The 51,596-nt window shown below is 68.3% G+C and carries 50 protein-coding genes (1 of these 50 running past the window's edge); 26 read left to right on the top strand and 24 right to left on the bottom strand.

The window, feature by feature from the left end; all coding sequences use genetic code 11:
• From ACYVOK_RS18345 to ACYVOK_RS18355, 3 genes are all read left to right on the top strand, one after another.
• Positions 1-585: the end of a golvesin C-terminal-like domain-containing protein gene (locus ACYVOK_RS18345; RefSeq protein WP_460663659.1), read on the top strand. Its footprint begins 1,461 nt before the window's first position; 585 of the gene's 2,046 nt are visible here — the last part of the coding sequence; the start codon falls outside the window, past its left edge; the stop codon is at positions 583-585.
• Positions 586-613: 28 nt separating this feature from the next.
• Positions 614-2,788: a DUF6351 family protein gene (locus tag ACYVOK_RS18350; protein ID WP_460663660.1), complete on the top strand. Its 2,175-nt coding sequence runs from the start codon at positions 614-616 to the stop codon at positions 2,786-2,788.
• A 143-nt stretch (positions 2,789-2,931) separates the two neighbouring features.
• A complete protein-coding gene (locus ACYVOK_RS18355) occupies positions 2,932-3,618 on the top strand; it encodes a Type 1 glutamine amidotransferase-like domain-containing protein (RefSeq protein WP_460663661.1) in 687 nt (228 codons plus the stop codon).
• Here the strand turns inward: ACYVOK_RS18355 and ACYVOK_RS18360 are convergent.
• The gene (locus ACYVOK_RS18360) at positions 3,608-5,080 is read right to left on the bottom strand and encodes an MFS transporter (RefSeq protein WP_460663662.1); all 1,473 of its coding nucleotides are present in this window, start codon (positions 5,078-5,080) and stop codon (positions 3,608-3,610) included. The genes ACYVOK_RS18355 and ACYVOK_RS18360 overlap by 11 nt on opposite strands.
• Before the next feature lie 83 nt (positions 5,081-5,163).
• Complete coding sequence (locus ACYVOK_RS18365) at positions 5,164-5,646, bottom strand: MarR family winged helix-turn-helix transcriptional regulator (protein WP_460663663.1); 483 nt, start codon at positions 5,644-5,646, stop codon at positions 5,164-5,166.
• Between the two features lie 277 nt (positions 5,647-5,923).
• Here ACYVOK_RS18365 and ACYVOK_RS18370 point away from each other — a divergent pair, with 277 nt between their 5' ends.
• The 3 genes from ACYVOK_RS18370 (at position 5,924) to ACYVOK_RS18380 (ending at position 8,509) form a co-directional block, all read left to right on the top strand.
• Positions 5,924-6,835 (top strand): NADP-dependent oxidoreductase, encoded by a 912-nt coding sequence (locus ACYVOK_RS18370; RefSeq protein WP_460663664.1) that lies wholly within the window; start codon positions 5,924-5,926, stop codon positions 6,833-6,835.
• 43 nt (positions 6,836-6,878) lie between these two features.
• A complete protein-coding gene (locus ACYVOK_RS18375; RefSeq protein WP_460663665.1) occupies positions 6,879-7,733 on the top strand; it encodes an alpha/beta fold hydrolase in 855 nt (284 codons plus the stop codon).
• Positions 7,734-7,906: 173 nt separating this feature from the next.
• On the top strand, positions 7,907-8,509 hold the full coding sequence (locus ACYVOK_RS18380) for a TetR/AcrR family transcriptional regulator (RefSeq protein WP_460663666.1): 603 nt from the start codon (positions 7,907-7,909) through the stop codon (positions 8,507-8,509).
• A gap of 38 nt (positions 8,510-8,547) precedes the next feature.
• Here ACYVOK_RS18380 and ACYVOK_RS18385 read toward each other — a convergent pair whose 3' ends face one another.
• Positions 8,548-10,386 (bottom strand): FAD-dependent oxidoreductase, encoded by a 1,839-nt coding sequence (locus ACYVOK_RS18385; RefSeq protein WP_460663667.1) that lies wholly within the window; start codon positions 10,384-10,386, stop codon positions 8,548-8,550.
• 146 nt (positions 10,387-10,532) lie between these two features.
• Here ACYVOK_RS18385 and ACYVOK_RS18390 point away from each other — a divergent pair, with 146 nt between their 5' ends.
• From ACYVOK_RS18390 to ACYVOK_RS18410, 5 genes are all read left to right on the top strand, one after another.
• On the top strand, positions 10,533-11,120 hold the full coding sequence (locus ACYVOK_RS18390; protein WP_460663668.1) for a TetR/AcrR family transcriptional regulator: 588 nt from the start codon (positions 10,533-10,535) through the stop codon (positions 11,118-11,120).
• 96 nt (positions 11,121-11,216) lie between these two features.
• On the top strand, positions 11,217-11,384 hold the full coding sequence (locus tag ACYVOK_RS18395; RefSeq protein WP_460663669.1) for a hypothetical protein: 168 nt from the start codon (positions 11,217-11,219) through the stop codon (positions 11,382-11,384).
• Positions 11,384-12,619 (top strand): TerC family protein, encoded by a 1,236-nt coding sequence (locus tag ACYVOK_RS18400; protein WP_460663670.1) that lies wholly within the window; start codon positions 11,384-11,386, stop codon positions 12,617-12,619. Before ACYVOK_RS18395 ends, ACYVOK_RS18400 begins: the two co-directional genes overlap by 1 nt.
• A gap of 125 nt (positions 12,620-12,744) precedes the next feature.
• Positions 12,745-13,212 (top strand): universal stress protein, encoded by a 468-nt coding sequence (locus ACYVOK_RS18405; protein WP_460663671.1) that lies wholly within the window; start codon positions 12,745-12,747, stop codon positions 13,210-13,212.
• A 225-nt stretch (positions 13,213-13,437) separates the two neighbouring features.
• The gene (locus ACYVOK_RS18410; protein ID WP_460663715.1) at positions 13,438-13,563 is read left to right on the top strand and encodes a TraR/DksA family transcriptional regulator; all 126 of its coding nucleotides are present in this window, start codon (positions 13,438-13,440) and stop codon (positions 13,561-13,563) included.
• Positions 13,564-13,627: 64 nt separating this feature from the next.
• On the opposite strand, the gene ACYVOK_RS18415 is transcribed toward ACYVOK_RS18410, so the two are convergent.
• Positions 13,628-14,125, bottom strand: coding sequence for a MarR family winged helix-turn-helix transcriptional regulator (locus tag ACYVOK_RS18415; protein WP_460663672.1), 498 nt, complete (start codon positions 14,123-14,125; stop codon positions 13,628-13,630).
• Between the two features lie 97 nt (positions 14,126-14,222).
• On the opposite strand from ACYVOK_RS18415, the gene ACYVOK_RS18420 reads away from it, so the two are divergent.
• Together ACYVOK_RS18420 and ACYVOK_RS18425 are read left to right on the top strand one after the other, a co-directional pair.
• Complete coding sequence (locus tag ACYVOK_RS18420) at positions 14,223-14,795, top strand: NADPH-dependent F420 reductase (RefSeq protein WP_460663673.1); 573 nt, start codon at positions 14,223-14,225, stop codon at positions 14,793-14,795.
• Positions 14,796-14,884: 89 nt separating this feature from the next.
• Positions 14,885-15,853 (top strand): L-threonylcarbamoyladenylate synthase, encoded by a 969-nt coding sequence (locus tag ACYVOK_RS18425; RefSeq protein WP_460663674.1) that lies wholly within the window; start codon positions 14,885-14,887, stop codon positions 15,851-15,853.
• On the opposite strand, the gene ACYVOK_RS18430 is transcribed toward ACYVOK_RS18425, so the two are convergent.
• The 5 genes from ACYVOK_RS18430 to ACYVOK_RS18450 form a co-directional block, all read right to left on the bottom strand.
• The gene (locus ACYVOK_RS18430; protein WP_460663675.1) at positions 15,771-16,472 is read right to left on the bottom strand and encodes a carbonic anhydrase; all 702 of its coding nucleotides are present in this window, start codon (positions 16,470-16,472) and stop codon (positions 15,771-15,773) included. The genes ACYVOK_RS18425 and ACYVOK_RS18430 overlap by 83 nt on opposite strands.
• A 36-nt stretch (positions 16,473-16,508) precedes the next feature.
• A complete protein-coding gene (locus ACYVOK_RS18435; protein ID WP_460663676.1) occupies positions 16,509-17,267 on the bottom strand; it encodes an anti-sigma factor in 759 nt (252 codons plus the stop codon).
• 10 nt (positions 17,268-17,277) lie between these two features.
• Positions 17,278-17,874 (bottom strand): ECF RNA polymerase sigma factor SigK, encoded by a 597-nt coding sequence (gene sigK / locus ACYVOK_RS18440; protein ID WP_460663677.1) that lies wholly within the window; start codon positions 17,872-17,874, stop codon positions 17,278-17,280.
• Positions 17,875-17,986: 112 nt separating this feature from the next.
• Positions 17,987-18,649, bottom strand: a complete 663-nt coding sequence (locus tag ACYVOK_RS18445) for a fasciclin domain-containing protein (RefSeq protein ID WP_460663678.1) — start codon at positions 18,647-18,649, stop codon at positions 17,987-17,989.
• Positions 18,650-18,714: 65 nt separating this feature from the next.
• Positions 18,715-20,271, bottom strand: a complete 1,557-nt coding sequence (locus tag ACYVOK_RS18450; RefSeq protein ID WP_460663679.1) for a molybdopterin-dependent oxidoreductase — start codon at positions 20,269-20,271, stop codon at positions 18,715-18,717.
• Between the two features lie 157 nt (positions 20,272-20,428).
• On the opposite strand from ACYVOK_RS18450, the gene ACYVOK_RS18455 reads away from it, so the two are divergent.
• Positions 20,429-20,770: a VOC family protein gene (locus ACYVOK_RS18455; protein ID WP_460663680.1), complete on the top strand. Its 342-nt coding sequence runs from the start codon at positions 20,429-20,431 to the stop codon at positions 20,768-20,770.
• A gap of 380 nt (positions 20,771-21,150) precedes the next feature.
• Here the strand turns inward: ACYVOK_RS18455 and ACYVOK_RS18460 are convergent, their stop codons facing one another.
• On the bottom strand, positions 21,151-21,732 hold the full coding sequence (locus ACYVOK_RS18460; RefSeq protein WP_460663681.1) for a TetR/AcrR family transcriptional regulator: 582 nt from the start codon (positions 21,730-21,732) through the stop codon (positions 21,151-21,153).
• A 188-nt stretch (positions 21,733-21,920) separates the two neighbouring features.
• On the opposite strand from ACYVOK_RS18460, the gene ACYVOK_RS18465 reads away from it, so the two are divergent.
• The 3 genes from ACYVOK_RS18465 (at position 21,921) to ACYVOK_RS18475 (ending at position 24,652) form a co-directional block, all read left to right on the top strand.
• Positions 21,921-22,688: a GAF and ANTAR domain-containing protein gene (locus tag ACYVOK_RS18465; RefSeq protein WP_460663682.1), complete on the top strand. Its 768-nt coding sequence runs from the start codon at positions 21,921-21,923 to the stop codon at positions 22,686-22,688.
• Positions 22,689-22,976: 288 nt separating this feature from the next.
• A complete protein-coding gene (locus tag ACYVOK_RS18470; RefSeq protein WP_460663683.1) occupies positions 22,977-24,002 on the top strand; it encodes a carboxylate-amine ligase in 1,026 nt (341 codons plus the stop codon).
• Positions 23,999-24,652, top strand: a complete 654-nt coding sequence (locus ACYVOK_RS18475; RefSeq protein ID WP_460663684.1) for a HemK2/MTQ2 family protein methyltransferase — start codon at positions 23,999-24,001, stop codon at positions 24,650-24,652. The genes ACYVOK_RS18470 and ACYVOK_RS18475 overlap by 4 nt, the downstream gene beginning before the upstream one ends.
• Positions 24,653-24,662: 10 nt before the next feature.
• On the opposite strand, the gene ACYVOK_RS18480 is transcribed toward ACYVOK_RS18475, so the two are convergent.
• Complete coding sequence (locus ACYVOK_RS18480; protein WP_460663685.1) at positions 24,663-24,872, bottom strand: CDGSH iron-sulfur domain-containing protein; 210 nt, start codon at positions 24,870-24,872, stop codon at positions 24,663-24,665.
• A gap of 85 nt (positions 24,873-24,957) precedes the next feature.
• On the opposite strand from ACYVOK_RS18480, the gene ACYVOK_RS18485 reads away from it, so the two are divergent.
• Positions 24,958-25,947, top strand: coding sequence for an iron-containing redox enzyme family protein (locus tag ACYVOK_RS18485; protein ID WP_460663686.1), 990 nt, complete (start codon positions 24,958-24,960; stop codon positions 25,945-25,947).
• A gap of 36 nt (positions 25,948-25,983) precedes the next feature.
• Here the strand turns inward: ACYVOK_RS18485 and ACYVOK_RS18490 are convergent, their stop codons facing one another.
• Positions 25,984-26,595 (bottom strand): DedA family protein, encoded by a 612-nt coding sequence (locus tag ACYVOK_RS18490; protein WP_460663687.1) that lies wholly within the window; start codon positions 26,593-26,595, stop codon positions 25,984-25,986.
• Positions 26,596-26,871: 276 nt separating this feature from the next.
• Here ACYVOK_RS18490 and ACYVOK_RS18495 point away from each other — a divergent pair, with 276 nt between their 5' ends.
• Positions 26,872-27,165, top strand: a complete 294-nt coding sequence (locus ACYVOK_RS18495) for a WhiB family transcriptional regulator (protein WP_460663716.1) — start codon at positions 26,872-26,874, stop codon at positions 27,163-27,165.
• Positions 27,166-27,405: 240 nt separating this feature from the next.
• Positions 27,406-27,564, top strand: coding sequence for a hypothetical protein (locus tag ACYVOK_RS18500; protein ID WP_460663688.1), 159 nt, complete (start codon positions 27,406-27,408; stop codon positions 27,562-27,564).
• 28 nt (positions 27,565-27,592) lie between these two features.
• On the opposite strand, the gene ACYVOK_RS18505 is transcribed toward ACYVOK_RS18500, so the two are convergent.
• Positions 27,593-28,651 (bottom strand): SGNH/GDSL hydrolase family protein, encoded by a 1,059-nt coding sequence (locus ACYVOK_RS18505; RefSeq protein WP_460663689.1) that lies wholly within the window; start codon positions 28,649-28,651, stop codon positions 27,593-27,595.
• Positions 28,652-29,137: 486 nt separating this feature from the next.
• Here ACYVOK_RS18505 and ACYVOK_RS18510 point away from each other — a divergent pair, with 486 nt between their 5' ends.
• Genes ACYVOK_RS18510 through ACYVOK_RS18525 form a run of 4 tightly spaced genes read left to right on the top strand, consistent with a single transcriptional unit; the run spans position 29,138 to position 35,202 of the window.
• Positions 29,138-31,306 (top strand): hypothetical protein, encoded by a 2,169-nt coding sequence (locus ACYVOK_RS18510; protein WP_460663690.1) that lies wholly within the window; start codon positions 29,138-29,140, stop codon positions 31,304-31,306.
• Positions 31,303-31,806, top strand: coding sequence for a hypothetical protein (locus tag ACYVOK_RS18515; RefSeq protein WP_460663691.1), 504 nt, complete (start codon positions 31,303-31,305; stop codon positions 31,804-31,806). The genes ACYVOK_RS18510 and ACYVOK_RS18515 overlap by 4 nt, the downstream gene beginning before the upstream one ends.
• Positions 31,799-34,282, top strand: a complete 2,484-nt coding sequence (locus ACYVOK_RS18520; protein ID WP_460663692.1) for an Hsp70 family protein — start codon at positions 31,799-31,801, stop codon at positions 34,280-34,282. Before ACYVOK_RS18515 ends, ACYVOK_RS18520 begins: the two co-directional genes overlap by 8 nt.
• Positions 34,279-35,202, top strand: a complete 924-nt coding sequence (locus ACYVOK_RS18525; RefSeq protein WP_460663693.1) for a hypothetical protein — start codon at positions 34,279-34,281, stop codon at positions 35,200-35,202. The genes ACYVOK_RS18520 and ACYVOK_RS18525 overlap by 4 nt, the downstream gene beginning before the upstream one ends.
• 1 nt (position 35,203) lies before the next feature.
• Here ACYVOK_RS18525 and ACYVOK_RS18530 read toward each other — a convergent pair whose 3' ends face one another.
• The 4 genes from ACYVOK_RS18530 to ACYVOK_RS18545 all read right to left on the bottom strand — a co-directional run bounded on the left by ACYVOK_RS18530 (position 35,204) and on the right by ACYVOK_RS18545 (position 42,508).
• Positions 35,204-35,836 carry a VOC family protein gene (locus ACYVOK_RS18530; protein WP_460663694.1) on the bottom strand — a complete coding sequence of 211 codons (633 nt, stop codon included), beginning with the start codon at positions 35,834-35,836 and terminating at the stop codon, positions 35,204-35,206.
• Between the two features lie 77 nt (positions 35,837-35,913).
• Positions 35,914-38,787 carry a glycosyltransferase gene (locus tag ACYVOK_RS18535; protein WP_460663695.1) on the bottom strand — a complete coding sequence of 958 codons (2,874 nt, stop codon included), beginning with the start codon at positions 38,785-38,787 and terminating at the stop codon, positions 35,914-35,916.
• A gap of 446 nt (positions 38,788-39,233) precedes the next feature.
• A complete protein-coding gene (locus tag ACYVOK_RS18540; protein ID WP_460663696.1) occupies positions 39,234-40,187 on the bottom strand; it encodes a hypothetical protein in 954 nt (317 codons plus the stop codon).
• A gap of 683 nt (positions 40,188-40,870) precedes the next feature.
• Positions 40,871-42,508 (bottom strand): MFS transporter, encoded by a 1,638-nt coding sequence (locus tag ACYVOK_RS18545; RefSeq protein ID WP_460663697.1) that lies wholly within the window; start codon positions 42,506-42,508, stop codon positions 40,871-40,873.
• Between the two features lie 103 nt (positions 42,509-42,611).
• On the opposite strand from ACYVOK_RS18545, the gene ACYVOK_RS18550 reads away from it, so the two are divergent.
• Entirely contained in the window at positions 42,612-43,151 is a 540-nt protein-coding gene (locus ACYVOK_RS18550; RefSeq protein WP_460663698.1) for a CGNR zinc finger domain-containing protein, read from the top strand.
• A 69-nt stretch (positions 43,152-43,220) separates the two neighbouring features.
• On the opposite strand, the gene ACYVOK_RS18555 is transcribed toward ACYVOK_RS18550, so the two are convergent.
• From ACYVOK_RS18555 to ACYVOK_RS18575, 5 genes are all read right to left on the bottom strand, one after another.
• Positions 43,221-44,060, bottom strand: a complete 840-nt coding sequence (locus ACYVOK_RS18555; protein WP_460663699.1) for an alpha/beta fold hydrolase — start codon at positions 44,058-44,060, stop codon at positions 43,221-43,223.
• Positions 44,061-44,195: 135 nt separating this feature from the next.
• Positions 44,196-45,806: a LuxR C-terminal-related transcriptional regulator gene (locus ACYVOK_RS18560; protein WP_460663700.1), complete on the bottom strand. Its 1,611-nt coding sequence runs from the start codon at positions 45,804-45,806 to the stop codon at positions 44,196-44,198.
• A gap of 76 nt (positions 45,807-45,882) precedes the next feature.
• Entirely contained in the window at positions 45,883-46,716 is an 834-nt protein-coding gene (locus ACYVOK_RS18565) for an ABC transporter permease (RefSeq protein WP_460663701.1), read from the bottom strand.
• Positions 46,709-47,524 carry an ABC transporter permease gene (locus tag ACYVOK_RS18570; protein WP_460663702.1) on the bottom strand — a complete coding sequence of 272 codons (816 nt, stop codon included), beginning with the start codon at positions 47,522-47,524 and terminating at the stop codon, positions 46,709-46,711. Before ACYVOK_RS18570 ends, ACYVOK_RS18565 begins: the two co-directional genes overlap by 8 nt.
• Positions 47,524-48,417 carry an ABC transporter ATP-binding protein gene (locus ACYVOK_RS18575; protein ID WP_460663703.1) on the bottom strand — a complete coding sequence of 298 codons (894 nt, stop codon included), beginning with the start codon at positions 48,415-48,417 and terminating at the stop codon, positions 47,524-47,526. Before ACYVOK_RS18575 ends, ACYVOK_RS18570 begins: the two co-directional genes overlap by 1 nt.
• A 485-nt stretch (positions 48,418-48,902) precedes the next feature.
• Between ACYVOK_RS18575 and ACYVOK_RS18580 the strand changes: the two genes are divergently transcribed.
• Positions 48,903-49,928 carry a M14 family zinc carboxypeptidase gene (locus tag ACYVOK_RS18580; RefSeq protein ID WP_460663704.1) on the top strand — a complete coding sequence of 342 codons (1,026 nt, stop codon included), beginning with the start codon at positions 48,903-48,905 and terminating at the stop codon, positions 49,926-49,928.
• 74 nt (positions 49,929-50,002) lie between these two features.
• Here the strand turns inward: ACYVOK_RS18580 and ACYVOK_RS18585 are convergent, their stop codons facing one another.
• Both ACYVOK_RS18585 and ACYVOK_RS18590 read right to left on the bottom strand, forming a co-directional pair.
• Complete coding sequence (locus ACYVOK_RS18585; RefSeq protein ID WP_460663705.1) at positions 50,003-50,920, bottom strand: aminoglycoside phosphotransferase family protein; 918 nt, start codon at positions 50,918-50,920, stop codon at positions 50,003-50,005.
• Positions 50,921-51,009: 89 nt separating this feature from the next.
• Positions 51,010-51,324, bottom strand: coding sequence for a hypothetical protein (locus ACYVOK_RS18590; protein ID WP_460663706.1), 315 nt, complete (start codon positions 51,322-51,324; stop codon positions 51,010-51,012).
• Positions 51,325-51,596 lie beyond the last annotated feature (272 nt).

The following is a 51,596-nucleotide window of genomic DNA, read 5'->3' on the forward strand; positions in this document are numbered from 1 at the left end:
GCGGACCGGGCGGACGGCTACGACGTCGCACACCTCGGAGCGGTGGAACTCGAGCCAGGGGAATGCAAGATCAGGTTCGCCGCTTCCGGCCCGGGGCGAGGCGGCGGCTCGCTGGTCTCGCTCGACTCGCTGAGCCTTGTCAACGCGCCGTGGCCCGCCGATGTCCGTGACGAGGTGGTCGTGGACAACGACGAGCTCGGCTACGGAACGATCCGAGGCGCCGCCTGGTCGGCAGGGACCGGCGTCCCCGGGTACCGAGGCGGCAACTACCGCTCGGCGCCGGCCGGTGCCGGCGAGCGGGCCGTCCAGTGGCGCCTGGTGGTGCCCCGCGACGGCGAGTACGAAGTACAGGTTTCTCATACCGCGCACGAGAACCGGGCGAGCAATGCGCCGTACACGATCACGCACACCGGCGGAACGAGTGTGGTGCGCGTCGACCAGCGAGTCGCCGGAGTACCGGAGCCACGCGGCGGCTCCTGGGTATCGCTCGGCAGATACCGTCTCGCGGAAGGGCTGACCACCATCGAGCTGAGCAACGACGCAGACGGAGTGGTCGTCGCCGACGCCGTCCGGCTGCTGCGTTGACCGCCGTCAGTTGAGAGTGAGGACCGCAATGCGCCCTGTCCTGACGCACAGCCCACCACGATCGATCCTCGCCCCGGCCTTGACCGTGCTGGCCGTCACCGCGTCGGCCCTCGTCGTACCCCAGGCCACACCGGCGTCGGCGGCCGGCGACGACGGCCTGCGACTGGCGGCGGTGTCGGCCCGGCCGGAATTCGTCACGGCGGACGACGTGCTCGTCACCGCGTCGTTGCCGCGCGACCAGCCGTTGGATGACCTGCGGCTCACGCTCAACGGCGCGGATGTCACCAGCTCCTTCCGGCCCGACCCGAAGGCGCACGCCCTCACCGGCCTGGTCGACCGGCTCCGCCCCGGACACAACCAACTCGTCGCGACCGCCGGCACACTGCGCGACCAACTGGTCCTGACGAACCATCCGGCCACCGGGCCGGTGATCAGTGGCCCCCACGAGACGCCGTACGTCTGCACCACCCGGCGGTTCCGCCTGGTCGGCGGCGGCACGCTCGGCGCTCCGCTCGACGCCGACTGCTCGGCGGCCACCCGCGTCGAGTACGCGTACCGATCGACCGCCGGCACGACGAAGCCACTGCCGGATCCGGCGGTCAGACCCGACGATCTCGCCCGGACGACGACCATCACCGGTGAGACCGTACCGTTCCTGATCCGGATCGAGACCGGCACGCTCAACCGGGCGATCTACCAGATCTCCATGCTGCACGACCCGGCGACGGACGAACCCACGTTCCACCGGCACGGCCCCGGCTGGAACGAACGGCTCGTCTACACCTTCGGCGGCGGCTGCCGGCGCGGCTGGTACACCCAGGGCGCGAACACCGGCGGCGTCCTCGACCCCGAGCTGCTCGGTCGCGGCTACGCGGTCGCGTCGGCGTCGCTGAACGTCTTCGGCAACAACTGCAACGACCTGCTCGCGGCCGAGACGATGATGATGGTCAAGGAGCACTTCGTCGAGCGGTACGGCGTTCCGTTGTTCACGATCGGCTGGGGATCTTCGGGAGGTTCGTACCAGGGTCACCAGATCGCGGACAACTACCCGGGGTTGCTCGACGGCATCGTGGTCGGCCAGAGCTTCCCGGACGTCACCTCCGCGACGAACTTCACGCTGTTCGACAGCCGGCTGCTCGAGCACTACTTCACCGAGGTCGCGCCGGGGACGTTCAGCCAGGAGCAGCAGCGCCAGGTCGCCGGCTTCCTGCGATGGGAGAGCATCCCCAATCTCAGCGAGGGAGCGAAACGGCTGGACCCCATCGCCGAGTTTCCCACCGACCTGCCCGCGGAACTGCGCTATCACCCGCAGACCAACCCCGGTGGAGCGCGCGCGGACGTCTACGACCACACGGCCAACGTTTACGGACGTGATCCGGTCACGGGGTTCGCCCGGCGTCCGCTGGACAACACCGGCGTGCAGTACGGGTTGTCCGCACTGAACTCGGGTGCCATCACCCCAGAGCAGTTCCTCGATCTCAACGAGGGCATCGGAGGCCTCGACCTTGACGCCAAGCCGGTACCGCGGCGTACCGCAGCGGACCCGATCGCGCGGAACGCCGCCTACCGCACCGGCCGGATCCTCTTCGGCGGGGCCGGCCTCGCCGGTACGCCGATCATCGACTACCGCGCGTACTCCGAGGACGGCGCGAACGGCGACATCCACATGTCGACGCACGGTCACGCCACCCGGGCCCGGCTCGAGGCGGCGAACGGCGACGCGGACAACCAGGTCTTCCTCGTGGAGGACAACCGGTTCGGCGGGTTCAGCCTGACCAGCCCGACGCTGCAGTACGCCCTGACGAGCATGGACAACTGGCTGACTGCGCTCGTGAGCGACGACTCCTCGCTGCCCCTGCGCCAGAAGGTGGTACGGAACAAGCCGGCTGAGCTCACCGATGCCTGCTGGAGCCGCGACGCCGTGCCTCGCAAGATCATTCAACCAATCACTGCGGACAACGCCGGCGAGTGCGGGCGGCTGTACCCGGTCTACTCCACCCCACGACTGGTAGCCGGCGCTCCGCTGACCGACGACGTTGTGACCTGCCACCGCAAGGCCATCACCTGGAGCGATTACTCGGTCAGCTTCAGCCCGGCCGAGCGCCGCCGGCTGTCGGACATCTTCCCATCGGGCGTCTGCGACTGGACAAAGCCCGGCCCCGGCCAACAACCCCTGCCCGCCACCTGGCAGGCCCTCAGGTGACCACGGTGAGCGCCGGACTGATTGGCTTCCGGCGTGGTCTGCGGCTCCACACCGCGACCGACCCTGCGGCATGATCAACACGAGAAAGCCGTCGACGACAAACGCAGTCGCCGTCATACGCGGTCCTGGAAGAGAAGGTCTTCATGAAACTTCTTCTCACGTCCTCAGGCATCAGTAACCCGAGCATCTCCGACGCACTCGTCGACCTGCTGGGCAAGCCGATCGCCGAGTCCAGCGCCCTCTTCGTTCCGACCGCTATCTACCCCTTTCCCGGCGGTGCCGGCATGACCTGGCAGGCGATCACCGGAAGGGCTCAGAGCCCCTTGTGCGAACTGGGTTGGAAGTCCTTGGGAGTGCTGGAACTCACGGCGCTGCCGACCATCCGGGAAGAGAACTGGGTCCCCATGGTCCGGGACGCTGACGCCCTCCTCGTCTGGGGTGGGGATGTGCTGTATCTGTGCCACTGGATGCGTCAGTCGGGCCTGGCAGACCTCTTGCCGTCACTGAGCGAGTCGGTCTACGTCGGCGTGAGCGCCGGGAGCATCGTCGTGACCCCCTACAACTGCGACGCGGAGTTCGACCTGGAGTACGTGCCCGCGGGCAGCGATATGGTGCTGGGAGCCGACAGAGCGCTAGGACTGGTGGATTTCACGCTGTATCCGCACCTCGATCGCCCGGACATGCCGGACACTTCCCTGGCCAACATAGAGAGCTGGGCGTCCGGGATCCCGGTCCCGACGTACGCGATAGACGACGAGACCGCCATCAAAGTGATCGACGGCACCGTCGAGGTGGTCTCCGAAGGAAACTGGAAGTTGTTCAACCCCTGACCCGCAGAGCACCGATGGTGAGGATCACGGCAGTGAGGACGAAGGCGGCTGCGGCCAGGAAGGCGGCGCTGTAGCCGTCTCGGAGTGCGGCGACCTCGGCGATCCCCTCGCCGAGCCGGGTCGCGGTCTGCGAGGCCGCGATGGTCGCCAGTACGGCGGTACCGAGAGCAGCGCCGGCTTGCTGGGCGGTGTTGTTGAGACCTGAGGCCAGTCCCGCGTCGGCCGCGTCGGCGCCGGACATCGCCAACATGATCGCGGCCGGGATGCCCACGCCGGTACCGGCGCCGATCATAAGCAGCGCCGGCGCCACGTTCAGGAGGTATGAACCGCCGGTTGGCGCCTGACTCATGACCAGCAGCGCGCCCATCAAGGTGAGCAGACCGGCAGTGAGGATGACCCGCGGACCGAACCGCACCATCAGCCGCGGCCCGATGAACAACGACATCACCGCACCGATCAGCGGTGCCGGAAGAAAGGCGACGCCGGTCTGCAGCGAGTCGAAGCCGAGCACGCGCTGGAGGTAGAGCGCGGTGGTGAACTGGAACCCGAACCCGCCCGCGAAGAGCAGGACCGCGACGAGGTTGGTCACGCTCACCTGACGGCGACGGAAGATGTGCAGTGAGACCAGCGGCTGGGCGGCGAGGGCTTGGCGCAGGACGAAGCCGCCGAGCAGGGCCAGGGTCATGCCGGTCAGGACGAGGGTTCGGGGTAGCTCGGCCGTCGGCTCCGCTGTCTGGACGATCGTGTAGACGCCCAGCGAGAGGCCGGTCGTGACCAGGACGGCGCCGATCAGGTCCGCGCCCTTGCCGAGACCGATGCCTCGCACCGGCGCGACCAGCTTGACGGCGAGCAGCAGAGCGACCACGCCGATCGGAAGGTTGATCAGAAACGACCAGTGCCAACCGATGGTCTGCGTGATCACGCCGCCGAGGATGAGCCCGATCGACGCTCCGCCGGCCGAGGTGAAGCCGTACACGCCCATCGCCCGCGCCTGCTCTCCCGGCTCCGGGTAGAGCCCGACGATCAGACCGAGGATGACTGCCGACGCGAGCGCGCCGCCGACGCCCTGCAGGAACCGGCCGGCGATCAGTACCTCGGCGCTGGTGGCGACTCCGCAGATCAGCGAGGCGAGGGTGAAGAGGCCCAGCCCGGCGACGAAGACCCGCTTGCTCCCGATCAGGTCACCGAGCCGTCCGGCCAGCAGGAGCAGCCCGGCGAAGGCGATCAGGTAGCTGTTCATCACCCAGGCCAGGCCGGCCTGGGAGAAGCCGAGATCGGCCTGGATCGTCGGCAGCGCAACGGTGACGACGGTCCCGTCGAGAATGATCATCAGCTGCATCGCGCAGAGCACAGCGAGCACCTGCGCTCGCCGGCGGGATGCCTTCGCGGCTTGTCGTTCCGTCCCCGGGGCCGGGTCGTCCGGGTTGTTCCCCTGAGCGGGATCCGTGAAGGTCGAGGCCACTGGTCGTCTCCTTGTCGATGCACGTCGAGCAGGACAAGAAGGACCTTAACAGATAGTTCCGTAGCAGACGATCTTTTTCTGGATCAACTTGCGCGTTGCCGAGGGCGGCGTACCGGCTGGGCTTCGACCGGAGTGGCGAGGTGGTGGCCGACGAGCTCGACGAGTGCGTCGACGAACGGGCCGCGCTGTGAGGCGGCGAGCGCGGCGAGCGCATCGGCGTGCACCTTGTCGACGATCCGCTGGCCCTCCTCGGCCGCTTTGGCGCCGGCCTCCGTGACGGCCACGATCCGCGCCCGCCGGTCGGTCGCGGACGGTTTCCTCTCGGCATAGCCAGCCTTCTCCAAGGCGTCGACGGTGCCGACCATCGTGGTCTTGTCGAGGTAGGCGAGCTCGGCCAACTGGACCTGGGTGCGCTCCTCCTCGAGCGCATAGCCCAGCACGCATTGCATCCGCGGCGTCATCCCGACCTCGGCCAGTGCCGCGGTCAGCTGGGTCTCGAGCACGTGCCCGGCGTGCTTGAGCAGGCCGGTCAGATCCGGAACGGTCCGTAGAGGTGTCTGCGCCACCACTTGATCCTAGCGCGGGATCATCTCGTAAAAGACGATCCACCAATGAACTACTCCGCGCACGCGGGAATGCGCCGAACTTGCTGCCGAGTGACGGCCTCCTCTGGCGGCCTGCCTTGACACATTGACTGAGTGCACTCATTCTTGAGTCAACTCAGATCAGCTGGTCCGAGTCGTCAGAACGAGAAGGAACTCCATGCGAGCGTTCGTCATCACTCGATACAAGGGGCCGTTACGGCAAGCGGATGTCCCCGAGCCCGTGGTCGGAGAGCATGACGTGCTCGTACAGGTTCAGGCTGCCGGGCTCAATATGCTCGACGAGAAGATCCGGTCGGGCGAGTTCAAGCAGATCCTCCCGTACAAGCTGCCGCAGATCCTCGGCAACGACGTCGCCGGAACGGTGATCGGCGTCGGCGCGAAGGTGCAGGGATTCCAGCCCGGCGACGAGGTGTATGCCCGGCCCGACAAGGACCGCATCGGAACGTTCGCGGAGCGCATCGCGGTCGCCGAGGCAGACCTCGCGCTGAAGCCGGCATCGGTCAGCCTCGAGGAAGCGGCATCGCTACCGCTGGTGGCCTTGACCGCATGGCAGGCACTCGTCGAGCGGGGCAACCTGCAGCCGGGGCAACGGGTCCTCATCCACGCCGGCGCCGGCGGAGTGGGAACGATCGCAATCCAGCTCGCCAAGTATCTCGGCGCCACGGTCGCCACCACGGTCAGCACCGGCAACGTCGACTTCGTGCGCGAGCTCGGGGCGGACTACGTCATCGACTACCGCAGGCAGGACTTCGAACAGCTCCTCGACGGGTACGACCTGGCGCTGGACAGCCTCGGCGGGAAGAACCTCGAGAAGTCGCTCCGCGTACTGCGCCCCGGCGGCAAGGCGATCGGGATCGCCGGGCCGCCCGACGCGGCGTTCGCCCGCGAGCTCGGCGTGAACCCGGTGCTCCGGCTGGTGATGGCCGCCCTCAGCAGCGGCATCCGACGCCAGGCCCGGCGCCTCGGCGTGACGTACGAGTTCCTCTTCATGCGCGCCAGCGGTGACCAGCTTCGCCAGATCGCTGGACTCGTCGACAGCGGCGCGCTGCGCCCCGTCGTCGGACGTGTCTTCGACTTCGACCAGACCGTGCAGGCAGTGCAGTCGCTGGAAAAGGGCGGCATTCGCGGCAAGACCGTCATCAGCATCTGACAACACATCTCGTCACGCACGCACCAGAAACCAGGAGAACATCATGAGCGCGAACACAGACGCACAGGACGAAGTCATCACCGCCTACAAGGACGCGCCCGCCCGCACCGTCCACGCCGACGGCGTCACCTACGCATACCGCGAGCTGGGACCGAAGAGCGGGATCCCCGTCGTGTTCTTCGTCCACCTCGCCGCGAACCTCGACAACTGGGACCCCCGCATCGTCGATCCCATCGCGAAGGGCCGTCACGTCATCGCCTTCGATCAGCGCGGTGTCGGGGCGTCCACCGGCCAGGTGCCGGACAGTATCGAGGCGATGGCCGACGACGCCTACACGTTCATCACGGCGCTCGGGTTCGACAAGATCGACGTGTTCACCTTCTCCCTCGGTGGCATGGTCGCGCAGGCCCTCGTGGTGAAGCACCCCGAGCTCGTCCTCACCGGCACCGGGCCGAAGGGCGGCAAGGACATCGACAAGGTCGCCCGTACCACGTATTGGGACATACTGCGCGCCACCCTGACCCGGTCCGACCCCAAGGAGTTCCTGTTCTTCAACCGGAACGCCACCGGCAAGCCCGCCGCGCGCGCGTTCGTCGACCGGCTCGAGGAGCGCACCGCCGACCGCGACGCACCGATCGGGGTCAAGGCGTTCCGGGCGCAGCTGAGGGCGATCAAGAAGTGGGGCCGCTCCGCCCCCGACGACCTGTCGATGATCACCCAGCCCACCTTGATCGCCAACGGCGACAACGACCGCATGGTGCCCTCGATCCTCTCCGAGGACCTGCACCGACGCCTCAAGCACAGTGAGCTGATCATCTACCCCGACTCCGGCCACGGCGGCATCTTCCAGTTCCACGAGAAGTTCGCCCCCGTCGCGGTGGAGTTCCTCGCCCGCTGACAACTTGGAATCGCACGTCCTGACCAGGAAGCTCCGCCGCGGAGGTGGGGTCGGCGCTGGTGCTCTCTTCGTGGCTCCGCGACACGAGGGCCCTCTCGTCGCCATGGAAGAATGAACGCCGGCACATTCAAGCCTGCACATCAGGAGCCCACAGAGCAAGAAGGACGGCACCCATGCCACTCGACTCCCGACCAGTCGGACGGCGTGAGCGGAACAAGCAACAGAAGCTCGACCGCATCACTGCCGCCGCCCGTGAGCTCTTCGCCGAGCGCGGCGTCGACGAGGTCACCACCCAGGAGATCGCCGACAAGGCCGACATCGGTGCGGGCACGCTGTTCCTCTACGCCAAGACCAAGGGCGAACTTCTCCTGCTCGTGCAGAACTCCGCCTACGCCGATGCGCTCACACACGGCAGGTCGGCGGCCGAGAGCGTCCCCGACGTGCTCGACGCCGTGATGGCGATCGTCCGCCCGGTCGTGGAATGCAACCGCAAACAAGTCGACAACGGGCGGACCTACCTGCGGGAAATCGTCTTCGGCGACCCCGAGGAGCCCCACCACCGCGACGCGCTCATGCTGACCGTGCAGACCGAAAAGGCGATCGCCGACGTACTACGTCGAGACGAGCGCATCAGCGCCGGCGACGCGGCAACGCTCGCGCACATCGTCTCCGCGATCATGTTCGTCAGCATGGCGGCGACAATCAACATCGCCAACCCCGTGGACGACATCGTCCAGGAGATCAGAAACCAGGTCCGCGTTCTACTGCCGGGGTGACGCCGACCGTCTCGACGGTCGGCGTGACCAACGGGGGCTCAAGCGACATCCTGCCGCCGCGCTGCCTCCCGTCCCGCCAGGTAGCCGAACACCAGCCCCAGCGAGATCGTCCCTCCGGCACCTCCGTAGAACCCCTTCGTGGGTGCACCTCCTGCGTTGCCGGCGGCGTACAGGCCCGGAATGACCTTGCCCTGGGTGTTCAGCGCGCGCCCGAGTGAGTCGGTCCTCGGACCACCCACGGTGCCGAGCGCGCTGGCCTCGACCTCGAGCGCGTAGTACGGCGCGGTGTCGACCGGCCCCAGCACGCTCGACTTCGGGCTCTTCAGCACGGGCCGGATGATCTTCGCAAGGGGTCCGACCACGATGGAACGCACGCGTTCGGGATCGTCCTTCCTCGCCACCCGTCCCGCGAGCTTGCTCACAACCGGTCCGATTGCCGCGGCGATGCCCATCCGGACCTTCGCGGTGGCAGCGGGGAACCGTGCGTCGGGTGAGTACTTGCCCAGCCGGGGATAGAAGGCGCCGAAGTAACGGTCGAACACCGTGTCACCGCGGTTGAACTGCGGGTCGCGAGCGCGTGCGGCCTCGGGGTTGAACCGGTCGACGGTGCGCAGCAGCCCCGCCTCATCGACTCCGATCTTGGCCGCCAGTTCGGACAGGGTGTCGGCGCGGTGGAGATAGTCGGGCACCTCTCCGCCCGGTGGGATGCCGAAGATCCCGAACTTCGTCCAGTAGTCGTGGTCGAAGATCAGCCAGGCCGTGGCATTCGGCATGGTGCCGGTCTCCGGGTCGACCTCTCGCATGATCTTGCCGAGTTGGTCGTACGGGAGGGCCTCGTTCGCGAAGCGCTCACCCTTGCTGTTCACGATGATGCTGTGCGGTAGCGCACGCTCACCGAGGAAGACCCGACTGAGGGGGCGCCCCTCGAGTTGCTCACCGGGCAATTGCACCCCGGGCATCCACCAAGCGTCCTCCATGCCGGTCAGATCAGCGCCTACCTCCTTGGCCAACTGCACCGCGATGCCGTTATGGCCCTCGGGCGAAACCTGCACGCCGAAGGGTGCGCCGAGAAAGGTGGTGGTGACTTCCGCCGAGCTCTCGAATCCGCCGCTGGCCAGCAGGACTCCCTTCGTGGCACGCACGGTGTGGTCGACGCCATCAGCCCGGACGACGACGCCTTGCACTCCCGACTCGTCCGTGACGAGCCGGACCGCGGGCGCCTCGACGCGTACGTCGACGCCGTTGCGCAGGCCGGCCTCGAGCAACGCCCCGACCAATGCCGGGCCGGCGAGCCAGACGTCATCGATGCCGATCCCACCCAGCAACCAGAACGGCAGCGGATTCTTGGCCATGCCGGTCGTCAGGGCCGGCCGCACGTACTTGGCGGCCTCGCCCAATCCCTCGGGGGAGTACGGGCCGGGAAAGAGCGCACGGCCGACCGACGCGCCGTCGATGTCGGAACGGTAGTCCGGCCAGATCGTCGGGATCCACCCGAAGGAAGTGTGCTCTTCGATGAACCGGGCGACACGAGGCCCGGTGTGCAGGAACTGCTCGACCAGGTCGTGGTCGAGAATCTTGTCCCGACCTTCGCCGTAGATGTAGCGCCGGGCCTGGTCCAGGTCGTCGCTCACCTTCAGAGCCCTGGTCGAGAAGCCGTGGTTGGGGATCCAAGCTGCACCCGCAGAGATCCCGGTGGCGCCACCGACGATCTCCCGGGACTCCGTGACAAGGACGCGCGCACCCTCCTTCGCGGCGGTCAGTGCCGCCATCAGCCCGGCCCCGCCTGAGCCGACGATTGCCACGTCCACCTCGTCGGGGATGCCGCGCTCTGCCACGCTCCCGATGGAGCCGCGATGCTGAGTCGAACTGCTGACCATGATGTCCTCCTACGATCCGTTTCGGTCCGGCCCTCCCCTCGAGAAGGGACCAGCTGCCTGACCTCGGGCGTCGCCGCTCCGAGACTTTTCGCTACGCATGCTGTAGCGTAAATGGATGGCGATCTATTCCCGGGCAGACTGACCCCATGTCCCACAGCACCACCGGTCGCGGCCGGCCGCGGCTCGAGTCGACCGACCAGCGCATCATTCAGTCGGCGCTCGAGCTGCTGCGCGAGAAGGGTCCGGCGGCGGTGAACATCGATTCGGTCGCGGCCCGATCCGGCGTGGCCCGTACGACGATCTACCGCCGCTATCGCAGCCGGGACCAGCTGATGAGCACGATCCTCGAGCGCCTCATCGATCCGGCGCCCCCGGCGCCGGATCTGCCGGTCCGCGAGAAGCTGCGATGGGTTCTCGACAGGATCGGCGACATCCTGGAGAACCGGCTCGGCCCCGGTGCCACCGCCGCCATCATCGCCAACAGCGATCCCGCGTTCGCCACCGCCGTACGCGCCCGACTGGCCACCCGGTTGAGCGCCCTCGCCGACCTGATGAACCTGGACATCAAGACGGGCAGACTCCACGCGAACGTCGATCCCGACACGGTGCTCGGCCTATTGGTCGGCGCCTACCTCGCCGAGGTCCTCAGATTCGGCAGCCCACGCAAGGGATGGACCGACCGCGCCCTCGAGTTCCTGACTCCCGCAGTGACACCACCGCAACCCCCGCGCTGACGCAGGCGCTCCAGCTGGGAATAGATCCGCACGTAATTACGCTACAGAGACTGTAGCGATAAATCGAGGCGTCTTGGCGCAGATGAGGAGGAAGCGATGAGTACGGCGACGTTCGACGTGATCGACATGGCACTGCTGGCCGTGATCGGGGTGGCCACGCCCCTGATCTGCTTCGGAGGCATCGGGTTGGCCTACCGGGCGGAGCAACGTGCTTCAGCCAAGAAGGCGCCCGGCGTGCAGCGGACCAAGGACGAGCCGCTGTGATGGACGTGCCGGGGTGGGTGTGGAGTCTGACGGTCCTGGGGATCGTCGGCCTGCTGGTCTTCGACTTCTTCTTCCATGTCCGTAAGGCCCACGTCCCGACGTTGCGAGAAGCCGCCGTCTGGTCATCGGTGTACGTGGGACTGGCGCTCGCGTTCGGCGTCGGCGTCCTGATCTTCGGAGGGCCCGAGCTGGGCGCGGAGTACTTCGCCGGCTACGTGACCGAGAAGGCGCTGTCGGTCGACAACCTGTTCGTGTTCCTGGTCATCTTCACCAGCTTCCGGGTTCCCCGCGAGGACCAGCAGAAGGCGCTGCTGTTCGGGATCACCTTCTCGCTGGTCGCGCGCACCGGGCTGGTGTTCCTCGGCTCCGCGGCGATCAACGCGTTCTCGTGGGTGTTCTACGCCTTCGGGCTGATCCTGCTGATCACCGCCGGCAACATGCTGAAACCACGAGGCGGCGAGGACGAGACGGCCGACAACATCATGGTGCGGGCCGCCAAGCGGCTCATTCACACCACCGACCGGTACGACGGCGACAAACTGTTCACCATCCAGAACGGCAAACGGGCGATGACGCCGATGCTGCTCGTTATGGTCGCGATCGCCGGCACGGACCTGTTGTTCGCGCTGGACTCGATCCCGGCGATCTTCGGCCTGACCCAGAACGTGTACCTCGTGGTCACCGCGATCGCGTTCTCGCTCCTCGGCCTGCGCCAGCTGTACTTCCTGATCGACGGTCTGCTGGACCGTCTGATCTACCTGGCCTACGGCCTGGCGGCCATCTTGGGTTTCATCGGCGTCAAGCTGATCCTGCACGCCCTGCACGAGAACAACCTGCCGTTCGTGAACAACGGCGAACCGGTCGACGTCGTCGAGATCAGCACCGGGCTGTCGTTGACCGTGATCCTTGGTGTCCTGGTCGTGACTGTCGTCGCCTCGCTGGTCAGCCCCAAAGGCAAGGCACAGACCGCGATCGCGAACGCTCGCCGGCACGCGGCGGCCTACCTGGACTCGGAGTACACCGCCGACGCGGCCGAACGCGAACGGATCTACCGGCGCCTGCTGGACGAGCGTGATCAGATCATCCGGCTCGGTCCGCAGTACCGGCTGATGGCCCGGAGCGAGCAGGACCTGATGAACCTCGTCGACCGCGCCCGCGCCAGCCACGCCGCGGCCGTCGTACGCGGCGAAGCAGCCGCCGACACATGGCCGCCGCCACCCGCACCCACCACCTGACGGGCCTGAAGCCCTTTCATGCGCGCCGGCGACCGGCATCGAATGCCGCGCCCGCGCCGTGGCCACGAACGGCTGAAACCACACCCGCCTGACAGCGCGAAGGATCATCATCGGAGGAGAAAAGAATGGAGAAGATCGTCGTCGGCATCGACGGCAGCCAGACCGCACAGCAAGCACTCCAGTGGGCAGTGACCGAGGCCAGGCTGCGCGGTGCACGACTCGTCGTCGTCCACACGTGGCAGCAACCCACAGCAGCCCTGATGTCGCCGTACGCCCCACTCTTGGCCGACCCCGCCACGCTCGCGCAGGCGGCACGACAAACGCTGACCGACAGCCTGGCGGCAGCAGACCTCTCAGAGCTCGCATGCGAGCCCGAACAACTGCTCGTCGAGGGTCCCGCTGCACCGGCTTTGGTCAGCGCCGCACGGGACAGCTCCCTGCTCGTCGTCGGCTCGCGCGGACGCGGCGGCTTCGCCGGGCTGCTGCTCGGGTCCGTCAGCCGGCAGGTAGCCCACGACGCCGCCGTCCCGGTCGTCATCATCCCGGCGTCCGCCACGACGGTGGAGGAACACAGCAGCGAGCGGAACGGCTGACGGATGGTTGGCCCAGACACGCGACCGTTACCTGCCCACGAGTTGGCCGGCCTAAGAATCAGGCTGCAGGAACACTGGGCCTTCCGTCAGAACCAACTGCTCGACCTCGCGTCAAGATCAGCCCGCCCAGGGGATCGCTGCACCATAGGGCGGATCGAGGTTCACTTCCGGCTCAGCGCTGCCGCAACGAAGGTGCTCGGCGACATCGAGACAGCACTGATGCGGATGGACACCGGGCAGTACGGCACGTGCCGGCGGTGCGGTACGGCCATCAGCCTTCAGCGCCTGCGAATCGTCCCGCACGCTCCCTGCTGTGCCCGCTGTCACCGTGCCGAGGAAGTCGGAGCCTGACAACCGTGAGGCGACCCGCCGGTGCCGCGATTCTGCCGACCGGTCGACGGAGCGTCGTACGACGTCATCGATCCGGGTCGTAGCGCTGGTAGAGCGCGGCCATGGAACCGCCGGGGTCCAGGGTCCTCAGGATCGAGTCGGTTATCGCGGTCAACTGGGTGACCTGCTCAGGGGTCAACGCGTCGATCACGTGCTGTCTGACGGTGGCGACGTGACCCGGCGCTGTCTCCCGCACCTTGTCCCAGCCGTCCGGAGTCAGTCTGGCGTTCGTGGCGCGGGCATCCTCCGGACACGGGAAGCGCTCGACCAGACCGCGGTCCTCGAGCCTTCTGACGACGTGCGACAGCCGGGGGAGGGTGGCGTTCGTCTGGAGCGCCAGGGCGGTCATTCGCAGGGTGTGGTCCGGAGCTTCCGACAGCATGGCGAGGACGTAGTACTCGAAGTGCGTCAGTCCGGCGTCCCGCCGAAGTTGCGCATCGAGGACTCCGGGCAGCAGTTCGAGTACGGCGGCCAGCCGCACCCAAGCACTCAGTTGAGTCTTGTCCAGCCATCCTCCGGTCATGAGGACCATTCTTGCAGCGATTGGTTGTCGCTACAACTTTTCGGTGCTACAGTGTTAGTTGTAGCGACAACTATTCAGCGTTCATCAAGGAGAGGTCATGACACACGTCAGCATCATCGGCACCGGAAACATGGGACAGGCGATCGCAAGCGTCGTCTCCAAGGGCGGCAACACGGTCGAGCTCTTCGGCTCCGCCGACAAGGATCAGCGGATCACCGGTGAGATCGTCGTCCTGGCCGTGCCGTACCCGGCCGTGGCGCAGGTCATCGCCGAGCGCGGTGACCAGCTCGCCGGCAAGATCGTGGTCGACATCACCAACCCGCTGAACTTCGAGACCTTCGACTCCCTCGTCGTTCCTGCCGACAGTTCGGCGGCCGCCGAGATCGCTGCGGCGCTGCCGCAGTCGCGGGTTCTCAAGGCCTTCAACACCAACTTCGCCGCCACCTTGGCCTCGACTGCCGTCGGTGACGTTCCGACCACAGTGTCCATCGCCGGTGACGACGCCGAGGCGAAGGCGTTGCTGGCCGGTGTGGTCTCCGCGGGCGGCCTGCGCGCAGTCGATGCGGGTCCCCTCAGCCGCGCTCGTGAACTCGAGGCGCTCGGTTTCCTCCAGCTCACCCTCGCGGTCGGCGAGAAGATCTCCTGGACCGGCGGCTTCGCCCTCGTCTGACAGATCCGCGCGCCGCGGGCCATCGGTGTAGGTCCAGCTGCGCTGGACGCGACCACGGACGGTGAGGTGAGCAGTGGGAAGATTGCGACGTGACCGAGAGAACCGATGACATCGCGAAGGCCGCTGGTGTGCTGCGGGCGGGAGGCCTGGTCGCTTTCCCCACCGAGACTGTCTATGGTCTGGGTGCCAACGCCGAAGACTCGGCCGCCGTGGCGAGAGTCTTCCAGGCCAAAGGCCGCCCGCCCACACACCCTCTGATCGTCCACCTCGGTGGCGCGGAGCAGTTGGGTGACTGGGTGGACGACGTACCAGCGACGGCGCGCCTGTTGGCCGAACAGTTCTGGCCGGGGCCGCTCACGCTGGTCCTGCGGCGCGGTCGCCGGGTTCCCCTGGAAGCGACCGGTGGGCTGGAGACGGTGGCGGTGCGGGTGCCCGACCACCCGGTCGCGCTCGCGCTGCTCTCGGCCTTCGGCGGTGGCGTCGCGGCTCCGTCCGCCAACCGCTTCGGCTCGGTGAGTCCCACAACGGCCGAGCACGTCCGTGCGGAGCTCGGTGACGCCGTCGACTTCGTGCTGGACGGCGGCCCCTGCCAGGTTGGCGTCGAGTCGACCATCGTGGACGCCACGGGTGAGAAGCCGAGCGTACTGCGGCCCGGTGGGGTGACACGCGAGGACCTCGAAGGCGTGTTGGGCTACCGCCTCACGGTCCCCTCGACGAGCCGCATTCGGGTGCCGGGCCAGCACCCGTCCCACTACGCACCGCGGGCGCGGGTCGTCCTCGTCGACCCGGAAAAGGTCGTCGCTGAGGCTGAGCTCGCGCAGGAACTGGGCCACAAGGTGGGCGTGTTCCTTCCGCCGTCGTTGGCCGACGATCCGGTGAAGGCGCATGCCGTGGTGGCGGTCCCCGGTTCGATGGACGCCTACGCGCGCGAGCTGTACGGCTTTCTCCGCGAACTCGACGAGCGCGGGTGCGACCTCATCGTCGCGTCACTGCCTCCCGAGCAGGGGCTGGGACTCGCGATCGCGAACCGTCTCCGCCGCGCCGCGGGGCCGCGCTGACATCGAGGCCGCGCGCGGCCACGACCTGGGCGCTGCCGTCGGCGAGCCGGTAGCACAGGCCGACGACCGCGGCCTGGCCGGCGTCGACCCGCTCGGCGAGCACTCGAGAGCGGTCCAGGAGCAGGTCGACTGTGTGCTTGATGTGCTCGGCCAGGATCTCGTCGGGTTCGACGCGACCTGCGGCACGCGCGGCAAGCACGCTCGGCGTGACCCGCTCGACAACGTCCCGGACGTAGCCGGCCGGCGCCATCCCGTTCTCCAGGGCGGCGCTCGCGGCGGCCACCGCGCCGCAGGAGTCGTGGCCGAGGACCACGACCAGCGGGGAGCCCAGGACTTCCACGCCGTACTCGATGCTGCCCACCACCTCCGGCCCCGTCACGTGACCCGCGGTCCGCACCACGAACAGGTCACCCAGGCCACGATCGAAGATGATCTCCGCGGCCAGCCGGGAGTCCGAGCACCCGAACAGCACTGCGAAGGGCCGCTGGGCCGGTGCGATCTCGGCCCGGCGCGTCGCGTCCTGGTTCGGATGCTCCGGCGCACCGGCCACAAAGCGGTCATTACCGGCGAGCAACAACTCGAAGGCTTCCTGCGGGGTCGGGGACTTGATCTCGGCCATGGCCGCAGCCTAGCCAAAGCCGTCCCGTCCGCCGGATCAGGTCATGGCTATGAGCGCCGCGGCAGGCAGGGTGGGTTCGGAGGACCCGCCGGCGGGTTCGACGGTGACGCCGAACAGGATCTTGTCCTGCAGTTCTTGCCCGGCCAGGGTGGTGACGGTGTCGTCTGCGCCGGCAGTGGCGAGGCCGACCGAGTGGGCGACCTGGTTGCGGTCGATCAACCACAGCTGGTAGGCGCGGTCGGCCGGCAGCCGGTGAAGGTCGCGCAGGACGACGACGGCGGTGTCGGTACGACGCGACATGACCACGATGGCCTGTCCGCCGCCGGAGATGTTGCCGCGAAGGGTGCGGGCGTCGGGCTGGGCGAGGACGGTCGCGAGAGCGTCGTTCTGGCGGTCGGCTTGTTGCCGTTCGCCGTACTGATCGACGGCAATGCCGGCGGAGACGGCGGCCGCAACGCCGGCGGCGGCGAGGCCGAGAACGAGGCGTCTGCTGACGGTTCTGCGCCGGCGGGCCTGCCGCGCGGCGTCGATGTCGTCGTGGGGGAGCGGGGCGGGCACCAGTGGGGGCAGTTGGCGGGTGTCGGCTGCAGCGGCGAGGACACGGTCGCGCAGGCCGGACGGTGGGGGCGTGGAGACGGCCGCGCCGAGGCGAGTCGCGACCGCCTGGAGCTCCGCGACCTCACGGGTGCAGTCTTGGCAGTCGGCCAGATGAACCTCGAAGGCGGCGCGTTCGTCGTCGGGGAGCGCGTTGAGGACGTACGGCCCGGTCAGGGCGTGGACGTCAGGAGTGGGCATGCTGATCACCTCACTGTACGCCGAGGCAGTCGCGGAGCCGGGTCAGTCCGTCGCGCATCCTGGCTTTGATCGTCGAAAGGCTGGCGCCGAGCAGTTCGGAGACTTCCCGGTAGGAGTAGCCGCCGTAGTACGCCGTCGTCACGGCCTCACGTTGCAGGTCGGTGAGCGCGCGCAAACAGTGCCGGACCTGTTCTGCCTCGAGGTTGCCGATGACCGATTCGGTGACCGAGTCGTAGTCGGTGACGCTCGAGGCTGCGGCGGCCCGCTCCTCACGAGTCGCGCCGGCTTGTTCGGAGCGGACGCGGTCGACGGCGCGACGGTGCGCCATGGTGAGGACCCAGGCGAGCACCGTTCCGCGCGCGGGTTCGTAGCGGGTGGCGGTGCGCCAGAGCTCGACGAGGACCTCCTGGGTCACTTCTTCGGACTGGGCGGGATCACGCAACACCCGCCGGACGAGGCCGTAGATCCGCGGCGCGAGATGGTCGTACAACCGAGCGAACGCGTCGCTGTCACCGCGGGCAACCTGCGCCATCAGCGTCTCCACGGTGTCACCGCCGATGCGGCGTGGCACCGCGCGGAACGGCGGCTGCTGCGGGTCGCGGTTCACTCCCGCTCCTTTTCACGTGCTCCAGTGTCGCAAGGTGGCTGAGTCGGCTCTTCGTGGTGGGCGGCCCGGTCGCTGCCACCCACCGCTGCGATGTGGGTGCCGGCTGATGTGGTCAGGCCGCCGGCGGCATCAAGACGCTGTCGATCAGGTAGACCGTGGCGTTCGCGGTCTTCACGCCACCGCAGATGACGCTGGCGTTGTTGACCTTCAGATTGTCGCCGGAGCCGGCGACGGTGACTTCCTGCTTCTCGACCGTCGGGTGCTTGCCGACCACCGCGGACGGATCGAGCTGACCCGGCACGACGTGGTAGGTGAGGATCTTGGTGAGCAGCGCGTCGTCGGTCTTGAGGGTGTTGAGCGTGGCGGCAGGGATCTTCGCGAACGCGGTGTCGACCGGGGCGAAGACGGTGAACTCGCCGCCGTTGAGAGTGGAGACCAGGTCGACCTTCGGGTTCAGCTTGCCGGAGACCGCGGCCACCAGGGTCTTGAGCAGCGGGTTACCGGAGGCCGCCGTGGCCAGCGGCGCGGCCGCCATACTGTCGATGGACCCGGCGCCGGTGGCGTTCGCCTGCGCGTAGCCGGCGCATCCCGGGCCGACCAGGCCCGCCATCGCATCGGGGGTCGAAGCCGACGCGCTCGGGGTCTGCGATGTGGTGCCGGTCGACGGCGAGGACGAGCCGGAGCCGGCGCTGTCGTCATTATTGCCGCAGGCAACCGTGACGAACAGCAGCGAGACGGCCGATGCTGCCACAGCAGCGCTTTTCAGGGTGTTCATGGGATGGGTTGCTCCTTTGGATGGGATCGTTCGGTTGCTGCGGCCTTCGACAACACGGTGGCCGGTCACTCGGCCGTCACCACCGTGTTGTGGAGGCCGCTCGATCCGTTCGGCCGCGGTGCGGCGCGATCGGTCGTCTGCACCTGTCCGGAGCCGTCGGTGGCCCGGACGGTGAGCTTGTGGTTGCCAGGGGTGGCGATCCAGCGGAACGACCACTGCCGCCAGGTGTCGATGGTGTCCTCGGCGGCGAGCGTCGCTTCCTGCCATGGCCCGTCGTCGACCTGGACCTCGACCTTGGCGACGCCGCGGCGCTGGGCCCAGGCGACGCCGGCGGCGACCGCGGGACCTGCCTTGATGGTCGCGAAACCTTTCGGTACGTCGATCCTGGAGGCGGTCTTGATCGGGGCCTCCACAGCCCAGCCGCGGTCGGTCCAGTACGCGCTGAAGTCCTCGAACCGGGTGACTTCGAAGTCGACGATCCACTTCGTCGCCGACACGTAGCCGTACAGGCCGGGGACGACCATCCGGACCGGGAAGCCGTGGTCGAACGGCAACGGTTCGCCGTTCATCGCGATGGCGAAGATGGCGTCGCGGCCGTCGTCGAGCGCGCTGAGCGGGGTACCGATGGTGAGGCCGTCGATACTGGTCGACTTCACGGCGTCCGCGCCCGGCCGTACGCCGACCTCGTCGAGGATGTCCCCGATCGGGACGCCGATCCACCGTGCGTTGCCGACGTACGGGCCGCCGACCTCGTTGGACACGCAGGTCAAGGTGATGTCCCGCTCGATCAGCCGCCGGTTCACCAGGTCGCCGAGCGACAGCCGAAGCTCCCTGTCCACCATCCCGTGGATGCGCAGTTCCCAGTCGTCCGGGTCGATCCGCGGAACCTGGAGCAATGTGTCGACCCGGTAGAACTTCGGGTTCGGCGTGACGAATCGGGACACGCCCGGCACATCGACACTGACTCCGGCCCGCAATGGTCCGGCAGGGTCGCTGGGGCGGGGGACACGAAACTTTGTCCGGGCAGCCTCTCCGGTGCCGGTGGATATCACCGTCGAGATCGCCGCGCTGCCGGCACTCGCGGCGGCCAGGGCAGCCGCGGTCACCAGGAAGCGCCGCCGGTCGAATCCGGCGGGCTGCGCGGCCGGCGGCGGTGTACCGCTGCGGCGGTGGAGGGAACGAAGGACGAGGTCCATGGCGACGATCGCGGCGGCAAACGTCACGAGGGCGGGCAGCAGCCTGATCGCTGGGCTGGTCGTCGCGGAGCGGCTGACGGTCGCGAAAAAGATGCCGACGGCCCCTAACAGTGCGGTGACAGCGATCGCCGTACGGCGCGGACGGGGTCCGGGCTTGCTGCCGATCAGCCCGGCCAGTGCGGCAGCCAGGCCGAGCGTGACGCAGATCCCCACACGCAGCAGCGGACGATCCGCAGTACCGAGTTCCCGAACGGCCCAGTCCTTGATGGGTCCGGGTGTCCGGTCGATGACCTGTACGCCGACCGCGTCGACCGGCCACAGCCCCCCGGACAAATCTGCAGTCAAGTAGCCGAGGCCAAGGGCGGCTGCTGCGGCGGTCACGCCCCCGATTGCCCCGGCGGCGCGGCGAGCTGCGATCTCGGTCATGCCAGTACTTCGGCGCCGTACAAGCCCCGGATAGGTGTCGGACGTCACCGTTTCATCACGACACTCGGCTACGGCTCGGCTGAGCAGCCATCACACCTGCAGTTGTGGCGGACACCCCGCGTATCGTTGGCACGAGCTACGACGGACGGAGACGGGTGTGACGATCACGCGAGTGCTCGCTCAGTCCACGGTGAGCGATCTGACAGTCGCCGAGGACTGGTACACACGGCTGTTCGGCCGCGCGCCGGACGCTCGACCGATGCCAGGTCTCCTCGAATGGCACCTGGCCGATACCTTCGGCGTCCAGGTCTGGCACGAGCCTGACCGCGCCGGGCACTCGTCGATCGTGCTTGACGAGTCCGACCTCGACGTCCTCGCGGAACGCCTGAAGGAGGTCGGCATCGCGCACGACGGGCCGCAGGACGCGACAACGTCGCGCATCCTGTCCCTGGTCGACCCCGACGGCAATCGCGTCGTGTTCACGGGCACCTTCTCCTGACCCTGCACCGCCGCGGCCAGAAGTGTGCGACCGATACGCATGCCGCGGCGTTTGGTCCCTCGTTCGGCGGGCACCTGCCGAAGCGGGTTCCCGGGGTTCCCGCACTTGAGAAGCCAGGTGCCTTCAGCTGCAACCAGAAGGGGTACCGCATGGCTCGCCGAGCCGCTCGCGGTCACATGCTCCCCGGACTCGATCTACCTGAGGCGGCATTCGTCTTCCATGCCGACTGCGGCATGCCGATCCCGAACGGGCGGACCGATGTTCTTTTTCTTCAGTAACCGGCTGGGCTGTGGCTTGTCGCTCCTGCTGTCGCTCGCGGTGACCGGAGTTCTGCTGCTGATCTTCGCTCGCTGAATCGACCGGGGCTGCCGGCCCGAGGTTCAGCGGTACTGATCGATCAGGTTGGCCGCCATGGCCTGTGCGCGTCGCGCGGCGTCGAGGTCGCCTTCTGCCGCGGAGACGATGGAGCCCTTCATGAGGATGTGCCAGGAACGGGCGAATTCCTCGGGCTCGCGCAGGCCGGCTTCGGTGGCCAGGTCGGCGATCACGGTGCGGATGTTGTTCAGATGGCGGATGCTGGCCTCGCCCAGTACGTGATCGGCGCCCATCTCCAGCAGCACGTTCACGAACGTGCAGGTGTCGAATCCGTCACTGCGGAACCACTCGTCGAAGACGTCGAAGACGGCCAGGAGCCGGTGCTCGGGGGTGGCGCCACGTCGCCGCGCCTCGGCCTCCACCAGGCCCAGCGTCCACACTTGCTCCCGCTGCTCGAGCACCGCCAGGACGAGATCGGTCTTGGACGGAAAGTGACGGTACAGCGTCGCCTTGGCGATGCCCGCCTTGGCGATCACCTCTTCGACGCCGACGTCACGAACACCCCGACGCGACATCAGCTGGTATGCGGTGTCGAGAATGCGTTCCCGGGGCGCCTGTTTGCGCTCCACTGTCCCGTCGACCGTCATGCCACGACACCCTACGCCCTCGACATCGGGCCGAACAGCGGGTAGAAAGAGTTGTCTTCCTACCACGATCCGAGTGGTAGCAGTCGGAGCCTCCCGGCCTCGTCTGATCCGGGCACGTCAAGCAGTGGTGTGGCCGGCCAGGGTATCGAGTGCAGTGGAACCACCTCGGTTCCAACTCGGAGGAACCAATGACCTTCCCCGCAGCCGACCAAGAGCCTCAGCCGACAGACCCGACGCAGCTCGACCGCACCGCACGATCACTTCCCCGGCCGGGGCCTGTCCTCGACGAGGACCGCCTGGAAAACCTGGTCGTGGAGCTGCACGAGGCACCCGACGCGCAGCAGACGATGGACCGGTTGCTGGACTTCGCCCTCGATTTCCTGGCCTGCGACCATGCGACCATCGCGCTGCGCCATCGCGCCAGGATCACGGCAGGAGCCGCCACCGACGACGCATCACGCGCCGCACTGCTCGCGCAGCTGGACTGCGGCGAGGGCCCCTGTCTGACCGCGATCTCGACCGGCTTGAGCGTCCTGGTCCCCGACACCGCCCGCGAAACCCGCTGGCCACTGTGGATCAGCCGCGTGGCACCCCGCGGCCGCTCGATCTTCGCCATTCCACTCACGGCCTCCAACTCCACCTTCGGCGTTTTGACGCTGATCGGTGAACAGCCGCACAGCTTCGACGCCGAGGACGCCAAAGCACCGCGCGTGGCCACCTACGGCGCAGTCGCGATCGCGACGGCCAGAGAGCGCGATTCCCTCGTCGAAGCTGTGGACGCCGGCCAACGCGTCGGCCAGGCTGTGGGCATCCTGCGGGAGCGCTTCAGCATCGACGAGAGCCGCGCCTTCGCCATCCTGAAACGCTACTCACAAGACTCGAACACCAAGCTGCGCGACGTAGCCCAGCACCTCCTCGACACGGGCAGGCTCCCCACCATCAGCCCGAGGGGTTGAGGTGGGCGCCCGCGGGTTACCGGGCGACTGCGGGGTTCAGAGGGGAGCCTCGGGAAGGCCGGGACGGCCGCTGCGCCCGGGCACGGACAGGAGACTTGCTTGACCCACGCCAAGTCCGTCCACCCCGAGATGGGGGCGGGACCGAGCCGTCCGCTGCTGGGCGCGTCCGTGATCGATCGGAGCGGGTTCCAAGGACCGCTCGGGCCCGCGCCAGCTGATCAGCGGGCCGGCACGCCCCTCGATGCTCCTTCGCTTCGGTCACTGTTTTCCAGCACCGTCGCCGGAACCGTGGGGTTCGAAGAGGAGCTCCTGGTGGTGCACCGGCGGAGCTGGCTGCCCGCGGAGGCCGCCACTGTCGTCGCCGGCATTGGCGACCCCCGAGTGAAGCCCGAGCTGCCGGCATGCCAGCTCGAGATTGCGACGTCCGTTCACGAGGACGTGGCGGACGCCGTTGAGGAGCTGCGCTCGTGCCGAGCGCTGGTCGCCACCGCCTGCGGTCCCGACCTGGCCGCGATCGCCGCACCCGTTCACCCGCTCTTGGACGGGCCCACCGAACTGGCGCCCACGACACGGGCCGTCGGGCTCGGGGCACGCTACCGCGAGGTGATCGGCCGGCAGCTGGTCTCGTCTTTGCAAGTGCACCTGGCGTTCGGCGATGCAGACTGCACGCTGGGTGTCTATCACGGGCTGCGAGACCTGCTTCCTGAGCTGGCGGCGTTGGCCGGGGCCGCCCCCTTCGCCGGCGGTCGGGACACCGGCCTGTGCTCTGTGCGTCCGGTGATCGCCTCCGAGCTGCCCCGCCAGGGCGTCCCGCCGATCATCGCCTCCTGGGAGCAGTTCGCCGAGGACCTCGCCTGGGCCGTCCGAGGCGGCGCCGTGACCGACGCTTCGGAGTGGTGGTGGGAGCTCCGACCGCATGTCCGCTACGGCACGCTCGAGCTCCGGGTCCTCGACGTACAGGCGACCGTGAATCTGACCAGTGCCGTGGCCCGGCTCGTCCACGCGCTCGCTGCCAGGCTTGCCGAGCGGCACCACCTCGGCGAGCTCCCACCGCCGGCGCCAACCTGGCGGATCGCGGAGAACCGGTGGGCCGCGCTCCGCGACGGCGTCCGCGGAGAGCTCCTCGACCTCCGCACCGGTGAGGCCCGACCCACCCGCCGCTGCCTTCACGACCTCATCGACGCCGCCGAGCCCTACGCGCCGAGCGGCCTGGACGACGTACGAGCCATGGTGGAGGACCCACCCGTGGAGCACCTCCGGGCGCTCGGTCCTGAGCGCGTCGTTCCATGGCTCGCGGAGGTGTTCACCGCATGAAGCTGCTGACCCTTCCGGGCGTCTTCGCCCCGATCTCCGACTCGTGGATGCTGGCCGACGCCATCCGCCAGGAGGGCTTCGGCCCAGGCTCGCAGGCGCTCGACGTCTGCACCGGGAGCGGGGTTCTCGCCCTCACCGCCGCGGAGTGCGGCGCGACCACGACCGCGATCGACGTCTCTCGGCGAGCGCTGCTGACGGTCCGGCTGAACGCGCTCCGCCTGGGTGTGCGCGTCCGGACACTCCGGGGCCGGACGTTCGGTCCCGTGGCCGGCGAGCGGTTCGACTTGATCGTGAGTAACCCGCCGTACGTGCCGTCGCCGAGGCCCGACGTACCCCGTCGTGGGGCGAGCCGCGCCTGGGAGGCGGGCCAGGACGGGAGAATCGTTCTCGACACGCTATGTGACGAGGCCCCGGCTCACCTGCAGCCGGGTGGGGTGCTGCTCCTCGTGCACTCGTCCCTCATCGGCATCGACGTCACCTTGCGGCGGCTGCGCCGGGTCGGTCTGGTGGACGTCGAGGTGCGAGAGCGCCGGCGGGGTCCGCTGGGCCCGCTGATGCGAGCGCAGCAGGCTGCAGGCACGATCCCCGCCGATGTCGACGAGGAGGACGTGGTGATCATCCGGGCGACCGCCCGAACGCCCCGCTGGTGACGGCGGTTCCCTAGCCTGCCGCCGGGTGCCGGGGCAGGGTGTGGGTCCCGTCGCAGAAGGGCGGGATGGCGGTGCGGCCGCAGCGGCACAGCGCGATCGTACGGCGTGAGGCCGGAATCGGATCGCCGTCCTCGTCCAGGAGCTGGAAGTCGCCGCGGACCAGAATCGGACCGTCCGGGTAGGCGCGGATCTGGGTCGCGCTGTCGTCCTTCGAGGTCATGAACAGGAAGTACCCACCTGCGGACGATTCACGACGGTTTTCCGGCGGGTACCGGAGCGTCGCCCGATGCCTCGAGGAGACATGCATGCAGCTACCACCCCCACGCGGGCCGCTCAGCGCCTGGTTGAACGACCGGCTCACGGGAGGCAGCGACGAAGACCTCACCACCGCGGTCGAGGCATCCGATCGGCCGTTCGCCGACGATGATCTGCAACTGGCGCTGTGGGTCGCCTACGAGCTGCAGTACCGCGGCTTCGACGGGGTGGACCCAGATTTCCAATGGGATCCGGGCATCGTTGCCTTCCGCGCCCGGTTGGAGCGGCCCTGGGTCGACTGGCTGGAAGCGAACTGCCGGATCCCCCCGACCGACCAACCCGTCGCGGAGCAACTTGTGGCACTGATCGACGCCGATGACGGTCCCCGGCTGGCGCCGTACCTCCGTCGGCACGCCACCAGGGAGCAGTTCCGCCAGTTCGTGCTGAACCGGTCTGTCTACCAACTCAAGGAGGCAGACCCGCACAGCTTCGGCATCCCGCGCCTCGACGGCGCTGCCAAGGCGGCGTTGGTCGAGATCGAAGCCGACGAGTACGGCGGAGGCCGCCCGGAACGGATGCATTCCGAACTGTTCCGTACGACGATGCGCTGGCTCGGCCTCGACGACAGCTACGGCTTCTACGTGCCCGCGGTGCCGGCCGTCACCTTGGCCGTGTCGAACGTGATGTCGCTGTTCGCGATCCACCGCCGCTGGACGGCCGCGCTCCTCGGTCACCTGGCAGCACTCGAGATGACCTCCACTCTCCCCAATCGCCAGTACGCCGCCGGAGCCGCCAGACTCGGCGCGTCCGAAGAACAGGCACGCTACTTCACCGAGCACGTCGAAGCGGACGCGGTTCACGAGCAGATCGCGGCGCACGACCTCTGCGGCAGCTACGTGCAACAGCACCCCGGCGCGATCGGCGACGTACTGTTCGGGGCACGCTGCTCCCTTGCCGTCGACAACCTCTTCGCGGAGCACCTGCTCACCGACTGGAAGGTTTCGACCCGCCCACGCCGGGCCGAGACTGCCACAGGCTGAGCCGACCCGGGTCGGCCTCCCGGCACCCAGTGCCTCTCAGCGGTGGGTCATATGGCGCTTGCGCAGTCTCACCAGGACCAGGGCGACCGCGGCGACGGCGACAAGTGCCAAAGGTCCCACGGTGAGAAGCCGGCTTGCCGTCGCAAGCGAATCGGCGAGGCCGTACCCCAGGAGCACGCATGCGGTACCCCAGGCCACTGCGCCCGCGATGTTCCACGGCAGGAAGGTGTGCAGATAACGCATCCGGGCCATGCCCGCCATGCCGGGGACGAGTGCCCGCAGGCCGGCGGTGAACCGGCCGAGCAGGACGGCCCGTCCGCCGTACCGGTGCAGGAGGGCGTCGGCACGGTACCAGCGGCGGTCGCCGACGAGGCGGCCCCATCGTGAGGCCCGTAGTGCGGGCCCGAACCGGCGACCGATCTCGTAGCCGGCGCTGTCTCCGAGAACGGCGGCGGCGATCGCGATCCCGATCATCGGCCACAAGGCGATCCAGCCTTGCCGAGCAGCGAATCCGGCCACGATCAAGGCGGTCTCGCCGGGTACGACGAATCCGGCCATGACTCCCGCCTCGGCGAAAACCACGCCCGCGGCGACCAGATAGAACCACGCACCCGTCTGCTCGCCGACCTGCTGCAGGAATCCAAGCATGCCGAAACTCCTTCCCACGACGATGGTTACACGGGCACCAAGTGCGGACTGGGCGAGGAGAGCGCCGCCCAGCGGCTCTGCACCACACATTTTCGATGCCGCAGGCAAGTTCCCCGTCGCGCCGTACCAAGCCCTGGCACGAGGCCTTCCAGCTAGCAGGTACGTCGACATTCCGGCAGGCACGACCAGACCACCGGTGCTGGCCGTGACGACAGGTGTCGCCGGGGGAGCGACGCTGGGTCGCGAGGAGACCTTCTCGGAAGGAGTGCGATGGCCATGCTGAGTTCCGCAACTGGCCGACCGGTGTCGAATGTGGCGACGCTGTCGAACTGGCGGTCGGGTGGCGCATGTGTCGAGGAGGATCCGGACCTGTTCTTCCCCGTCGGGTCCACGGGACCGGCGCAGTTGCAGGCCGAGGCGGCGAAACGCATCTGCCGCAGGTGCGATGTGGTCGACGCGTGTCTGCGGTGGGCTATGGAGACGGGTCAGGACGCGGGTGTGTGGGGTGGCCTGTCCGAGGACGAGCGCCGCAGCCTCAGGGGCCGGTCAAGGCGACGCGCCAAGCCGTAGTGCGTCGCCGGGCGGCCGTGGGTGCGCCTTCGGTACCGGCCAGCAGGTAGTCCGAGTTCTGGCTGTCCTGCCACCAGGAAGGCCGCTGGCAGGGGCGACGGCGGCTCGGTTCGAGGCCAGCATGAAAGTACCGAAGCCCATTGACTCCCTCGAGTGGGTCCGCATAGTCAGCAGGTGGCCGGCATGGAAAGTGCAGATTGGCTCAACGGTGGTTTCGATTCCACCCAGGCTCGATTCCTCATGATCACAGCGATCACTCATCACCGGTTCAGTTCACCGACCTGGGGCGAGGACGAGGTCCGCAAGCTGCATGCCGAGCTCACCGACATCGAACTCTCCTCGCTGGGCCTCGTCGCGGCCCTCCGGGGCCGGGCCGCCGCCGGGCCGGCGAACGCGTAGGTCGTCAGCGTGTGCCGGCACGAGGTTGTCAGGGTGTGGTGAAGAGGCCGCCTTGCTGCAGGCGGTTGAGGATGGATTGGCGGGTGGCTGGGTTGCTGAGGAGGGCGGCGGAGGAGTTGGCGCGCTTCTCGGCCTCGGCGTGCCAGGTGGCTTCTTCGGCGCTGGTGAAGGTCGGCGTGCGGCTCGAGACGAGCTTGACGATGAGGTCAGCCACGGCGGTCTGCTCGATGGCGAGCGGGTGGTAGCTGGCGGCTTTCATGAGGTCGAGGTCCTTGCCCTGGACCCAGGCTTTCGTCTTCTTGCAGATGTCGTGTCCCGCGGATGCCTTGAACACGTCCAGGTACCGGGCGCCGGCCGCCTTGGCCGCGGCGGTGAGCGCAGTGTTGAGCGTCGTCTGGATCGCGTTCACATAGGCGTAGTCGCCTTTGGCCAACGGCAGCTCGGGACAGGTCCCCTGCGGAGGGGCCAGCTGCGGGTACCCGATCAGGACGATCGTGGCCTTCGGGGCGACCAGTGCCTTGATGTCCTTGAGCGTCTGCGTCAGCCGAGTCTGCATCCTGGCGATGCTCTCCTTCAGGACGTCCTTGCCGCCGACGGTGAAGTGCTTCGCGCACGGCGCACCGGTGGGCTCCGACTTCTGCAGGGTCGGGCAGACCCCCAGCAACGACGGGAAGACAGCGAAGTCGTTGGCCCCGATGCCGATCGTCACGAGGTCGGTCTGCTTGGTCAGCACCCCGGCCTGCGGCGGCACGAATCCGACGGGGGTCGCTTGAGCCGCCTTCACATGCGTCGTGTCCGCTCCCGCGCAGCTGACGTCGGTGACCTTGGGCACCTTCAGCTTCGGGCCGAGCAGCGCCGGGTAGTTGCCGCCCGACCGCATACATCCCAGTGCGGACAGATCCAATGGAGGCACCAGCGGCGCGGCGGTGTAATTGTCGCCCAGCGCGACGTAGTTCTTGAACGTCGGCGGCGCGGCCGGTCCGGCTCCCGCTGTGCTCGTCGCATCGGCGCCTGTCGCGGTCACCATCGTCAGCAGGGCCAGCGCAGCCAGGCCGGCCGAGCCGACCGCCCGAACAGATCTGCTCATCATCCCTCCAAGACGTCTGTGGCGGGGGTGTGGCCCGCCGCACCTGTCCTGGCACGATAGAAAAGACGATGACACTTCCGCCCGTCGGCCGCCGCACAATTGCGTAAATATCGCCCTGGATTCCGGCACCCAGTTACAGCTGCAAAACGACCACGACAACGACGTTTGAATCCGCCATTCCGGGACACCGATTGGAGTTCGTCTCCCGTTGTCCACCGGCAAAACCGTTACACCAGTTGAGCCGAAGTGCGTTGTTCATCCTGGTCTATCCGTTGGACATAGGCAGGCGGCACGGCGCTGCAATCGGGCGTGTCGAGGTCCAGGGTTGGTCCAGAGCTGATCCAGGGGTAATCCAGGATCGGGTCTATCCGGTTCGCGCCGCTCCGTAGCGGTGGTGGGCGAACCCCGGGCGCCGCGAGAATCGAATTCTGGGGCACGAGCGATTGCGGGGTGGCGAGTGAGGCGAGCAGGCTGGGAGCCAGGCTGGTGACGGAGGTGATCACCGGCGAACTACGGGCGCTCGCCGGTCCGGAACTCTATCGGCGCAACGCGTTCCGGATCAGCGGGCTGACGGCGACCGTCGACCGGCGGACGACCAGGCAGGTGCTGCAGCGACTGCGTGCGGCGTTGCAGGTCGGCGCCGACGTGGACCTCGGTCCGAACGCTTCCAGCGACCCTGCCGAAGTCCAGGCCGCCTGCGACCTGATTCTCGGTGATCCGCGTCGCCGGCTGGTGCACGAGGTGTTCGCGCCGTGGGGTGACGACGTGAGCAAGTGCGGTTGCCCACCCGAGATCCACCGGCGCCACGACGCCGCCGTACAAGCGCACGCGACGGCGATCGAGGCGGAGCTGAGGGACGACGACGGCCGGAAGGCCGCACTCACGGTGCGGGACAAGCACTGGTCCAGCGCCGGCCGCGACTGGGGCAAGTTGCTGGACGCCCACGAGTTCTGGGATCACTTGGATCACCGGGTACGGGAGCTGGACGATCGGCAACTCGACCGGTCCGCCCTGGATCTGATCGACGACGAATTGCAGCGGACACTCCTGAAGCCGCTGACTGACCTGGCCGCGACGACGAAGACAAAGCCGTCCCGGCTGCTGCACGACGCGAGGCGCTGGCCGGCACCGGCGGGCCTGGTCGACCAGCTGATCGAGGCGGCGGTGTCGCCCCTGTACGAAGACCTCGAGCAACGCCGGAGCGCGCTCAACCGCCGGTCCCGGCAGGAGAGCCCGAACGCGATCGCCGCCGAGATCGAGCGCAACGTCGTACCCGCGCTGCGCAAGCTGGATACCCTCGTGCCTCCCGATCGGCATCACCGTACGGCGATCTTGCACGACCAGTTCGCCATCCTGCTGAACAACTGCGCGGTTCAGTTGCTCGACCGCGATGAGGTTGCCGACGGCCGGGCGGCGAGGTGGCTCGACACCGCGGCCAGCCTGGTGATCGACCCTCGCGACCAGGATCTGATCGAGGCGAACCAGGAGACGCTTCGGGCCAGCCGCACCGCGATGCAGGACTTCGAGGAGCAGGTCGGTCTGCTGCTCGATGTCCACGGCCGGTCCGCGGCGATCGCCCTCCTCCGGGAGGCCCGAAATGAGACCGACTCGCCGACGTTGCGGGCGGAGATCGACCGGATCCTGCGGGAGATCGCCGACGGATCCTTCGAGACGCGCAGATTGCTCAAGAGCTTCAACAGTCGCGGCGGATCGCCGACCCGGTCACCCAGCTACCCGACGTACCCGAGCTACTTGCCGACGTACTACCGGCCGCCGCGACGGTGGCCGCGGGTCCTCTTCTGGCTGCTGGTGATCGCGGCGATCGGGTACGGTCTGTCCCGCTGCGATGCGTTCGACAGTACGACGGTGAGCGTGTTCTCGGCCAGGATCGCCGACAACCCCAAGCCCGGCACCTGTTTGGGCCAGCAGAAGGACGACTGGAGATCCAGACCCACCGCGCTTCGGCTCGGCGACTGCGACGAACCACATTGGGGCGAGGTGCTGGCGTACGCACCGCTCACCAAGGTGCCGGCGGAGTACCCGGGTGACGTGCAGGCGAGTGCGCTGGGCACGTTCCGGTGCGGCGAGGAGTTGGTGCAGCAGGGCTTGTCGCCGGACGAGTACGACACCGCGGCGATCTTCGCCCGGGCGGAGTACTGGAACACCGGCAAGGATGCCGGGAACAAGTACGAGAACTACGCGGCCTGCATCGTCCGTCGCCGGGACGGTGCGGAGATCCCGGCGGGCCAGAAGGTCAAAGAGGACGCTCCGTCCGATCCGAAGGCGGTCGCGATGGACCTGTACGGCGGCAACGTGGCCGTCAGCGCCCCGGTCGGCACCTGCATCCAGGCGAAGGGGTCGATCGGCACGGCTGCGATCGGGAAGGTGCCGGTGGTGCGGTGCGAGGTGAAGCACTGGGCGCAGGTCTTCGGCTACCCGACGATCTTCGAGCCGGGGGAGAAGTGGCCCGGCGACGACGCCGTCCTCGCGAAGGCGAAGAAGGCCTGCTCGAAGGTGGTCCCGAACCTGCCCGGGTACACGACCGCCGTCGGCTGGCCGGACCGAAGCTGGTGGACCGACCCGTCGCGGGAGATCTACACGTACTGCCTGGTGCATCGGGTGGACGGCAAGCCGTTCGAAGGGCGGTTGGGATGAGTTTGGTGAAGACCCGGCAATGGCTGCAGCACAAGGCGTTCCGGATCCCGGAGCCGCGCTGGTCCGCGGACCAGCGCGCCGAGATCGAGCGCTACCTCGACGAGCTCGCCGCGGCGGCTTCCGTCGCCGTGCCCCAGGACCCGCCATCGGACGACAAGGCGCTCGCGGAGGCGGCCACGAACCTGTGGCGGGCGCAGCGAAAACTTGCTCAAGGCAAGCAAGAGGCGCAGGGCAGGCAGGCCGCACGCTACCTGCGCACGTGTGTCGAGGCCCTGGCCGAGGCGGGTCTCACCCTCCAGGACCACGACGGCGAGCCCTTTCACTCCGGCCGATCGGTCGAGGTCCTGTTGTACTCCGAGGATCCCGGGGTCACCGCCGAGACCGTGACCGAGACAGTCCGCCCCGCGGTCTACCACCACGACCGTCGGATCCAGATCGCTCAGGTGATCGTCGCCGTACCCATCGCCCCCGTCGCCGACCCCAAGGACAGCCATGCGTGACACGATCGACTTCGGCATCGACCTCGGTACCACCAACAGCGCGATCGCGCTGGCCGAGGGCGACACGCTCAGGGTGATCAAGAGCACCGACGACGGCCGCGACATCACCCCCTCGGCGGTCTGGCTGCCGCGGCCCGGGCTGACCCGGGTCGGCACGAAGGCCCGGGAGCGGGCGGAGCTGGACCCGGACAACACCGCGGTGGAGTTCAAGCAGGAGATGGGTCTGGCCGACGCCGGCAAGACCTTCGCGCGGGCCGGCGTACGGCTCACACCGCCGCAGCTGTCCGCCGAGGTGCTGAAGGCACTGCGTGCGGATGCTGCGCTGCACCTCAACGGGGAGGCGCCGACTGCCGCGGTGATCACGGTCCCGGCCGCCTTCTCGCTGAACCAGAACAAGGCGACCGTCGAGGCGGCCGTACTGGCCGGATTCGTGCCCGGCTGCCCGCTGGTCCAGGAGCCGACGGCGGCGGCGTTCGCGTATGGCTTGCACGACACCTCCGACAGGGCGTACTGGATGGTGTTCGACTTCGGTGGCGGGACCTTCGACGCGGCTGTGGTGAGCAAGCGCGACGGCGACCTGCGAGTGCTGAACCACGCAGGCGATCCGTATCTCGGCGGCAAGCTGATCGACTGGGCCCTGGTCGATCGCGTCCTGGCCCCGGCCGCGGCCCGCGAGCTCGGCCTGGCCGACTTCCACCGCGACGCGCCGAACTGGCGAGTCAGCTTTGCGCGGCTCAAGACGGCGGCCGAAGAGGCCAAGATCGCGTTGTCGCGCTCGGATTCGGCTGCGGTGATGGTCGAGCTGGACGCCGGCGGCGGCCTGACCGAGCTGTTCGAGTACACGCTGACCCGCGACGAGGTCGACCGGGTCGCCGAGCCGTACTACGTCCGCTCGATCAACCTCTGCCGGGAGGCGATGCGGGACAGCGGGCTGTCGCCGGACGCGATCGACAAGCTCCTGCTGGTCGGCGGCGTCACGCTCTCCCCGGGCCTGCGGGAACGACTTGCCGATCCGGCCGAGGGCCTTGGCATCGAGCTGGACACCCGACTCGATCCCACCACGGTGGTAGCCCGCGGCGCGGCTGTGTTCGCGAGTACGGTCAGGCATCCGGCGCCGAGGTCGACGACGCCCGCAGCCGGTGAGTACGCCGTCGAGTTGGCTTACGAGCCGAGTGTCACGACCACCACTCCGACGGTGGCCGGACGGTTGCGGGCGGGGCGGGACCTCGACTGGACCGGGTACTCGGTGGTGCTCGCGAACCCTGACGGCCGGCCGCCGTTCCGATCCGGCAACATCGCGCTGAACCGCGTCGGTGCGTTCGCCACCGAGGTCGACATCGACGAGCGCCGTACGTCGCGGTTCACCATCGAGCTGTTCGACCCGACCGGCGCACCGCAGAAGCTGTCCCCGAACACCTTGTCGATCACGCATCGCGAGGTGGAGTTCGGCGGCGCCCGGCTGACACATTCGCTCGGCATCCAGCTGGCCGACCGGGCGTTCTCGCCGCTGCTGCGCAAGGGTGCCGGCGTCCCTACGCGGGTCCGGGAGACGTTCCGGACCGCACAGGCCCTGCACCGCCGCGACGACGACGCGGTGATCCGGATCCCGGTGGTGCAAGGCGAGCGGGCACGCGCGGATCGGAACCGGCTGGTCGGCACGCTGGAGATTCGGCCGGTCGACGTACAGCTCGATCTGCCGGCCGGGACGGAGGTCGAGGTGACCTTCGAGGTGGATGCGTCCAACCTGGTGACCGTGGTCGCCGACGTACCTCTGATCCAGGCACAGTTCGAGGCCGAGATCGACCTGGACTCGATCCGTACGCCGAGCAGCGAAACGCTGCACACGTTGTTGTCCGACGCCGAACGCCGGGTCGAGGACGCGCGGACGGCGGACGACAATCCGGAGGTCCGGGAGCGGCTGGACCGGCTCGAGGCGGAAGGGACGTTGACGACGGCGCGCGAGCAGGTTCGCGCGGCGTCCACCGATGCCGGTGCGGCCGCGACAGCGGAGGACCGGCTGCGCGATCTGCACGCCGAGCTGGACGGCGTCGAGGCCGCGGCCGGTCTTCCTCCGCTGGTCCGGCAACTGCTGGAGCTGCTGGCCGAGGCCGGTGAACTCGCCGCTCGATCTCCGTCCGCGCGCGACGACCAGGAGCTCGCCGCCCTGCGGGAGCAGGCTCAGCGGGCAATCGACGACCAGGACATCGAGGCGGTGCGCACTCAGATCGACCGGACCGGCGAGTTCCTGGTCCGGCTCGAGAGCCGCCAGCCCGGCTGGCCGATCCGGCTGTTCTACGGACTGACCGAGCAGCCGGGTCTGCTGCCGCCGACCCGGGAGGCCGACAACCTGGTCCGCGAAGGGCAGCGGGCCATCTCCGCCGGCGACGAACGCGCGCTCGATAGCGTCAACCAGCGCCTGATCCGGATGATCCCCCGCGACGAGCAGAGCAAGGTCATCGGGTTGATCAAACCATGACCGTCGCCGGCGAACTCCATCAGCAACTCGCCCTCAGCCGGGCCGCCGAGCTCGCTCGGCAGGGTCACCTCGACCGGGCCGCCGCGCTGCTGACCGAGGTCGACAAGCCTGGACCGGACGTACTGGACCTGCTCGCCCGGATCGCGGCCCAGCAGAGGCGATGGGCCGATGCTGACGAGTACTGGACGCGCGTGCAGGAGATCAGGCCGGATGACCCGGCCGCCGCGGCCGGGCGCAAGACGGTGGCGGGGATTTTGGCCGGTCGCCGCCGGGCTCGGCCGGCGCTGCCGATCGTCGGTGCGGCGGCCGGTGTTGTGGCGGTCGCGGTACTGGCGGTGTTCACGGTTCAGCTTGAAGAAGACCGGCCGGTCGCGGCGGAGCCGACGCCCGCCCCGACGACTGCTGTGCCGACGGTCGACACGGGTGCGCAGGAGCGTGCGGATCGGTTGGCTCGGCAGTTGGCCGCGATCGAGGCGCGACGGCGGGCGGCCGCGGCCGCGTTGGATGCCGAGCTGGACGCGATCGAGGCCGCGGTCGCAGGCCCGGGGCTCATCGTCCAGCGGCGGCCCGACGCTGTCCGCGTTCTCTTCGAGCAGGGCTTGTTCTCCCGGGGCGCGGAACTCACTCCAGCCGGCCGGGACGTTTTGGTTGCCCTCGGCAAGCAGGTGGCCGGTCTCGATGCTGCGATCACGGTCACCGGCCACTCGGTCGCCGTACCTGGGAGCAGCTCGTCGGGCGGCTCCGGTACGGCGCTGCTCCGCGCCCGGACCGCCACCCAGCAGCTCAGCCGGGCATCCGGACTTCCACTGACGACCTTCACACTGCAGTCCGGCGATCAGCGGATGGCCCCGTTCGGTACGCCGACACAGAACCGCACCATCAGCCTCCTGCTCACCCCGCATCGGCCCCCCTTGCGATGAGTCATGTGGTCTCGTCCTCGAGTGGTGAAGCCTGCTCCCACACGAAGCCGTCCGGGTCGGTGAAGGGCCCGGTATCGCTCCCGATCACCAGTCGATGCGAGCCCGTGCCGTCGGCGGGGACGCCCGCGACCTTGGCGAGGGCGCGACGCCGATACAGCGTCAGCTTCACCGGACTCGACGCAGTACCGAACTCGACGTACCTGCGGCCATAGCTCTTCGCCACGTCGAAGCCGCGGTCACTGTAGAACTGCTTGCTAGAGGCCACATCCGCGACTCCCAGCTGCAGCACGAGGTCGTCGATCTGCCGGGTGACCGGTCCGGTGTCCTTCTTCGCCGAAGACGCGACTGTCCAGATCGTCCCGTCCGGGGCTTGTACGACGCCGCCGTACCCCCACAGTGATCGCGCGGCCGGCTTCAGCGACGTCGCGCCGGCGCCGAGTGCCCTGTCGATGAGACTGTTGACCGTGCCTGGCTGCGACACGACGAGCGACAGCGTGAACCCGCGGAAGCCGGTCGTCGGTGCCTCCGAGGGCCTCAAGCGCACGCGAGCACCCAGATCGAACGCGGCGCTGTAGAAGCGGTTGGCAGCCGTGGTGTCGGCCACCTCGATGGTGACAAATTCGATGGTTGCCATGGCGGTGACGCTAGTAGCGCGACCCGACCCCCGCTTCTCGATTCCTGATCAGTTGCCCCGCGCCACCTCCCGGCAGTTCAACGCTTCATGTCGGAGGCCTTGATCCGGTCGCGCTCGGGAGCTTTCGCCGCGTCCTTCTTGACGGTGCGCCACTTCGTCTGCGGGGGCTCCGGCGGGCCGGGGATGAGCTGACGGACGGTGGTGGCGCCGGGGGCCCATGCGGCGTCGGGCAGCTTCCCCATGACGTCGGCGTACACCGACCGGATGACCTCGGCCTGTGCGGCCCAGGAGAACCGGTGCTGCAGCTCGGGGTCGTCGGCGATTCGCTTGGCGATGCGGTCGCGGTCGGCGAGCACCGTCCAGACCGCCTGCACGAGGCTTTCCACATCGCCCGCGGTGTAGACCGCGCCGAGGTCGAGCTCGTTGACCAGGTCGGCCTGGGCCGGGGTGTCGCTGGTGATGATGGGCAGGCCCGCGGCGATGTACTCGCAGAACTTGTTCGTCACCGCGATGTCGTGGTTGGGCGCGTGCAGCAGCGGGCTGAGGCCGATGCTGGCCGAGCGCAGGTACAGCGGCACGACCTCGGCATCGACGAACGGCGCCAGGTGGACGCGGTCGCCGACGCCCAGTTCGACGGCGCGGGCCTGCAACTCCGCGGTGACGGAGTTGGCCCGCGCGACGATCGCGAGGTGGACCTCGGGCAGCTGCGGCAGCGCCTCCACGACCGTCCCGACGCCGCGGGCACGGTTGACGCCGCCGCCGTACACCAGCAGCGGCACGTCCTCGGACAGCTGCAGATGCTCGCGCAGACCCGTGACCTCGGCGTCCTCGGGCGGCTCGACCGGCGCGTTGAGTACGACGTCGGGCAGCCGGGCCAGCTTGTGGTCGCGCTGCAGCCAGCCGGCCAGCGGCTCGGACACCGTGATGACGCGGTCGGCGTCGCGGATGAACTCGCGCTCGAGGTCGGCGTACGCGGCGACCCGGCGCGGGGCCACCACCGGCACGCCCGGGATGTACTCGTGGGCGTCGTAGATGATCTTGATGGTGCGCCCGTCCAGAGCCGCCCGGTGCGCGGCGCGCGCCGCGATACCGAGCATGAACACGTCGTGCACGTGGATGACCTCGATGTGGAGGCGGTCGAGCAGCGGGCCCAGCGTCAACTCCTGGTCGACCAGCTCAGGCATCACCCGCCGCCAGCGGCCCGACGGCAAGTGGCGATAGAGGGTGAGCAGCCACTCACGCCGCTTGCCGATGCCCATGTCGGTGAGGTCGACCTGTTTCTTCGCCCGCCGGACGAGGTACGCCCGGGCGTGCAGGATGGCGCGGCGCAGCCGCAGCGACCGCCAGCGCGCCGCCCGCTGCAGCCGGTCGAGAGCCGACCGCCGGACCGGCACGGACGAGCCGGACTCGCCGCCGGTGCGCTCGCGGTCGCGGCGGTCGCGGCCGCGGTCACCGCGCAGCTCGCGGCTCGCGTATTGCCAGCGGCCGTAGGCCCGCGTGTACTCGGCCTCGGTGCTGAACCACGGCTTCAGGTTGGCCTTGAGGCTGGCCTTGAGGTTGGTCAGCCGCTTGCGCCACCCCGTGACCAGCACCTTCGACTGGATGGGCGGGCACAACACCTGCACCTTGCCGAGCTGGCGGACGCCCCGGAGCCTGCGTCCGGGGATGCCGATGCAGGTGACGTCGAGGTCCCAGTTGGCCACCGTCTGCGCGTACTTGAGCACGCGGGCGTCGACGACGATGTCGTTCCCGGCCATCATGACGACCTTGGGCCGGATCCAGGGCGGCCTCCAGTCAGCCGGCACTGTGCTCGGCTGCTCGACGAACGCGGCCAGCGCCTCGGCCGACCGGCGGCCGTCGTGCACCTGCTCGACGAAGACCGGCCCGCGCGCGGCGACCTCGCGGCTCCGCTCCGGGTTCGAGATGAGGTCGAGCACGACCTGCTCGATGGTGTCGGGCGTCGCACCGACGATGGGCAACTCGAGGCCGGTGTCTGCGGCCACCCGGTCGCGGACATGCTCGGCGATGTGGCCCACCACGATCCGGCCCGCCGCCATGGCCTCGCACGCGGCGACGCCGTAGCTGCCGACGCGGAACTGGTCGAGGACGATGTCGGCGTCGCGGTAGACGGCCGGCATATCCGCCGGGTCGACGCCCTCGACCCGGCGGTAGGTGATGAGGCCGCGCTGGGCCAGGCTCTCCATGATGGGGTCGATGAGCTCGGAGCCCTTCATGGCCGACTTGCTGGGCGCGTGGGCCACCACCGGCTTCTCGTGCTCGAGCACCGGGGCGTCGCTGCGCCAGGTGTCGACGTCGACGACCACCGGGCACCAGACAGCGTTGGGGACATAGTCGAGGAGGTCGGGCGTCGAGACGTACACCGGGCCCGGGTACGACGTGAACAGCTCGACCCCGCGGGTGGCGTTGCGCTCGAGCAGCTCGACGGTCTCGTCCTCGAGGTCGGGGAACGGCGACCACGGTTCGGTCTCGACGTGCCGGCTGGGGATGCGGACATCGGAGCCGTGGGCAATGAGCCCCACCTGCAGGCCCTTGGCGAGCAGGTACGGAATTTCGCCGGACGCGTCCGGTCCGTACAGCGGGCCGAAGATCGGCCGCGCCGCCTCGATCAGCACGTGCGTGTAGTTGCGCACCACGTGGTTGTAGAAGTTCAGCCGCCATCGAGGGTTGCGCCGGTACGTGCGCGCCGGAACGCCGTAGTCGACCGGGTAGTCGAGGACTCCCTTGAAGAAGGCGAACGAGGTCGCCTTCGTGCTGGGCACCCGCTCCTCGAGCGCGCGTGCCCAGCGGGTGCCCTGACCCGCGAAGTTGGCCGGGCCCACCAGCAGCCGGACGGGTGCGTCGAGCCGCGCCGGCATCCCGTCCCGGGTGGCCGGCGCGCTGCCCGGGGGTGCCGGCTGGTTGTTTCGGCGCTTGCCTGTGTTCTGATCCACGGCGTTGTCCTACGCCCCCTCACAAAATTATGGACTATACCGGTATGGAGACAGGCTGTCCCCAAGGCCTGTGCGGTTGGTGGTGTTCATCCCCTCTGCGTCCGGGGGGCCAAGAGGCTCGCCCGGATTCAATAGATAGATGCAGCGAACATCCCGTTTAGTTGCATGGCGCGTCCGAGAAGTTCCGCTGGTAAGGACCCCGTCACCCCTTGTATCAAAGGGAGTCCCCAGTCCGGATCCCGTTCGTTGCCATCGGCACGCACGCGAAACCCCACCGAGCCGTCCGGTACGCCGTACTCCGCTCAGGGGTTCCCAGTACTACGCCGGCACCACTTTCGTTGAGCGCCAGCCCGGGGCACCCGGGACAGAGAAGCCCGGGGGCGCCGCAGTCGCGGCGTCCCCGGGGTTGGAGTTTCTGCCTCAGCGGGTGGCTGGAACCGCTGGGGTTACTCGCCGACCAGCTGGTCGTAGTGCGTCGTGAAGGACACGTGGTTGACGCCGTTGAAGACCGCCGGGATCTTGCCGTACGACGTGATCGCGGTGGCGGTGCCGTTGGCCTTGCTCATGGCGTACTGGTAGCCGGCCTGGGTGTTGTGGTCGACAGCGACGACCAGGGAGCCGCCGCGGGTGCCGCAGCCCTGGACGACCAGGGACTCGTAGGCGGCCCAGCCGGTGCTGCGGATCAGCTTGACGACCGGCTTGGCGGTCGCGGTGACCGGGATCCGGATGGTGTAGAGCGCGCCGGCGTTGGTGGTCATCAGCAGCGTGTCGTAGGTCGCGGTTTCGCTGATGACGGTCATCGCCTTGAAGCCGCGGAACCCGGGGAAGTAGCCGAGGGACCGGAAGCCGCCGTTGACCTGGGCGTAGCGGTACAGGTTGCCGTTGGTGTTCAGGCCGTACAGGTAGGCGTGCCGGGGCTGCGCGACGCTGTAGTTGGACGTGGCGATCGACTTGAAGCTGGTCCAGCCCGACCCGATCCGCTTGAAGGTCGGCACCGGCGGACGGTCGCCGTCGAGCGGGATGTAGGTGGTGTGCCGGTACAGGTTCCCGCTCTGCAGGAACAGGCCGTAGAAGTAGAGCTGGCTGCCGGTGGCGTTCGACGCCAGGTACCACGTCGCGTTGGCCCGGGTGCCCACGAATTTGAACGGCTCGTACACCTCCGCCCGCGGCGGCCTGGCCGGCGTGACATCGATCTCCTGCACGGTGGCCGACGCGGTGGGCACGCCGACCCAGCTGACGCAGGGTTCGGCGGTGGCGGCAGCCTTCACCGAGTTCGGCTGGGCGGCCTTGCTCGACAAGTACGGCTTCGGGTCGGTCTGGCCGACCGCCGGACCGGAAGCGGTGGTCGCGGCGAGCAGGCCGAGGCCGGCCGCAGCAAGCGCAAGGCGCTGCAGTTTCATCAAAGGAGTCCCCCTCCAGAACTTCCGTCTCGAAGACTTCGAGACCCGGCAGACTATAACTTGTCCCCGGCCCCCCGCGGTGACCGTTTCCACTCTGTGCAACGTCCGCCTCGCCCGCGACCCGCGTACGCTGAACCTCCGCCGGCGTGCTGCAGCATCACCGCCGGCGATTTCCTCCCGGTTGGTGCCACCGTCGGCAAGAGGCTCGGCCTGGGCCAGCAGTCGGCTGTGCCGCTGGCCGACCTCGTAGTACGTCTCGACGTCGCCTTTCGGCCGAGCGACCTCTCCTCTGCGCGCACATGATGGCGTACCTTGAAGGTCCCCCCAACGTGTGGCGCCTTACCCCCCGGCCCACACGGGACGGGTGCCCCGACCCCTGGGCCGGGGCACTCCGTTCGCACCGAGGCCAGCGGCACGCGCCTCCTGTCCGGAATCGGACACTCCTCGGGTCATATGTAGACCCCGGCGCTGCAACTGTTTGAACGCCGGGGCCTCGAGCACCCGGATTCTCGAGTCTCCGGGGCTCTTGCGACCCCGGTACCCGGTAGCAATGCATCGATGCGTCCCCCCGCGGCATTCGGCGGCGAACTGCTCGAGCCTCTGCAGGAATCGCCCCGAACGGCAAGCTATCTGCCGAGGTCAGGCTCAGTCGGTCGAGATCTGAGCGCCATGGCCGCCGACATTTAGCTGAGGATCTGCGCGCGATCGGCGTCTTCCGGTGGGGCCGTATGGTCGCATCCGCGACGCTGGGTTCGAGGAGTAGGCGAACCGCCATGCTGCTGTGCGAGGCGCTTGGGTCTTCGGTGCCCCTCGGGCCTGTGACGGTGGAGGGTCACCGCGGCCGTGATCGCGGAGCCGATCATCAGCGTGGTGGTGATGATTCCGGCTAAGCGGAACCCGTGCAGGAAGGCCGCGCGGGCGGAGTCCATGAGGTCCGCGCCGACTGCGGCGGGTAGACGTTCCGCCACCGATGCCACACCGCCAAGTGTGCGTTGAGCGGTCTCGCGTAGTTCGGAAGGCATGGTCGGCGGCAAGGAGTCGGCGATGGTGTGCCGGTAGGCGATGCCGACGGTGCTGCCGAGGACCGCGATGCCGAACGCGCCGCCGAGCTCTGCGCCCGATTCCAGGATTGCCGCGGCGGAACCCGCTCGGCTGGGTGGGGAAACAGCGACGGTCAGGTCGGCGGCCAGGAAGTAGACCGGGGCCAGGCCGATCGAGAACACCACAGAGCCTGTCACCACCGGCCAAGGGCCCTCCGTCCCGGCATGGGTCATGATCCCCAGCCCGGTCGCGGTGATCAACAGGCTGATCGTCAACGCCGGCGGCGCCGTCAGGCGGTTGGTGATCGGTGGAGCGATGAGCGATGTCAGCAAGAACGCGACCGTGCCCGGGATGGTCAGGAGGCCGGCTTGCAGCGGTGAAAGACCGAGAACCAGTTGCATGTACTGGGCGGTGAGTAGTTGCGTGCCGTAGAGCGCAAAGAAGGCGAGGGTGTTTGCGGCCAGTGGAACGGTGAACAGGGGCCTGCGGAACAGCGCGGGATCTAGTACGGGGTCGGGCCGCCGTTGCCGGTGGAAGAAGAGGCCGCCGAGGACGAGTCCAACGGCCACGGCAAGAACGGAGTGGGTGTCTGGACCGCTCTCGGCGGCCTGCTTGAGGCCGTACACCACGGCCAGTACGGCGCCGAGTGACAGCGCGGCGCTCAAACCATCGATGGGCTGGCGTCCACTGCGTCGCAGCTCCGGCAACAGCGCGCGTCCTGCGGCGAGTAGCAGGAGCATCACCGGTACGGCGACGAGGAAGACCGAGCGCCATCCGAACCTTTCCAGCAGCAAGCCGCCGACCAAGGGTCCGACCAGACCGCCGACGGCGAAGCTGGCCGTCCACAGGCCGAGGGCGGTCCGCCGCTGCTCGGGATCCCGGAACATCTGGCGGATCAGCGACAGGGTGGACGGCATCAGCGTTGCGCCTGCCGCACCGAGCAGGATGCGGGCCGCGATCAGCAATTCGACTTGTCCGGCGTACGTCGCGAGGACCGATGCCGCGCCGAACAACGCGGCTCCCGTCAACAACAGCCGACGTGGCCCGAACCGGTCGGCGACGATGCCCATCGGGATGAGGAGCGCGGCGACGACGAAGGCGTAGCTGTCCACCACCCACAACAGCTCGGAACCGCTCGGTCGAAGGTCGACGACGAGCAGTGGGACCGCCAGGTTCAGGACGGTCGCGTCCATCGACACGACCATGCACGGCAACGCGAGTACGCCGAGGCCCACCCATTCGCGCCGGGTGGCCACTGTCGGGTGATCGTCCATCCGCATGCGACACCACTTCGCTGTAACGCCATTCTCCCGTTCAACACGTTACGCCCTGAGGGGCGTGGATGCAACGCCTTCACAGCTCTCATTGCGTTACACTGGCGGCGTGACAGTGGAGGTGGAGCCAATGCCGTTGGACACGCTCGTGCAGCTGGTCAACGGTTGGGGCACCGTGCCGCGGGAAGCGGGACGGCGAACGGACTTCCCGCCGATGACGGCGACGGCCCGTCGCGGCGGCGTACCCCAAGAGGTCGTCGCAGACTTGACCGATACCGAGCTTGAACGAGTCGCGAACGCGTTGTTCCCGGTCTTCGCCGCCGCGGACACCAGCGAGCGCGTCGAAAAGGTCGCCGACTTGCTGAGCAAGACGCCAGTGCGGCCCCATCTGCAGATGGACGCCGAGCGAATTGAGCCGGCCTGGCTCGTGCAGGACCGCCAAGACGCGTTGCTGGCCGCCGCCGCGCTGGCGTTGCGAACCCAACTGGCCGAGCACGAACCAAACCGCCTCGGAATCTGCGCGGCGGACGGCTGCGCCGACGCCTACATCGACGCATCGCCCGGCGCCCACCGGCGGTTCTGCTCGATCACCTGTCAGAACCGAGCCCGGGTGGCCGCTTTCCGGCGACGGAGCAAGTCCGCCCAGTGAGGAAGGGGCACTTTGGTTAGCGACCGTTACTGGGGTCGCTGTCTGGGGTGGTCGACACTCGGAAGGCGGTCAGGCCGGTTGGCGGATCGACTCGAAGAAGGAGATCAGGTTCTCGGCGAGCGGCATGGGGGCGAACAGCGGGGCGAAGTGCCCGAGGCCTTGCAGTTCGCGGATTTGCGCGTTGGCGAGGTGCTGGGCGATGTGCCTTGCCGTATTGACGAACCAGTTGGCGAGCAGCGTCTGCTGGCCCCGCAGGAGCAGGACCGGTGCGGCTACCGTCTCGAGCACCTGGGCGTCAGTGGACCGGGGCCCCTTGTAGGCCGCGTCCTGCTGGACGAATCGCAGCATCGCCGGGACGCAGCCTGCCCATCGCTCGTAGAAGTCCTTCTGCTCCAAGGCGGCGAGCTCATCGCCGGTGCAGATCCAAGGGGCGAACGCGCGAACCGCATCCACGAGCCGGCCTTCGGCAGCCGCCGTACCCACCTGCTCCATAGTGGCGAACGTACGGGCGAGGTCGTCTTCTCGCATCACCGACACCACACCCGGCTCGTACACGGCCACGGCGGCCACGGACCCGCTGCGCGCGGCCGCGCCGAGCACCCACGCCCCACTGCCCGACCAGCCGACCAGGCAGACCGGTTCGCCGATGCTGTTCACGAACGCAGTGACATCCTCCTCCAGGCGCCTTGGCGAGTGGTCCGGATTGTCGCCCGAGAGCCCTCGCCCGCGGGTGCTCGGCAGATAGCAGGTGAACCGGTCGGTGAGGTAGGGAAGCAGTGCCTCCCAGGCGATGTCGCCGTCCCCGATCCCGCCGTGGACCAGGACCAGCGCCGGCCCCCGTCCCCGTACTCGTCCGGCGATCTCGGTGCCGTCGGCAGAAACGGCTCGGTGGATCCGCTCGTCAGTCATGGTGGTCTCTCCTGAACGATCGCCGCGCCGCTGCTCGGTGCGTCTACCGGGACGCTAGGCCGCGCGCCGCCGCGCCGGCATCGGCGCGATTGACCAACTCGCGTCGGCCGATCTACGCGGTTTTGCGTAGCCGCCTCACCGGCTGACCGTCAGCCCGTGGTCGATGGCGTAGCGCGCGGCCTGGGTCCGGGAGGTGAAACCGATCTTGTGGAAGATGTTCGTCAGGTGCCGGGCGACCGTGCGGTCGCTGATATGGAGCCTCTCGCCGATCTCCCGGTTGGAGCGGCCGTCGGCCACGAGTGCCAGCACCTCGCACTCGCGTCGGGTCAGCCCGTCGGGCGCGTCCGGCACCGGCCGGTATGCTCCCAGCCGCCCGTACGTCGTCTCCGCCCGCGCGATCTCCGCGGCGGCGGACGCCTCGTCGCCGAGCGCGCGATAGGCCGCGGCGAGCCGGACACAGGTTCCGGCGGCGTCGTACGCCGCGCCGAGCTCGTGCCAGCGCCGACAGGCGTCGCGGAGCACCGGGAGCGCCTCCTCGGCGCGGTCCTCGGCCAGCAGCACCGCGCCGCGCGCGGCGGCCGCCATGGCCTCCAGCCCCGAGGTGGCGTACGTCGACGCCGTCTGCGCGAGCTCGGAGGCTGCGGCCGCCGCCTCATCCAGCCGTCCCGCGGCGACCGCGATCTCGACCGCGGCAGCACACAGCGGAGCCCTGCGCAACGGGTCGGAGCCGACCGCGGCCACTGCCGAGCGCACCGACGTCGCGGCACCCGCGGAGTCACCCTCCTGGAGCCGCAGCAGCGCACGTCCCGGCTGCGGATCACGCCCACGGGCGTGTGCCTCGTCGTACGCTTCGGCGGCGCTCGGGTCGCCGCGCAACCGGCGCGCCTCGGCGACGACGTACCAGGCCTCCGCGGCGTAGTCGAGCCGGTTGGCGTCGAGGTCCGCGCCAACTCGTAAAGCGTTCCGCTCGGCCTCGTCCCATTCGCCGCGGAGCAACTGGAGGTGGGCCCGATGAACCCGGCACAAGCTCCCGAACGCCACGGCCGCGGGGAAGGTGGTCAGCCACTGCTCGGTCAGGTCGATCCAGCGGCTCATTCGTCCGATGTCGGCGACCTCGTGACAGGTCGCGATGGTGTGGCAGTAGAGGGTGCCCGATGTGAACGGGTCGAGCCTGCCGTCCAGGACGGTGACCATCGCCTCGTCGAGCAGCTTGAGTCCGTCGACCACGTGTCCGGACCTGATCAGGGCGCGGCCTTCGCCGTTCAGGCCCAGAGCCACCAGGTCGGGCCGGCCAAGCTCGCGGCCGAGATCCTGAATCCGGCGGGCTGCTTCCACCGCCGCGGCCAGGCGCCCAGCCTGGAGACTGCCTTCCACCTCGGTCAGGTGCAGCAGGTACCCGTGCACCGGGCAGTCCGGGACTCCCTTCAGGAGACGTGCGGCGCGGCCGATCCAGCCCATACCCTGCGGCTCGTCGCCTCGCGCCACGTGGAAGATTCCGAGCACCATGGCGGCCCACGCGGCCTCGACCGGCCGGGAGTCGGCCAGGAAGGCTTCGCACGCAGCGGCGTTCAACCGCAGGTTGTCCTCGATACGGCCGAGCCACCACACCGCATCCGCGTACGCGGTGAGGTCGTTCGCGGTGAGCCGCTCGGTCGCGACCACGTCGAAGTGCGCCGCCGCGCCGGCCCAGTCCTGTACCGCAAAGGCCCTCCGCGCCAAGGTCAGGTCGTCCGTCTGCTCGTCCACCCGAGTCCCCTCGACGAACAGCAGGCTACTGTACCCGGGGCCGGCAGGCCGGTCCTGCTGGCATGCGGCTTACGGTTCAGCTGCCTGGGCTGTTGTATGTGCGGGTCATCCGGTTGAAGAAGGTGAGGCCGATGGTGAAGACGACCAGGCCGCCGCACGGTGAGATGGTTGCCAGCCAGGCAGGTATCGGTAGCTCGTCGGTGCGTCCGAGAAGGACTGTGGCCGGCAGGTAGGCGATGAATGCCATCGGGAAGACGAAGGTGAGGGAGAGGAATCCCCAGCGGTTGAACATGGTCAAGGGATAGCCGCTGAACCGTGTGATCGTGTCGTCGGCGAGTATCCGGAGCGACGTGGTGGACGTCATCCGGAAGGACAGTCCGGCGAGGAAGGTCTGCAGGCCGGTTTCGATGAGTCCGCCACCGATCACTGCGGCGATCAGGAAGGCCACTTTTCCTGGTGTCCAGGAGACCGAGGAGTGGGGGGCGAAGATCGCCAGCGATCCAAACCCGAGGAGCGCGTCGCCGAGGGCCATGAGTGGCGCGTAGCGGGTCAGGAGCTGCAAGTAGACCCCGGCGGGGCGAAGCAGGTATCGGTCGACATCACCCTGCTGGATCGCCTGGTCGATCGAGAACAGCGCACCGAACGGCACCACGTAGAACGCGTGCGCGGCCAGCCGCATGGCGAACAGGAAAGCTATGTCGTTCAACCGCCAGCCCTGGATGACCTCGAACTTCGACAGCAGCACCCCGAGGAACAACAGTTGCGTGCCCTGCAGCGCAACACCGCCGATGATGGTCGACAGAAAACTCACGCGGTAGGCGATCGCCGCACGCCAGCCGGCTCGCAACAGGATCCGGCTCGCGCGCAGATCCTCCCTGACAGCGGACCATGCCCTGACACCCTCAGCCACCGAGGACCACTACCTTGTGGATGGCTCGTCGCCAGACGAGGTGCAGGAGCAGGACGAGCACCAGCACCCAGCCGAGTTGTACGGCGAGCGTGCCGAGCAGGTCGGCTCCTTGCCTGGTACCGAACCAGATGGACAACGGCGCGTAGATCTGCGCCTGGAAGGGGAGCCAGCTGATGATCGGCCGCAGCCATCCGGGCATGAACCAGAGTGGGATCAGGGCTCCGGACAGGAACGCCGACGCGAACCTGTAGAGGATCATCGGGCCGCCGATCTCGAGCGTCCAGAAGGCAATCATCGACACCAGCAGATTCAGGGTCAGGATGTTCCCGATGCCGAGCACCATCGAGGCGGCCCAGGCCAGCGAGTCGAGCAGTGAGTGCGGTGCTTGTACGCCGCCGAGGGCGAAGCCGGTGATCAGACCCGCTGCCCCGATGGGCAGCCTGCCCACCATCGTGCCGACGGCCTCGGCCAGGTTCTGGCTGATCAGCGATCGCGGCCGCATCATGTCCACGCCGATCTGACCTCGCCGAATCCGCAGCGGGAGCGACGAGAACTGCCACGGCATCACGGTGGCCTGAATACTGGTGGCGAGCACGGCGTACGCCACCGCGGTGGAACTTCCGATCCCCGCTACCTCGTCGCGACCGTCGTACAGAACACGCCAGACGACGACGGTCAGGGTGGCCTGGATGACCAGCCCGGCGATCCCGAACAGGAGGTCTGCCCGATAGGCGAGGACCGACCTGTAACCGGCCCGGTAGAAGGCGCGAAGCCCGGTCAGGCGGGTGCCCAGCGTGTCGATCGGCATCAGCGATCCGTTACGCGTGCAGGCGCCGATGTCCGTTCCGTGTACAGCCGCCGGATCACGTCCTCGAGGTCGGGCTCGATCAGGGACAGGTCGGTGATCGGGTACCGCGAGGTCAGGTCGTGGACGACCTTCGGTGCGGCTGTCGTCTCCGGGTGAAACCGCAGAGTCGCCGTGAACTTGTCGGCCGAGACGACCTGCGCGAACGGGGACGAGATGGTGGCGGCGTCGAAGTCGGTGCAGTGAACCACGATGTCCCGACTGGTCACGTACCTGGCCTTGAGCATCTCGACTGTGCCCTCGTACAGGATCTTGCCGTGATCGATGATCACCACCCGCTGGCAGAGTTGCTCCACGTCGTCCATGTCGTGCGTGGTCAGGATGACCGTCGTACCGCGGTTCGCGTTGATTTCCGCCACGAACTCGCGGATCTTGCCCTTGGCAACGACATCGAGGCCGACCGTCGGTTCGTCGAGATAGAGGATCGTCGGGGCGTACAGCATGGCGGCGACGAGATCGCCGCGCATCCGCTGACCGAGCGACAGCGACCGCACCGGGGTGTCGATGAACTCGTCCAGGTCGAGTATCTCGGTGAATTCCGCGAGCCGCATCCGGTAGGTCGCCGGATCCATGCTGTACAGATCTCTGATGATCTCGAACGAGTCTCGTAACGGGAGGTCGTACCAGAGTTGGGTGCGCTGGCCGAAGACCGCGCCGATGGCGCGTGCGTTTCGCCGCCGATCACGCCAGGGAACCTGACCGGCGACGGTGACCGTGCCCGTCGTCGGGACCAGGATGCCGGTGAGCATCTTGATGGTGGTCGACTTCCCGGCGCCGTTCGGGCCCAGGAATCCGATCAACTCACCTTCGTCGATGTGGAAACTGATCGCATCCACCGCTCTCGTGACCTTGCGAGTCCGAGTGAAGAGTGATCTCGTCCCAGCGAAACGCCCCGGTCGCACATCAGGACGCGAGAATTCCTTGCTGAGGTCGGAAACTTCGATGATGGGAGGCACTACCGGCGCTCCCTCTGCCAGGGGCCGGTGCCAGAGAGTTGCGGAGCGGAGGGTCCTGTCACGCGTGCATCAAACCTTCCGATGACAGCAGGTCTCTCACAGCGGAACCTGCGGGCGACGTCGGTCCGTACGGCCCCGAGGGACGCGCTCGCCGGCTAGCGCCTGCCGGGGTCGCTGGCCGCCGGACGACCATATCAGTCGCATCGAGCTGGACACACGGGGTTTTCGCCGCCGAGAGGGCCCTCCGCAGATCGCACTGTATGGCCACTACCCGGATCTAGCGGAGGCTGAGTTATTGCACGTTGGCAATGGCGTTACTACCGTCGGGCGCACAGCTTCAGACGCCGTTCCGGGAGGTGCCCGCCATGCGCCGATTGATCCCTTCGTTGCTTGTGATGAGCCTCGCTGTCGCGACCACGCCTGCGGCGATCGCCGATCCACAAACCATTCCGAACGGCCCGTGGGTGCAGGACTCCCAGCACGTCAGCTTGCAGCGCCTGCATTCGTACGACGAGATGGTGAAGGCGCTGCGGCAGATCGAGCGCAGCTCGAAGGGCCGCGTTTCGCTCGAGACCGTGGGTCGCTCGAACGAGGGTCGTGATCTGTACCTGGCGAAGGTCGGTACCGGCCCGACCAAGGTCCTCTACATCACCCAGCAGCACGGCAACGAGCCCCTCGGCACCGAGGCGGCGCTCCAGTTGCTGCAGCGGCTCGGCAACGGCGGCGCCGCCTGGGACGCCGTTCTCAGCAAGCTGACCCTGCTGGTCATCCCGAAGGTGAACCCGGACGGTTCCGAGCGATTCCAGCGGCAGAACCACGACCCGGACTGCTCGGGTGCGTTCTGTACGCCGGGCGTCGGTTTCGACGTCAATCGCTGGCACGACCCGGCCATCCCACCCGAGGCGAACCCTGTGCCGGAGGCCGCGGCTGTGCAACGTGTCGCGATTCGGTACCAGCCGCGGATGGTCGTCGACTACCACCACCAGGGGTCCTATCGCAGTGCCGACGGCGATCTGATCACTGCCTCGATCTTCTGGCCGAACCACCCGGACACTCCGGCCGAGGCGGTCGCGCTCTCGCGACAGATGTGCCTGGTCATCTTCGACACGCTGATGCATTACGGCTTCGCCGAGGTCAGCCAGTACCCGGGCACCCTGCCACGCGGAATCGCGCGCAACTCCTACGGGATCCGAGGAGCCGGCAGTGTCCTGGTCGAGTTGCGCGGCGACATCGGCCAGAAGAGTTCCGGGATGCTCGTCCGTACGGCGTACGCGTCGATGGCAGCGCTGCTGGAGTCGATCGCCGAGGGCTCGGTCTTCGCGCAGGATCCGGCCCGCGCGGACACCATCCCTCTGCGCGGTGAGTTCGTAGACAACCCCCACGAGGAGTAGGAGCAGGCCCGCGGCCACCTGACTGCCGGCGATCGGTCACATGACAGTCACCACGCACCGAGCGCTGCATCAGGTCAGTGCTCGGCAGCGAAGTCGGCGAGGATGTCGGCGATGAAGGGGTGGGCATCGCGCACGGCGGTGGGATTGCGGGTTCGGTAGTAGGGGATTGCGATCATCTCCAGCGACAGGACCCAGCCGCGCGCGCGGGCCCAGGTGTCATGGTCGACATCCATCGCGTCCCGGAACGCCCGTCGTGAGTCGCCCTCGAACAGGTACCACGCGGCCAACAGATCACCTGCTGGGTCCGCGGCCCACGCAGTACCGAAGTCGATCACCGCGGTAAGTTTGCCGTCGGCCACCAGTACGTTGCCGGCCATCAGGTCGCCGTGGATCCACTTGGGCGGGCCGCTCCAGGTGTCGGCTGCCAGCGACGCCTCCCACGCGGCAAGGACGAGCCCGGTATCGAACTCCTCTCGCAACTCGTCCAGCGCCTCGCGAAAGAGCGCGTCACGCGGCGCCAGCGGCGTACCCCGACTGAACGGGTCGTCCGGAGGGACCGGCGCACCGGTCGTGTCGACCGTCTGCAAGCAGCGAACGAACTCGGCAAGCTCGCGCGCCGCGGACATCGGGTCGGTGAGCCGATCCGGGTGGAAGGGCTCACCCTCCAGCCATCGGTACACGCCCCAGCTGAACGGATAGCCCGCGCCAGGCGCACCGAGAGCCAGCGGCTCGGGTACGGCGAGTGGAAGATGAGGGGACAGACGAGGCATCCAGGTCAGGTCCTTCTCCACCTGACCCTGCGTCCGCTCGGTACGAGGCAGCCGGACAGCCAGGTCAGCACCCACCCGAAACGTCACGTTGTCCGTGCCCGACGATGCGACGTACTGAATCGGACCGTCTGCCCACTTCGGGAACTGCTCGGTGAGCAGACGCGCCACCAACGACGCGTCGATGTCCACCTCGTCATCGTGCAGCTTGGCCACCTCACGCATGCCCACGGAGTCTCACACCCAACCTCCCAACGGTCAACGGGATTCGGCCGCGAACGAGACCAGGCCGTCTGCGGAGGTCGGCGTTGGCGTCACCCGAGTACGACTAGATCGGAGGGCGCCTGTCCTGCATGGAAGTAGTCGATGTTCAAACCGTGATCACGGAGCTGGCTCGCGAGGACGGCACCGGCGCGAAGCCATGCCTCCGCCGATGCGGTGTCCGTAAAGCCCGAACTCCGGGGGTCCGACCGGTTGAGCGTCGCCGTGTACTGATCGCTCCACTCGGTCAGGGCGTTCGCCAGCTCGCCGGGAATCGGAAGGTCGAACGGATCGACATTGTTTAGGCCATCCTGCGATTCCCACAGTGGGTAGCACTCGTAGTCGGCCATGAGACGAAGCGGGCTCACGCTCCGAATATAGCGGGCCCGGAATCAGGACCGGCAACGCGGAATCGGCAGCACGCATGGTCAGACCAGCACTGTTATCGACTACTTGTTGTTGTTGGCGGTTACGACACCGCCGGGTGGCCGGTTGATGACAGGCCGCAACTTTCGCGCTGCGCTCGCCATCGAGACTGGCGAAAGACCTCCGACGAAAGGACGTCATGATGGCGATGCGCACTACGGCGCTGATCCTCGGCACGGCCACCTTGCTGACCGGTGCCGTCGTACCCACCGCT

The organism is Kribbella swartbergensis, from assembly GCF_054784135.1.

Excerpts from the sequence above, each read along its gene's own strand:
- ACYVOK_RS18350 (WP_460663660.1), top strand. The coding sequence starts at position 614 with ATGCGCCCTGTCCTGACGCACAGCCCACCACGATCGATCCTCGCCCCG.
- ACYVOK_RS18355 (WP_460663661.1), top strand. The coding sequence starts at position 2,932 with ATGAAACTTCTTCTCACGTCCTCAGGCATCAGTAACCCGAGCATCTCC.
- ACYVOK_RS18375 (WP_460663665.1), top strand. The coding sequence starts at position 6,879 with ATGAGCGCGAACACAGACGCACAGGACGAAGTCATCACCGCCTACAAG.
- ACYVOK_RS18380 (WP_460663666.1), top strand. The coding sequence starts at position 7,907 with ATGCCACTCGACTCCCGACCAGTCGGACGGCGTGAGCGGAACAAGCAA.
- ACYVOK_RS18385 (WP_460663667.1), bottom strand. The coding sequence starts at position 10,386 with ATGGTCAGCAGTTCGACTCAGCATCGCGGCTCCATCGGGAGCGTGGCA.
- ACYVOK_RS18390 (WP_460663668.1), top strand. The coding sequence starts at position 10,533 with ATGTCCCACAGCACCACCGGTCGCGGCCGGCCGCGGCTCGAGTCGACC.
- ACYVOK_RS18395 (WP_460663669.1), top strand. The coding sequence starts at position 11,217 with ATGAGTACGGCGACGTTCGACGTGATCGACATGGCACTGCTGGCCGTG.
- ACYVOK_RS18400 (WP_460663670.1), top strand. The coding sequence starts at position 11,384 with ATGGACGTGCCGGGGTGGGTGTGGAGTCTGACGGTCCTGGGGATCGTC.
- ACYVOK_RS18405 (WP_460663671.1), top strand. The coding sequence starts at position 12,745 with ATGGAGAAGATCGTCGTCGGCATCGACGGCAGCCAGACCGCACAGCAA.
- ACYVOK_RS18410 (WP_460663715.1), top strand. The coding sequence starts at position 13,438 with ATGGACACCGGGCAGTACGGCACGTGCCGGCGGTGCGGTACGGCCATC.
- ACYVOK_RS18415 (WP_460663672.1), bottom strand. The coding sequence starts at position 14,125 with ATGACCGGAGGATGGCTGGACAAGACTCAACTGAGTGCTTGGGTGCGG.
- ACYVOK_RS18420 (WP_460663673.1), top strand. The coding sequence starts at position 14,223 with ATGACACACGTCAGCATCATCGGCACCGGAAACATGGGACAGGCGATC.
- ACYVOK_RS18430 (WP_460663675.1), bottom strand. The coding sequence starts at position 16,472 with ATGGCCGAGATCAAGTCCCCGACCCCGCAGGAAGCCTTCGAGTTGTTG.
- ACYVOK_RS18435 (WP_460663676.1), bottom strand. The coding sequence starts at position 17,267 with ATGCCCACTCCTGACGTCCACGCCCTGACCGGGCCGTACGTCCTCAAC.
- ACYVOK_RS18445 (WP_460663678.1), bottom strand. The coding sequence starts at position 18,649 with ATGAACACCCTGAAAAGCGCTGCTGTGGCAGCATCGGCCGTCTCGCTG.
- ACYVOK_RS18450 (WP_460663679.1), bottom strand. The coding sequence starts at position 20,271 with ATGACCGAGATCGCAGCTCGCCGCGCCGCCGGGGCAATCGGGGGCGTG.
- ACYVOK_RS18460 (WP_460663681.1), bottom strand. The coding sequence starts at position 21,732 with ATGACGGTCGACGGGACAGTGGAGCGCAAACAGGCGCCCCGGGAACGC.
- ACYVOK_RS18465 (WP_460663682.1), top strand. The coding sequence starts at position 21,921 with ATGACCTTCCCCGCAGCCGACCAAGAGCCTCAGCCGACAGACCCGACG.
- ACYVOK_RS18475 (WP_460663684.1), top strand. The coding sequence starts at position 23,999 with ATGAAGCTGCTGACCCTTCCGGGCGTCTTCGCCCCGATCTCCGACTCG.
- ACYVOK_RS18480 (WP_460663685.1), bottom strand. The coding sequence starts at position 24,872 with ATGACCTCGAAGGACGACAGCGCGACCCAGATCCGCGCCTACCCGGAC.
- ACYVOK_RS18485 (WP_460663686.1), top strand. The coding sequence starts at position 24,958 with ATGCAGCTACCACCCCCACGCGGGCCGCTCAGCGCCTGGTTGAACGAC.
- ACYVOK_RS18490 (WP_460663687.1), bottom strand. The coding sequence starts at position 26,595 with ATGCTTGGATTCCTGCAGCAGGTCGGCGAGCAGACGGGTGCGTGGTTC.
- ACYVOK_RS18495 (WP_460663716.1), top strand. The coding sequence starts at position 26,872 with ATGCTGAGTTCCGCAACTGGCCGACCGGTGTCGAATGTGGCGACGCTG.
- ACYVOK_RS18500 (WP_460663688.1), top strand. The coding sequence starts at position 27,406 with ATGATCACAGCGATCACTCATCACCGGTTCAGTTCACCGACCTGGGGC.
- ACYVOK_RS18505 (WP_460663689.1), bottom strand. The coding sequence starts at position 28,651 with ATGAGCAGATCTGTTCGGGCGGTCGGCTCGGCCGGCCTGGCTGCGCTG.
- ACYVOK_RS18515 (WP_460663691.1), top strand. The coding sequence starts at position 31,303 with ATGAGTTTGGTGAAGACCCGGCAATGGCTGCAGCACAAGGCGTTCCGG.
- ACYVOK_RS18520 (WP_460663692.1), top strand. The coding sequence starts at position 31,799 with ATGCGTGACACGATCGACTTCGGCATCGACCTCGGTACCACCAACAGC.
- ACYVOK_RS18525 (WP_460663693.1), top strand. The coding sequence starts at position 34,279 with ATGACCGTCGCCGGCGAACTCCATCAGCAACTCGCCCTCAGCCGGGCC.
- ACYVOK_RS18530 (WP_460663694.1), bottom strand. The coding sequence starts at position 35,836 with ATGGCAACCATCGAATTTGTCACCATCGAGGTGGCCGACACCACGGCT.
- ACYVOK_RS18540 (WP_460663696.1), bottom strand. The coding sequence starts at position 40,187 with ATGAAACTGCAGCGCCTTGCGCTTGCTGCGGCCGGCCTCGGCCTGCTC.
- ACYVOK_RS18545 (WP_460663697.1), bottom strand. The coding sequence starts at position 42,508 with ATGCGGATGGACGATCACCCGACAGTGGCCACCCGGCGCGAATGGGTG.
- ACYVOK_RS18555 (WP_460663699.1), bottom strand. The coding sequence starts at position 44,060 with ATGACTGACGAGCGGATCCACCGAGCCGTTTCTGCCGACGGCACCGAG.
- ACYVOK_RS18570 (WP_460663702.1), bottom strand. The coding sequence starts at position 47,524 with ATGCCGATCGACACGCTGGGCACCCGCCTGACCGGGCTTCGCGCCTTC.
- ACYVOK_RS18580 (WP_460663704.1), top strand. The coding sequence starts at position 48,903 with ATGCGCCGATTGATCCCTTCGTTGCTTGTGATGAGCCTCGCTGTCGCG.
- ACYVOK_RS18585 (WP_460663705.1), bottom strand. The coding sequence starts at position 50,920 with ATGCGTGAGGTGGCCAAGCTGCACGATGACGAGGTGGACATCGACGCG.